Here is a 44,494-nt window from a genome sequence, read left to right as displayed (position 1 = left end):
TGCTTCAGTGGCCTTCTACCTCAATCAACGACTCCTGAGCCTAGCGTGGGCAGAGCCCGCCGGCGAACCTCTTGACTCCATTATATTAGAATACCAATCTAGTTTAATGGAGTCACCCGACATTAACGCCCACCTCGCCGAGCGCCTCCGCTTCCTGCGCGGAGATCGCGGCCTGACCCTCGACGGCTTGGCCGAGCGTACAGGCGTCAGCCGCTCGATGATCTCGCTGATCGAGCGCGGCGAGAGCAGCCCCACGGCCGCCGTTCTCGACAAGCTCGCGGCAGGGCTCGGCGTGACCCTCGCCTCCCTCTTCGCCGAACGGGAGAGCCCCGCCGCCTCGCCCCACGCGCGGCGGGCCGACCAGCGCATCTGGCGCGATCCCGACACCGGCTATCTGCGCCGCAACCTGTCCGCCCCCGGCTTCCCCTCCCCCATTGAGCTGGTCGAGGTGATCCTCCCGGCCGGGGCGCGGGTGGCCTATGACACGGGCCCCCGCCTCCTGGATGTCGGGCAGCAGGTCTGGATGATCGAGGGCGAGATCGAGCTGGGTGTCGGCGACGACATCTATCGCCTGGCGACAGGCGACTGTCTCTCCATGCGGATAGATCTGCCGGTCCTCTTCCACAATCCCGCCGAAAAACCCGCCCGCTACCTGGTGGCGCTCGCCACCTTGAGGAACTCTCCATGACGAACGATGTCATCATTCGCGCCCTCGCCCCGCAGGAGGCTCTGGACCGGGTCCGCGACCTCTCCGCGGTCCTGATCGACTGCGTCGAGGGCGGCGCCTCGGTGAGCTTCATGCTGCCCCTGACCCAGGAGCGGGCGGACGCCTTCTGGCAAGGGGTCGCTGAGGGTGTCATCGCAGGCGACCGCATCCTGCTCGTCGCCGAGGATCCGTCCGACGGGCGGATCGTGGGCACCGTACAGGTCGTGCTCAAGCAGCCGGAGAACCAGCCTCACCGGGCCGATATCTCCAAGATGCTGGTTCATCGCCGGGCGAGGAAGCGCGGCGTCGGAGCGGCCCTGATGTGCGGGGCCGAAGAAGCGGCGCGAACGGCAGGCAAGACCGTGCTCGTCCTCGACACCGTCACAGGGGGTGATGCGGAGCGCCTCTATGAGCGCGTCGGCTGGAGCCGGGTCGGCGTGATCCCGAACTATGCGCTCTGGCCCCAGGGAGGCTTGTGCGACACGACCGTCTTCCACAAGCAGATTGCCCCGGACTGAGCGGGTTTTAGGCCCGCGCCGCCTCGATAGCCTCCGGGATCAGCGCCTCGATGGCTTCGATGCGCTCCTGCGGAGCCGGATGGGTCGACAGAAGCGCCGGGGCGCCCCCTCCCCGCTGTTCCATGCGCCGCCAGAGCTCCGCCGCCTCGCGGGGATCGTAGCCGGCCTTGGCCATTGTGAAGAGGCCGAGCCGGTCGGCCTCGAGTTCCTGGGAGCGGCCGTAGGGACGCACGAGACCGAACTCGACGCCGACCCCGAGCAGGGCCGCGATCTCGCGGGCGAAGGCCACATCGTTGATCTGCAGCAGGAAACCGATGAGGCGCAGGCCCCATTGCCTCAAGGTCTCGGCCGAAACCCGTTCCCGCGAGTGCTCCGCCTGGAGATGCCCGATCTCGTGGCCGATCACGGCGGCAAGTTCTCCCTCGCTCTGGGCGGTTCGGATCATGCCTTCGAGCACGCCGATCTTGCGGCCCGGCAGCACGAAGGCATTGGCCTCGGGCTGAGCGAAGACGACCGTCTCCCAAGCGGCCGGGTTCTCACCTGCCGCAACGAGGAGCCGCTGTGCGATGGCCGCCACTCTCCGCTGCGCCTCGGCGTTGCGGGATATGGGCATCTGCTGCCGCAGCCTGGACCAGGTTTCGAGCCCAAGCTGCTCCACGGTCTCGTCCGAGACGAGGAAAGGCGCGATCCGCTCGCAGCCGGCGAGAGCGGGCGCGACGCCCGCGCAGACCATCAGGCCCAGGGCCCTGCGTCGCGTGAACCCGCCTGACGCGGAGGATGTTCGGTCGGAGAAACAGGAGATGCACATCATTCTGACAACTCGTGAGAACCGGAGCGGTTGCCGGCCGCACCAGGAGAGCACGGCCCAGAGAGCTATCTGGCAAGATTTGGGGAAAGCGCAATTCCCCTCTCCTCCAGCAGGTCGCGGAAGGCATCGGACTTCAGATAGGCCAGTTCCGCCGGACGGCTCTCCACGGCCGGATCGAGCCCGCGCAATTCATCGTCCACGTAGCCGGGATGGCACATGACGACGGGGCTAGGCCCCAACTCGGAGAAGGCCTCCTCGAAGACGCGGGATGCGGGAACGGAGAGATCGAGGGGCGCGAAGCCGGAGAAGCCGTCATTCGTCCTGAACCCGGCGACATGGGCATCCCGGGAGAAGCCCCGAGTCAGGGACATTACGATTACGGCCTTGTTGCGCCCGATGGGGCGGCGCAGGACGGCTCCCACTCTCTCGAAGGGATCGCGCAGCCAGACCCGCCCGGCATAGCCCTTTCCTTTCAGCACCTGGATCAGCGCCCGCCGGATGCCCGGCAGCGCATGCACGTGCTGGTGCCCGTCGATGAAATCGGGAAGATCGCCATGGACATCCAGAAAGGCCTCGACCTGACGGGCGATTTCTTCATGGATCTCATCGACAGGCAAGCGGCCCCTCAGGGCCCTGGCCAGCAACGGCTTGAGAGGTGGAAACACCCCCGATGGGGCCAGATGCGGCATGGCCCTCAGAGGAGCGCCGGTCGTGAGATTGAGGTGCAGCCCGATGCCGATACGTCCCTTCAAAGCCTGGAGCTCGGGAGCCGCCCGCCGCCAGCCGGGCATGTTGGTCATGGCTCCCGTCGCAGAGAGGCGGCCCATTTCGGCCAGTTCCACGATCCCCCGGCTCACGCCGTCGCAGAGGCCGAAATCGTCGGCGCAGAGAACGACGGGTCGGGGCAGGCGCATCGCAATCTCCAAGCTCGGCTTTCCATCGACCATAAGGCCATTCCACGAAGGGGAAAGCCGGTTTCCGGCAGATCACACGGCAATAGAATAGCAACCCATCCGGAGCAATCTGAGATGAAAAAGCAGCAGGGCCCTTGAGCGAAGCGGCAAACTCGGCTCTTGATGCACCCAATCATCGAAGGGTCCGTCCGTGGCGTCTCCGAAACTGAGCGTTATCATCCCCGTGCACAATGAGAGCGCCAACATCGCGCCCTTGTGCGAGCGCCTGCTGCCGGTCCTGAACCGGATCACCTCGAACTGGGAGGTGGTCTTCGTCGATGATGGTAGCCGTGACGACACCCTGGCCCTGATCAAGGAAGTCAGCCAGAAAGAGCCCCGGATCGGGGCGGTCTCGTTCAGCCGCAATTTCGGCAAGGAGATCGCGATTGCGGCAGGCATCGACCATGCCCGGGGCGATGCGGTGGTCATCATGGATGCGGACCTGCAGCATCCGCCCGAGATGATCGAGACCTTCGTGGAGCGCTGGCGGGAAGGCTACATGATGGTCTACGGCCAGCGGACCGACCGCTCGGACGAGACCCGGATCAAGCGCGGCTTCGCCCAGCTCTTCTACCGCCTGTTCTCTCAGTTCGGCGAAATCGAGCTGCCTGCAGGCGCGGGCGATTTCCGGCTCATCGACCGGAAAGGTGTCGAGGCCCTGCGGACGCTGGGTGAGCGGGCCCGTTTCTCGAAAGGCCTCTATGCCTGGATCGGCTTCAAGGGTACCGGCGTGCCTTTCGTGGTGGAGGAGCGCAAGTTCGGGGCCTCCAAATGGAGCTTCCGCAAGCTGTTCCGCTTCGCCTTCGACGGCATCGCCGCCTTCTCGACTGCGCCGCTGCGTATCTGGACCTATCTCGGCTTCATCATCTCGTTCCTGGCGATTGCGACCGCCATATTCTTCATGATCCGAACCCTGCTGTTCGGGACCGACCTGCCGGGCTTCCCGAGCCTCATCGTGTCCGTCATGTTCTTCTCCGGCATCCAGCTCATGTCGCTCGGTATCGTCGGCGAATATGTGGGCCGAATCTTCGCCGAGGTGAAGCGGCGTCCGCTCTACGTGGTGGCCGAGCGGATCGGAGGCGCAGCAGAAGTGAGCAGCAGCCTTGTGCCGGAGACGCCCCAGTTGCGCCGGGCCTGAGCCATGTTCAAAAAGATCCTCTCCGTCGGGGGCTGGACCCTCGTCTCACGGCTGACCGGCTTCATCCGCGACGTGGTGATTGCGGCGGTAATGGGCGTCGGCCCCGTGGCGGACGCCTTCGTCGTCGCCTCCCGCATCCCCAACCATTTCCGCGCCATCTTCAGCGAGGGAGCCTTCAACAGCGCCTTCCTGCCCACCTATGCGGGCGTGCTGGAAAAAGACGGCGCTGCGCCGGCGCGCTCGTTCGCCAGCCGTATCACGACCCTGATGCTGATCGTGCAGGTCGCCCTGCTCGCCATTGCGCTCGTCGCCATGCCGGTCGTGGTGAACCTGCTCGCCCCCGGCTTTTCGGATGATCCCGCCAAGTTCGACCTTGCGGTGACGCTCACGCGCATCACCTTCCCCTATCTCCTCTTCATCACCCTGGTGACGATCCTCTCCGGGATCCTCAACGCCCATGAGCGCTTCGCAGCGGCGGCGGCGGCACCGGTCCTCCTCAACATCTCCATCGTGGCGGCTCTTGGGCTCACCTTCCTCTTCCCCAATGCGGGATACGCCGCTGCCTGGGGCGTGGCGGCAGCGGGCGTCCTCGAACTCCTGCTGGTCTGGATTTCAGCGAAACGGCTCGGCGTCGCGCCGGGGCTCAAAGCACCGCATTTCGACGGAGCGATGAAGCGCTTCTTCAAGGTCCTGGGACCGGCAGTCGTCGGCTCGGCGGGCGTTCAGCTCGCGCTTTTTGCCGACACGATCATCGCCTCACTGCTGCCGACCGGCGCAGTCGCCTCGCTCTACTATGCCGAGCGCATTTACCAGTTGCCCCTCGGCGTCATCGGCATCGCAGCGGGCACGGTGTTGCTGCCCGAGATGAGCCGCCGGATTGCGGCTGGCGACGTCGTTGGCGCGCACGGGGCGCAGAACCGGGCCGTCGGCCTGACGCTCGCGCTCGCTGCACCCTTCGTTGTCGCCTTCCTCACCTTGCCCGACCTCATCATGTCGGCCCTGTTCCAGCGCGGAGCCTTCGATGCCGAAGCCGCCGCGCGTTCGGGCGCGGTTCTGGCAGCCTATGCCATCGGCCTTCCCGCCGCCGTCCTGATCCGCTCGGCGGTCGCGAGCTTCTATGCACGCTCGGATACGGCGACGCCCCTGATAGCCTCCCTGTCGGCGGTTGCGGTCAACGTCGCTCTGAAGATCCTGCTCATGGGGCCCTACGGGGTCGTTGGCCTCGCGCTCGCGACCGCCATCGGCATCTGGGTGAACCTGGGCCTCCTCGTGCTCCTTGCCATGAGGCGGGACTGGATGGCTCCCGGCGGCGCACTCGGTCGCACCGCAACGGCAGTCGCCTGCGCCAGTCTCCTACTTTCGGCCTTCGCCCTTTTCGCGCCCGTGCCGCTGGAGGAATGGACCAATCTCCTCCCCGCCTGGCGCAGCGAAAGCCTCCTTGCGATCCTCGGGGCCACCGGCGCACTGATCTATGGCGGCGCGCTGCTCGCCGGGCTTAAAGCCCTCGGGGTCAGGCTGTCACGGCGCTGATGGGCTCCAGCGTGAACAGGTCCCGTTCGGCGGCGATGCCGCGGAGCCGGTGACGGCCGAGTGGGCGGACCGGGAGCGGGCTCGCGGCCGCAACGTAATCCGACATGACGACCTCGCATTCGAGGTTCCGGCAGAGCGCCTCCATGCGGCTCGCCTCGTTGACCGCCGGGCCGATCACCGTGAAGTCGAGCCGGCCTGCGGCCCCGATATTGCCGTAGAACACGTCGCCGCAATGGAGGGCGATGTCGAGGTTGAGAGGCGGCTCCCCAGCATATTGGCCATTGACCGCTCGATTGCGGATAATGGCATCCTGGGCTGCCAGCACCGCAGCCGCGCAGGCGGCGTCCTGCGGCCGTTCCTCCGTGATCGGAAAGGCGGCGAGAACGCCGTCGCCCATGAATTTCAGCACCTCGCCGCCATGCGCCGCCACAGGCTCCGCCATGGCCTCGAGATGCCGATCGAGGCGGGCGAGGAGCGAAGTGCCGGCAGTGTCCGCCAGTTCCGTGAAGCCGCGAAGGTCGGCGAAGAGCAGGGCTGCGGTGAGCATCGTTCCGGAGCCGCGCCGGATCTCCCCGCTGAGCACCCGGCGTCCCGCCGAGAAGCCGACATAGGTGTCGAGCATGGCGACCGTGAGATCGAAGAGGGTCATCCGATAGGCGGCAAGCCCCAGAAGGGGCAGGAGCGCATCGACCCGGCGGATTTCCTCGGGACTGAATCCTTCAGGGCGGCTGGAGGAGAAGGAGAAGCCAATACCACGCAGGTCCGGGGCGCTCGCATTTTCGAAGCTGAAAAGGCGCGCCAGGTAATCCGTTCCCCCTTCCCGCCTCACGTCCTCGAACACGCTGAACCGGCCCGCATCGGGGCTGTCGACCCGCCAATAGCAGCTGGTCTGCTCGGTGCGCATCATATGGGCGAAGGGGCTCAGCTCGAAGGCGCTTGCATTGCGCTCATGGGAGACGCCCTCGACCGTCAGGCCGGCCGAGCGGGTCCAGACATGGGTATAGACGCGGATCGTCGGGTTGACGGTCGGCAGGGCGATATAGGCCCGTACCAGAGGCACGCCTTCCGCAATGAGCCCCTCGACGAAGCCGGAGAGAAGCGTTCCCATCTCGGACCCGCGCAGGCCCTGTTCGATAATCCACTCTTCGAGGTTTGCCATGGCGATGTCCTGCCGTTCCCACCGGAACGCCTCTACGCCACAAGATTGAACGAATTGTGCTTCAACGGCTTGCGTGACGCGCAGCCCCGCCCGTCCCTGCAATCTCCGTCAGGAGTTTTCGTCGGGCAGCGATCGCGAAGGGCCGGGTCTCGTCGGCGGTCTCAACGAAGGAGCCCGGGCCACCAATGACGCTCTGGCCGTAATAGTCTTCCAGCGGCATACCGCCCGGACCGCCAGGCCGACCGCTCCCGGGGCGGCGGATGGCGAGGGCATTGATGATGAAGCCCTTACCCAACGCATCGGTCCGCGCCTCCTCCAGAGACCTGCCCCCTCTGTTGGGCCCGTCACCCGAGACGTCGATGACCTTGCGCGTACCCTCATAGGCATTGGTTTCGACAAGGCGCACGGAAAAATCGATGGCGTTGGAAATCGAGTTATAGCCGGTAGCCCCGCGCGGCGCGCTCATGAGCTTGTCGGCGAAGTTCCTGGCGCTCGCCTCGTCGCGGATCACATGCCAATCGACCACGAGCACCTGCGAACTCGGCCCGCCCCATTCCATGAAGGCGACCGCGATGGCCCCGACAGGCCCGTTCCGGATACTGGAGAGCACCTCTTCGCTCATCAGGGCGTCGGCCCAGCCCTTACGCTGGAGGCGCAGTTCCTCATTGTCGATGGAGCCCGAGCCGTCGGAGGCGAAGACGAGTTCGAGATCGACGGATTCCGCCTTGGCCGGCACCGCCATGAGGCCGAGGATCAGGAGACTTTTCAGGAAGGATCGCATGAGGTGCTCCAGCGAAGGTCCGGCAATGGACGCATTGCGGAAGCCATCTAGTGCAGGCAAGGACCGGGTCACCCGGCCGGCAATCACACAATCGAGACCTGCAGTCTCTCGAAAAGGAGACCGGCCGCAGCAGGGCGGCGGCCGGTCGGGATTGAGGTTGTTCCGGCTCAGCGGGCCTTCAGAAGCTCCGCGACGTCGAGCAGGATGAACTCGTTGTCGTCAGCCTTGTTGGGCTCGCGGCTGGACGAGAACGGCAGGTTGTTGTCGTTGCCGACGATGATGTGCCGGTCGTCGACCATGTCCACGTTCTCGATGGTGAAGAACGGGAAGGTCAGCACATTGCCGTTGAGGGGCTTTCGCGCCTTCTTGTTCGGGTCGGCGATCTGCATGAGGTCGACATGGCCGATCTTCCGAGCCTGGCCGTTCGCATTGGCGTCCGACAGCTCAACCTTCACGATGCGCTTGAACTTCGCGAGGTCATGGAAGCAGTCGGGCCGCTTCTCACCCTGCGGGCAGGCCTTGTCGGCGGTGCCCTCGCCGTTATCGCGCTCGATGATCAGGCCCGTCGTGCCGTCGATCATGTTGAAGTCGCCGATAGCGAGACCGTTCTGGTCGAGGACGTACTTCCAATGACGGCCAGTCCATTTCTCGTTCGCCACATCGAACTCGAGGATACGGAGATACTCGCGGCCGTCGATATTCTCCCACTGCTTGTTCCCGGCATCCCAGACCGGGCCTTCGAGGAGCGCATAGAGGAACTTGCCGTCCTTAGAGGCCGCCATGCCCTCATAGCCCTTCGACCGGCGCACGGTGAAGTCGACGTTGGCCGTGGGCGTCGCAGGCGTCGTGATTGCGTAGTGGTCGGGCGAGCGCGCCGGCTTGCCGTCGACCATCGTCTCGTAAACGGCCTCGATCCTGCCCGAGCGGTCGGCCTTGATCAGAAAGGGGCCGAACTCGTCAGCGATCCAGATCTTGTCCCCGATGGGCTGGAAGCTTTCGATGTCGAAGTCGGAACCGGTGAGATAGCGCTTCTCGGTGCCCTCATTCGCGATCCGGAACGGGACCTTCTTGTCCGGATCGTGCAGGAAGACGGTCGCGAGGCGCTTGGCCGACCCGTCATTCCAGTCGATCCTGTAGTGGTTGAGATACAGCATCGAGTCGGGCGAGTTCGCCTTGGAGCCGAAGCCGTTATCGGTCAGGACCCAGAATGTCCCGTCGCCGACCGACTTGATGCCCGAATGCCCCTGGAGAGGCTGGCCATTGAACGGAACCTTCACGCCGGTCGGCCGGCCGCCGGACAGGCCTTCGACGGTGCCGAGTGCCTCGACGCGCTTGCCGGTGGTGAACTTGCCCGAAACCTTGAGATCGGCGGGAGCATCCGACGGAGCCTCGACGAAGCTCTGGGCCGGGATAACGACATGGCCGGCGAGCGTCGCCGGGAATTGCTGCTGCGCCAGGGCGCTGGTGCCGAGCAGCAGGGTCAGCGGCAGGGCCGCGAAAGTACGGACAGACATCTTTCACCTCGTTGGCTTTTTCAAGCGAGGTGTCTCTAGAAGAAGCCCGATGTCTGTCCGTTGACGTCTCGACGACAGTCGGATGACGCTGGGGAAATCTCCCCAGCTGTCTCCTTACGCAGCCTGGCTCACGCCCTTGCCGTGGGCGAAGGCCCAGTAGAGCTCACGGGCGCGGCTGTAGAACGGCCCGGGCTGGAGGTCGCGACTGTCGATGCGCAGCACCGGCATGACCTTGGAATAGTTGCCCGAGATGAAGATCTCGTCGGCCGCGGCGAAATCCTCATAGCGTAGGGTGCCCTCGACCACCTGGACGCCGTCATCCCGCAGGAGCTGGATCACGCGCTGGCGGGTGATGCCGTTGAGGAACGTGCCATTGGGGTAGGGCGTATAGACCACCCCATCCTTCGCCATGAACACGTTGGAGGTGCCGGTCTCGGCCACGTTACCCAGCGCGTCGCAGACGAGGGCGTTGTCGAAGCCCTTCTCCTTCGCCTCGCGGATCACGCGGGCGTTGTTGGGATAGAGCGCACCCGCCTTCGAGTCGGTCGGCATGGATTCGAGCGTCGGGCGGCGGAAGCTCGACTTCATAACAGAGAGCCCGCCCGGCACCGGCATCGGCGCTTCGAAGAGCGAAAGGCAGAACTGGGTCGATTCCGGGTCCGGCGCAATAGTGGCGAGGCCCTCGGCCTCGCCCCAGTACATGGGCTTCACGTAGAGCGCCGTGCCTGGCGCAAACTTCTTCACGCCCTCGCGGACGAGCTCATGGATGACCTTCGGGTCCATGGTGGGCTTGAGGCCGATGGTGAGGGCCGAGCGGTTCACACGCTCGCAGTGCCGGTCCATATCGGGCATGACGCCCTCGAAGACCCGCGCCCCGTCGAAGACCGAGGAGCCGAGCCAGGAAACGTGCGACCGGGGCCCGATCAGGGGCGGATTGCCCTCATGCCATGCGCCGTTGAACCAGTTCCAGGTCTGCGAATACCAAGCCACGTTCGTTGTCCTTATCGGTCAGAATGCCTGTCCCATCGAACCGCCTGCGACCGGCCCCGTCAATCGTTCAGCCGCTAGCCGGGACATAAAGTCTTGTGATGGGTCGCATGAGAGGAGCTGATCGGTTGCCTCTGGGGAAGTCCGGTGCGAAGCTTGCCTTCATGTCGTCTTCTGCCGCCCTCCCCGCCCAAGCCAAAGCCGTCGTCTTCGACGCCTATGGAACCCTGTTCGATGTCCATTCGGCCGTCGCCCGCCATATGGGAGCGGTCGGGCCGGAGGCTGCGAGGTTCTCCGAGGTCTGGCGCACGAAGCAACTCGAATATTCCTGGGTCCTGTCGCTCGCAGGGCGCTATGAGCCCTTCTGGTCCTTGACCGAGCAGGCCCTCGACTATGCCTTCGCGCGCTTTCCGGACGTCGACCGCTCCGTCAGGCCGCTTCTTCTGGAGGCCTACCGCACACTAGACGCCTACCCCGAGGTTCTGGGGACCCTGAACGCACTGCGGTCGCGGGGCCTGAAAACCGGCATCCTCTCGAACGGCGATCCCGGCATGCTCACCGCCGCCGTGGAATCGGCAGGCCTTGCAGGCAGCCTCGATGCGGTCCTCTCGGTCGATGCGGCAGGCATCTTCAAGACGAGCCCGCGCACCTACAAGCTTGCCCTGACATCCCTTTCGCTCGAGGCGGACGAGATCGCCTTCGTCTCGTCCAACCGCTGGGACATCGCAGGCGCGACCGCCTTCGGCCTACATACGATCTGGGTGAACAGGCTGGGCCTGCCGGACGAGTATGCGGAGCTTGCGCCTCAAGCCGTGGTCACGTCGCTCGACAGGCTGGTGTGAGGCGTAGCCTCACCTCTCCCTGAGGGAGAGGTGATCCGGCGCTTCGCTGGACTGATCGCTCACAGCAAACCCGTCGTTCCAATTCCGCGAGGATAGTTTCCACTGCGCCATCAAGGTTGTCATAAATCTCCGCATTGACGAAGCGTATGACAAGGTAGCCGCAAGCCTCCAGGACGCGAACTCGCTCGACGTCTTGCCGGATTTCCCGGTCCGTTGAATGGGTTGCGCCATCCACTTCGATGACGAGCTTTGCATCGAGGCACACGAAATCGACGACATAACGGTCAATGGGATGCTGGCGCCGGAACTTCCAACGCGCCAGCTTGCGATTTCTCAGCGCCTGCCACAACAGAGCTTCGGCGCCTGTCTGCCGCTGGCGAAGCTGTTGCGCCCGCTGAATGAAACGCTGCATCCCTGCTTGCTATGTCCACTACTCCGCCAGAGCCGCCAGAATCCGGGCCCAGGAGCGGGTGCCCTTGTGGAAGCTCTGGAGGTCGTACTTCTCGTTCGGCGAGTGGATGCGGTCGTCATCGAGGCCGAAGCCGACAAAGAGGGTGTCGAGGCCGAGCGTGCGCTTGAAATCGCCGCCGACCGGGATCGAGCCGCCCATGCCGATAACGATGGGCTCCTGCTTCCACTCGTCGTGCAGCGCCGCCTTCGCAACCGTGAGGGCCGGAAAATCGTGCGGCAGGGCGAGCGCGCGGGAGCCCTTGTGCCTGATGAACTCCACCGAGCAGTCAGCGGGAATCCGCTCACGCACGAAAGCCTGGAAATTCTCCGAGATCCTGGCCGGGTCCTGATCGCCCACGAGGCGGAAGGAGACCTTGCAGCTCGCCTGTGAGGCGATCACCGTCTTGGTGCCCTCGCCCGTATAGCCGCCGATGATGCCGTTCACGTCGCAGGTCGGGCGGGACTGGATCTGCTCGATGAGCATGCGGCCCTTCTCGCCGGCGGAATGCTTGAGACCAACCTGGCCGAGGAACTCCTCCTCCGTCAGGTTCAGGCCCTTCCACTGATCGAGGACCTGCGTGGGCGTCTCAGGGACACCCTCGTAAAAGCCGGGGATCGTGATCCGGCCATTGTCGTCGTGGATGGCGGCGATGATCTTCGAGAGCACGTGGATCGGGTTGCGCGCCGCGCCGCCGAACGTGCCCGAATGCAGGTCGCGGTCGGCGCAGCGTACGATCACTTCCTCATAGACCATCCCGCGCAGGGACGAGGTGATCGCGGGCGTGTCCCGGTCCCACATGCCGGTGTCGCAGACGAGGGCCACGTCGGTCTTCAGCTCATCCTTGTTGGCCTGGATGAATTCTGGGAGGAACTTGGAGCCGTCCTCCTCCGCGCCCTCGACGAGGAAGGTGATGTCGATGGGAAGCGAGCCTGTCACCGCCTTCCAGGCGCGGCAGGCCTCGACGAAGGTCAGGACCTGACCCTTGTCGTCGGACGCGCCACGGGCGCTGATCGCCTTGCGGCCGTCCGGCAGGGTGACGATGCGCGGCTCGAAGGGCGGTGTCTCCCACAGCTCCAGCGGATCGACCGGCTGCACGTCGTAGTGACCGTAGAAAAGCACATGCGGCTTCGCCCCGCCCTTGGCATGGCCTACCACCGCCGGATGCCCGCCGGTCTCCCGCAGGGACGCCTCGACGCCGATGCCCTTGAGTTCGTCCACCAGCCACTGGCCCGCAATGCGGCAATGGTCCTTAAAGGCGGGATCGGTGGAGATCGAGGGAACCTTCAACCACTGGAACAGCCGCTCCAGGGAGGCGTCGAGGTCGGAATCGATTTTCGCGAGAACTTGGTCGAGCTTGGACATGGTGCGATAGCTGCCTGGTGAGAGAGGTTACTTCAAGAGGTATCCCTTTGAACCCGGCTGTTGCAAGACGGGTTTCAGGTTCCGGGCGAGCCGTCCAGAAGCTTTGTCATGTAGACTCGCTTGAATCCCTTCTCCTCGCCACGGTGGGTCTCGATGAAGCCCAGGCGCTCGTATAAGGCGACATTCTCGGTCATCGCCTCGTTGGTGTAGAGCCGCAGCCTACGCAGGCCACTCTCTCGAGTAACCTTCTCGGCGAAGGCGATCAGCTGGCGACCGTAGCCGCGCCCCTGCGCCTCCGGCCGCACGGCAACATTGTCGAGAAGCATCGTGTGATCCTCCGGCAGCAGGACGAGAACTCCCTGAACTTGGCCATTGTCGCAAAGGACATGGACCTGCCGCCGTGCGATCAGGGCGGCGTAATCATCGAGCATCGGCCCCGGTTCGCGCCCGATCAGCGGAACGTAGCGAACATAAGCGGCGTGAACGACCGCCTCGATCTGTGCAAGGTCCTCTAGATCTGCGAGGCGGATCTCCATAACGCCCCTCCCGGAACCTACCGCCTCAACAGCCCGCCCAAGGTCCCCCGCACGATGGCGCGGCCGAGGGAGCTGCCGCGACGGCCGCCGATGGACTTGCCGATTTCGGCGGCGAGGGTGCCCACCGTCTGGTTGACGACGGTGCGGGTAACCTCCCGGGTGACCCGCTGGCCGACCGTGAGGTTCCCCTTCCGCTGACCGCTCGTGCCGAAGATGTTGTTTAGTATGTCGAGAATGCCGCCTCCGCCCTCTGCCGCCTTGGCATCCGCCGTCGCCTGCTCGGCGCGCTTGGCGAGCATTTCGTAGGCCGATTCCACATCGACGGACTGGTCGTATTTCCCTCTCATGGGGCTCGAGACCACGATCTGCTGGCGCTCGGCCTGGTCGATGGGCCCGACCTGCGCCATGGGCGGCGCGACGAGGGTGCGCTCCACCATGGAAGGCGCGCCCTTGCCCTCCAGCATCGAGACCAGGGCCTCGCCGACGCCGAGTTCGGTGATCGCCTTCTCGGCGTCGAAGGCCGGGTTCTGGCGGAAGGTCTGCGCCGCCACACGCACCGCCTTCTGCTCGCGCGGGGTATAGGCCCGAAGGGCGTGCTGGACCCGGTTGCCGAGCTGCGCCAGCACGGTCTCCGGCACGTCGACCGGGTTCTGCGTGACGAAATAGACGCCGACTCCCTTGGAGCGGATGAGGCGTACCACCCGCTCCACGGTTTCGATCAGGGGCTTGGGCGCATCATTGAAGAGAAGGTGCGCCTCGTCGAAGAAGAAGATGAGCTTGGGCTGGTCCAGGTCGCCCACCTCCGGCAACTCCTCGAACAGCTCCGACATCATCCAGAGCAGGAAGGTGGCGTAGAGGCGCGGATTGTTCATCAGCTTGTCCGCCGCCAGGATGTTGACGATGCCGCGCCCGTCCCGGTCCGTGCGCATCAGGTCCTTGATGTCGAGCGCAGGCTCGCCGAGGAACTCCTCGCCCTTCTGGTTCTCCAGCACGAGAAGTTGGCGCTGGATCGTGCCGATCGAGGCCTTCGACACGTTCCCGTAGGCGGTCGTGAGTTCCGAGGCGTTGTCGGCGACGAGCTGGAGCAGCGCGCGAAGATCCTTGAGATCGAGAAGCAGGAGCCCCTGCTCGTCCGCGATGCGGAAGGCGATGTTGAGCACGCCCTCCTGCGTGTCGTTGAGGTCGAGCAGGCACGAGAGCAGCAGCGGCCCCATCTCGGAGATCGTGGTGCGAACCCGATGCCCCTGCTCGCCGAAAAGGTCCCAGAACACGACGGGAAAGCGGTCAGGCACATACTCGATGCCGATCTCCTGCGCACGGCGGACGAAAGGCTCCTTGGCTTGGCCGGGAGCGCCGATGCCCGAGAGGTCCCCTTTGATATCGGTGGCGAAGACGGGAATCCCCGCATTGGAAAAGCCTTCCGCGAGCACCTGCAGCGAGACGGTCTTGCCCGTGCCGGTGGCGCCGGTGATGAGCCCGTGCCGGTTGGCGAGCCTCAGATCGAGGTATTCCGGCTTGGTGCTTTTGCCGATGAAGATCTTGCCGTCCTCGAGCATTGTCTATCTCTCCAGAATCTGTCCTGGGATCCTAGACGCCTTGTGGCGAGTTTTCACGCTCAGGTTCCTTGATTTAATAGTTCATATGTGAACCATCTGGCCCACCGCAGTTTCAGGAGAATCACATGGAAGAGCTTATCGCGCGCGTCACGCAGAAGACCGGCCTCGACGCAGCCACCGCCCGCAAGGCCATCGGCATCATCCTGGCCTATCTCCAGAAGGAAGGACCCCAGGCCGAGGTCAACCAGCTCATCGCGGCCATGCCGGGCGCCGAGGACGCCATCGAGCAGTCGAAGACCGGCGCTGGCGGCGGCCTCATGGGCATGATGGGCTCCATGGGCGGCGGCGTGATGGCGCTGGGCGGCCAGCTCATGGGCACAGGCGTGTCCATGGGCCAGATGCAGCCCCTGGGCAAGGAACTCTTCGCCTATGGCCGCGAGAAGGCCGGCGAGGACGTCATGGGCCCCATCGTCGGCTCGATCCCGGGGCTGTCGCAGTTCGTCTAACGCTGCACATTCTCATCCCCGCGAAGGCGGGGATCCATAAGCACGACAGCTAGAGGCGAGGCGCTAAAGTACCGACAGCGCATTTTCCGGCCAGCATGGCATTTATGGATTCCGGGCTCGGCTCTTGCGAGCCGCCCCGGAATGACAAAGCGCTGTTGGAAATTAGAGGCATTCCCACCGCACCCTCGTCCCGGTATTGTCCCGCGCCAATGACGCTGCCCTCCTTCGGACGGGGATACCCATGGACGATCTTTCTCTCGCCGCAGATTTTCCTCAGGCCTCCCGCGAGCAATGGCTCAAGCTGGTCGAGGGCGTTCTGAAGGGGGCGGACTTCAATAAGAAGCTCGTCGGGCGCAGCCATGACGGCATCGCCATCCAGCCGCTCTATCCGAAGGCGGATGAAGCCGTGCAGGTGGCGCGTGCGGAGGCAGGCCGCTGGCGGGTGTCGCAGCGCGTTGACCATCCCGATCCGGCCAAGGCCAACGAGCTCGCCCTTCTCGATCTCGAGGGTGGCGCGGACGCGCTCACGCTCGTCACCCGTAAAGCTCCCGCCTCGCGCGGCTTTGGCGTCAGGATCGATTCCGTCGACGATCTCGACCGGACGCTCTCCGGCGTGATGCTCGACCTCATCCACCTGCGCCTCGACGCGGGCGGCCATGGACGGCAGATGGCGGCGCTGATGCTGGCGCTTGCCGAGCGGCGCGGCCACCAGTTCTCCGATCTCTCGCTCGATCTCGGGCTCGACCCCGTGGGCGCCATGGCGGCGATGGGCAAGATGTCCGCATCCTGGGGTGCTGTCGGCCAGCGCATGGGTGATACGCTGGCGGATCTCGCCCGGCGCGGTTTCACGGGCCGCGCTTTTCTTGCGGATGGGCGGGTGTACCACGAGGCGGGAGCAAGCGAGGCGCAGGAACTGGCGGCCGTTCTGGCGACGGGCCTTGCCTATCTTCGCGCCCTGGAAGCGCACGGCCATTCCCTCGATGCCGCCCGCAATGCTCTCTCTTTCCTGCTGGTGGCCGATGCGGACGAGTTCTTCACCGTGGCCAAATTCCGGGCGCTGCGCCGCCTCTGGGCCCGTGTGGAGCAGGCCTGCGGATTGGAGCCGAAGCCGATCCGCCTTCACGCGGAGACCGCGTGGCGGATGACAACCCGCCGCGATCCATGGGTGAACATGCTGCGCGCCACAATCGCCGCCTTCTCCGCCGGCATCGGCGGAGCGGATGCGACCACGGTGCTGCCCTTCACGGCGGCGCTCGGCCTGCCGGATGCCTTCGCGCGACGGGTGGCGCGCAACACACAACTGATTCTGCTCGACGAATCCAACCTCGCCCGCGTAGCGGACCCGGCCGCAGGCGCGGGCGGCTTCGAGGCGCTGACGGACTCGCTGTGCGACAAGGCCTGGGCCCTGTTCCAGGAGATCGAGCGCGAGGGCGGCATTCTGCAAAGCCTGACCGGCGACAAGCTCCAGGATCGCATCGCCGCCGTGCGAGCCCAACGGGAGAAGGCCGTCGCCACGCGCAAGGAGCCGATCACCGGCACGAGCGAGTTCCCGAATATCAAAGAGGCCGAGGTGTCAGTTTTGTCCCCCTCCCCCTTGTGGGGTGGGGCCAAGGCTTCAGACCATGACGCCGACACCCCCACCTCCAACTCCTCCCCGCAAGAGGGAGGAGAGCCCGTCGGCGCGGCGGCAAAGGTGGAAACCCCATTCTCCGCCCTCGTCCGCATGGCGGCGGAGGGTGCAGGCCTGCCGCAGCTGGCAGGCACCGCTTCCGGCCCGTCTCCCGTGGCGGTGGCTCCCCTGCCCTCCATCCGTACGGCCGAGCCTTTCGAGCGCCTGCGCGATATTGCGGATGCCTACCGCGCCCGGACGGGATCGCGCCCGAAGGTCTTCCTGGCCAATCTCGGAACGGCGGCAGATTTCACCGCCCGCGCCACCTTCGCCAAGAACTTCTTCGAGGCAGGAGGAATAGAAACCATCATGAACGATGGATTAACAGATCAGGACAACATTAAGTCTACCTATGGTGCGAGCAACGCCAAGCTTTCCTGCATCTGCTCGACAGATGAAATTTACAAACTTCATGCCCCTGCGACCGCAAGGACCTTGAATGACGCTGGGTCAAAACTTATCTTCCTGGCTGGCCGCCCCGGAGAAGACGAAAAAGAGCTGATCGAGGCGGGGGTCACCACTTTCATTTTTGCTGGGTGCGATGCCCTCAAGGTTCTGAGCGAGGCTCTCGAAGAGGCCTGCGCCTGACCATTGAGACTTCCTCCCGGCCTCAGGACCGGGAGGAGCACGGTTAATGAAGTTTGCAAAACAGTCAGCTATGGCCCTGGGCTTCGGCCTGATGATCGTCGGCAGCGCCGTCGCAGCCCCGAAGAATAAGCATGACGGCACCTGGAAGGTGCAGATGGTCACGGATGCCGGTATCTGCGGCAGCAGCTACAGCTATGACATCGTCGTCGAGAAGGGCAATGTCCGCTATATCCCCAACGCGGGCGAAGCTTCGGCAGATGTTTACGGGCGGATCGCCCCGAGCGGCGCCGTCAATCTCGACATCCGCCGCAGCTCCGCCAAGGTGGACGCCCTCGGCAGCCTGAAGGGTCGGACCGGCTCGGGCACCTGGAAGGTCGACCAGTATGGCTGCACGGGCCGGTGGACCGCGCAGAAGAGCGCCAACACGGTCGAGGCCAAGCTCTAATCGGCGTCAGGCGCATGGCATCGGGCCGCCTCATCTTCGGATGGGGCGGCTTTTTCATGCTCTCGAAAAGCTGAACAATTCCGCAGGAACTGCCCGAAAGACCTCACGTTGTCTCCGACACTTTCAGCAAAGGTTTATTGGAGTTGTTTATGCAATTGGCGTCCTGGCCCTGTGCCGTCCTTGCCGCAGCATTCATTGCCGCTCCCATCGCCTCGCCGGCCCAAGGCCAGACGGCTCGGTTCGACGGCTCCTGGAGCGTCGAGGTCGTCACCGAGCAGGGCGCCTGCGACCGGGCCTACCGCTACAACGTCGTCGTCCAGAACGGTCGTCTGCGTTATGGCGGGGCCGAGAGCTTCAATGTCAGCGGCCAGGTCAGGCCCAACGGCGCCGTCGCCGCCACGATCTCGCGCGGACAGGACCGGGCGGTGGTACGGGGCAACCTCTCGGGCAATTTCGGCCGCGGCACCTGGGCCACTTCGGGAGGGCGCACCTGCTCGGGCTACTGGGATGCGGAACGGCGGAGCCGCTAGCCCCTACGATGCTCCGGTAGCATCGCGTGGAGGGATGCCCTAGAATGGGTCGAACCGTTTCACCGGCAGGGCATCCATTTCAAGGCCATGACCAGCATTCCGGACTTCACGAGCATCCCCTTCGCCGACGCGCCCCTGGCGCCCTCCTCCGCTAGCGCCGCGGAGCCCTGGCTGACGCCGGAAGGGATTTCGGTAAAGGGAGCCTACGGCCCCGGGGATCGGAAGGGCCTCGACTTTCTCGACACCTATCCCGGGATCGCGCCTTATCTCCGCGGTCCCTACTCCACCATGTACGTGAACCAGCCCTGGACCGTGCGCCAGTATGCCGGGTTCTCCACGGCCGAGGATTCCAACGCCTTCTACCGGCGAAACCTCGCAGCCGGGCAGAAGGGGCTCTCCGTCGCCTTCGATCTCGCGACGCACAGGGGCTATGATTCCGATCATCCGCGCGTGGCGGGCGATGTGGGCATGGCGGGGGTCGCCATCGACTCCATCTACGACATGCGCACGCTGTTCGCCGGCATTCCGCTCGATCAGATGAGCGTGTCGATGACCATGAACGGCGCGGTGCTCCCCATCCTCGCCCTCTACATCGTGGCGGCGGAAGAACAGGGCGTGCCGGCGAGCAAGCTCGCGGGCACGATCCAGAACGACATTCTCAAAGAGTTCATGGTGCGCAACACCTACATCTACCCGCCCAAGGGGTCGATGCGCATCATCTCCGACATCTTCGCCTACACCTCGGCGAACATGCCGAAATTCAACTCGATCTCGATCTCCGGCTACCACATGCAGGAGGCCGGAGCGACGCAGGATCTGGAGCTGGCCTATACCCTCGCCGACGGGGTGGAATACATCCGCGCCGGCATCGCAGCCGGGCTCACCATCGACCAGTTCGCGCCGCGCCTGTCCTTCTTCTGGGCGGTGGGCATGAACTTCTTCATGGAAGTGGCCAAGATGCGCGCCGCGCGCCTCATCTGGGCCAAGCTCGTGAAGGGCTTCGATCCGAAAAGCGAGAAGTCGCTGCCCCTGCGCACTCACTCCCAGACCTCCGGCTGGTCGCTCACCGCGCAGGACGTGTTCAACAACGTGGTGCGCACCTGCGTGGAGGCCATGGCGGCGACGCAGGGCCATACGCAGTCGCTTCACACCAACGCCCTCGACGAGGCGCTGGCGCTGCCGACCGACTTCTCCGCCCGCATCGCTCGCAACACGCAGCTCTTCCTGCAGCAGGAAAGCGGCACGACCCGCATCATCGATCCCTGGGGCGGCTCTTATTACGTGGAGCGTCTCACCTATGAACTCGCCCACAAGGCCTGGAGCCATATCCAGGAGGTGGAGGCGCTCGGCGGCATGGCGAAGGCCATCGAGGCGGGCATCCCGAAGCTGAAGATCGAGGAGGCCGCCGCCCGTACCCAGGCGCGCATCGATTTAGGCCACCAGAAAATCATCGGCGTGAACGCCTTCCGCGCCAGCGAGGAGGCCGCCATCGACATCCTCAAGGTGGACAATGCAGCGGTGCGCGCGAGCCAGATCGAGAAGCTCAAGCGCCTGAAAGCCGAACGCAGCCAGGCCGATGTGGATGCGGCGCTCGCGGCTCTCTCGAAGGGCGCTGCGGGCAATGACAATCTGCTGGACCTTGCGGTGAAGGCCGCCCGCGCCAAGGCGACGGTGGGTGAGATTTCGGATGCGCTCGAAAAGGTCTGGGGCCGTCATCGCGCGGAGATCAGGGCGATCTCGGGCGTCTACAAGCGGGAGGTCGGCATGGGATCGCCAGCCGTTGAGCGGGTCCGCCGTCTGGTGGAGGAGTTCGAGCACGACGACGGCCGCCGCCCGCGCATTCTCGTCGCCAAGATGGGACAGGACGGGCACGACCGCGGCCAGAAGGTGATCGCCTCGGCCTTCGCCGATCTCGGCTTCGACGTGGATATCGGCCCCCTCTTCGCCACCCCGGCGGAGGCTGCGCGGCAGGCCATCGAGAACGACGTGCATATCATCGGCGTCTCGTCGCTCGCCGCCGGCCACCTGACCCTGGTGCCGGAATTGAAGGCGGAGCTCGCCAAGTATGGCCGCGACGACATCATGATCGTGGTCGGCGGCGTGATTCCGCCGCAGGATTTCGACGCGCTCACCAAGGCTGGCGCATCCGCCATCTTCCCGCCAGGCACCGTGATCGCGGATGCAGCCGTGAACCTGATCGAGGAATTGAACCGCCGTCTCGGCTACGGTCCGAAGCAGGCCGCGGAGTAACGCCGCCTGCCGCGCATTGGCCCGTCGATAAGGCCTTAGAACCCGGCCTTCAATCCGAAGGTCAGGGCCAGCGTGGTGAGGTCGGCGCCGGCGGAGGGCTTTGGCAGGTGGGCTGCGAGCCCATCGACGGTCTTTATCCGCGTGCTGCCTCTCGCCTCGAGGAACTTCTGGTACTCGACCCGGCCCGTCAGGGCGATGCTGTCGGTCAGGGCGTATTCCACGCCGAGCGCTGCGCCGAGCATCCGGTCCGGGGCAAAGGCCTCCTCGAAAACCAGCCCTCGCAAGTTGTGGTGGTCCTTGTCATGCGCCATAACGAAGGGGCTGCCGATGACCTCTGCGTTGACCGTCAGATTGTCCCCGGTGTAGCGCACCCCCAGGCCGAGATAGGGCGTGTGCCACCATTGCTGGTAGGCTATGCCGAGCAGGCCCGGCGGAAAGCTTCCCTCAACGTCGCGAAAGCCCATCTCGCTCGAGTAGATGTATGAACCGCCATAGGCGTTCATCTTGAAGGTCTGGAAGCGGTAGCCCGCAATCCCGCTGACCCTGATGCGCCCGGCATCGAAGAGTTGCGCCGCAGCGGAAGCATCGACCTGGTAGAATTTGGCGAGTTGGGTATCCTTGCTGTGCGACCAATGAGTCCAACTGTCGAAGCCGTCATAGCCGGCCAGCCAGTCGAAATCGTCCATGGCGTTGTCTGAGTCGAGGACGGTGAAGCCGGCCCCTTTCACTTCGAGCCAGTCGAGGGGCTTGAAGATCACCCGCACACCGATGATCGCCGCCCCGTCAATCTGCCAGTCGAGCTGGCTGACCTTCGATCGGTCGCCAGGCACGTTGTAGACATACTCTCCGGCAGTGCCCGTGAAGTAGCCGCCAAAAACTTCGGCCGAGAAGATGCCTCCCGGCTTTGCTGTCGAGGCAGCCGCCGGCGCGGTGCTGACGGTGTCCGCGGCTCGCGCCTCGATACCTCCCATGAGGATCAGGCATGCAGTGGCGCCTCCGCAGCACAGGGCAGCTTGTCTTCTCGCAAAAGGCACAGGCGAACTCCAGGGACAGCCGATAGGACGAATAACATCCAGAATGTCTCCTGCGGTAAAGCCAAGCTAAGGCAGCGTCTGTAGTGCCGAAACCACAGCCTGCCGCAAAGGAAGCGATTGAAACGCTACACCTTCTCCCGCTCGATTGCCCGCTTCACCACCTGCTGCACTTCCTTGTTCGAGAGGAACAGGTCGTGGTTGATGGTCATGAGGCCGCCGCCGAATTCGGAAGCGTCGGCAACGCGAACTCCCAGAGCTTCCAGCCTGGCGCGGTCGGCGGCGCCGGCGCGGATGATGCCGCCGGCAAGGCGGCTCGACACGGCAAGCGCCCGGTCGTTGGTGGAGCTGATGACCGTAATCTTCTTCGCATCGGGCCCCAGCCGCTCCAAGCCGCGGGCGAAAAGATCGATGTCGATGTCGGGGGCCGCCAGCACCACCGCGCCGATGCGCTCCATGGCGCTGTCGCCGCCGGTGGCGCGCAGCATCCTCAAGGTCTCGAGGGTCAGCAGAGTGCCCATGCTGTGCGCCACGATGTGAGTGCGCCCGCCGCTCGGCGTCTTGGAAATGGCGGCCAGGAGATCCTCGAGCGCATCGCGCGACCACATGGCGCTCTCGCGGTCGGCCACGTAGCTCAGGGTCGAGGCGGCGGAAGGCCAGGTGAAGAGGCCGGTCGCTCCCCGGAATCCGATCCCCTGAGACAGCTCGATGGTCGAGGTCGCAGCGGTCTCGAAGCTCTCGCGATAGCCGTGGATGTACAGCAGCAGGTCACGCCCGAGCGCAGCCTGCGCGAAAGCCTGCGCGCCATTGCTCGTCGTCAGCGAATCCACACCTGCGATGCTCCAGCCGCCGGACGTCACGCGCCCGATCAGCGAGTCTGAGGGCGGTCGCAGCTTGGCCTCGGCAAACACGAGGTCCGGCGAACGCTCGCTGCCGAACCAGGGCTCCTCCCGCGCCTCGGCAACCGGCAGGCGCGTCGTCGCGACGAGGAGCGTTGGGTCCTTGGACAGGCCAGCGCCGGGCGAGGCCACCGCGCTGGTCAAAGCGGAATCGTCCCCGAGGCAACCGGAGAGGGCAAGGCTTGCAAGGCCGGCGAGAGCGAGGCGTCGGGTGATCGGGAGCATGAAGCCTTCAGGAGAAGATGCAGGAGGAAAGAAAGGGAGGTGCTGTTTTGCGTCCGATCATGGCGGGCGCAAGGCAGGCTTCCACGGGTTGTCCGAGTCTTTGCGCCTATGGGTAAACGAATAGTGTCCGCGTCACCTGCAGCAGCGCCTTGATGGCCCGGATCGAGAGACATACCTTGCCGCCATGCTTGCCGTCCTCGCCCGCCTCCTCCTCGTCATCATCGGTCTCTTCGTCCTTCCCCTGGGGGCTCACGCCCTCTGGTGGAGCCTGCGCGACGATATCGCCACCAATCGGCATGCCGCCGACTGGTCGAGTGCGAGGCTGCTGCCGGATCCGACGGAAGCGCCCCAGGCCATCGTCGCGATCTATGCAGCCCGCGTCGGCCGCTGGCGCGGCATCTTCGCTCATCACACCTGGGTGGTGGTGAAGGAGGCGGGAGCCTCCCAGTACACCCGCTATGACAAGGTCGGCTGGGGCAGCCCCGTGCGCACCAACGGCTGGGCGCCGGACGGGCGCTGGTTCGGCAATGCGCCCAACCCGGTCATCGTGCTCCAGGGAGAGGCGGCGGAACGGGTGATCCCGCAGATCCGGCAGGCAGTGGCGAGCTATCCCTACCGGAGCTATGGCGCCTACAACGCGTGGCCGGGACCGAACTCCAATACCTTCGTGGCGCATATCATGCGCTCGGTCCCGGAACTCGATGCGGCCCTGCCGCCGACTGCGCTCGGCAAGGACTGGCAGCCCTGGCGGGACCTCGTAAGCCTGACGCCGAGCCAAACCGGCATCCAGATCTCCCTCGGTGGCTATGCGGGTTTCGCCCTCGGCTGGGTCGAGGGGCTGGAGATCGACTTCATGGGTCTCGTCGCCGGCGTCGACTTCCGCCGCCCTGCCCTGAAAATCCCCGCCTGGGGACGAATCGGCGTGGACCCGATCATCTGGTGAAAAGCGCATCCAAACGCGCTACACCTTCCCCATGACCGGGGGCTCCCAAACCAGATCCGTCACGGCAGAAGACGTCGCGCGCGGCGATCGCGCGGCGCTGGCGCGCGCCATTACGCTCATGGAATCCCGCCGCCCTGATCACCGGGAAGCCGCCCGCGCGCTCCTGCAGGAGCTGATGCCCCGCACCGGGAAAGCCGTGCGCGTCGGCATCACCGGGGTGCCCGGGGTGGGCAAGTCCACCACCATCGACACCTTGGGCAGCCTGCTGACAGAGAATGGCCACAAGGTCGCCGTGCTTGCCGTCGATCCCTCCTCCACCCGCACCGGCGGGGCGATCCTGGGCGACAAGACGCGCATGGCGAAACTTTCTGCGGATCCGAACGCCTTCATCCGCCCCTCTCCCTCCTCCGGGACGCTCGGCGGCGTCGCGGCCAAGACGCGGGAGACCATGCTGCTCTGCGAAGCGGCGGGATTCGACGTGATCCTCGTGGAGACGGTAGGCGTGGGCCAATCCGAGACCGCGGTGGCGGACCTGACCGACTTCTTCCTCGTCCTCATGCTGCCGGGCGCAGGCGACGAGCTTCAGGGCATCAAGAAGGGTATTCTGGAGCTGGCGGACCTCATCGCGGTCAACAAGGCGGATGATGCGAGCGCGAAAGCGAAAGCCGCTGCCGCCGAGTACAAGGCAGCCCTGCACATCCTCACCCCCGCCTCCGCCGCATGGACGCCACCCGTACTGACGATCTCCGGATTGACCGGCCAAGGTCTCGACGAACTCTGGGCCAAGGTGTTGGACCACCGCCAGCGCCTCGAGGCGACAGGGGAGCTTGCCGCCAAGCGCCGGACGCAGGACACGAAATGGATGTGGGCCATGGTCCACGAGCGCCTGCATGAGCGCCTCACCCACGACCCCGCCTTGCGTCGCCGGGTGCCGGAAATCGAGCGCGCCATTGCGGAGGGCGGGTTGTCGCCCACCGCCGCCGCAAGCGAAATCGTGACGCTGCTGGGACTTTGAGTTTCAGGCGCTCTGCCCGAGAAGCAGCGGATCGAGCTGAACTCGCCCGACCTCGATGCCATTCCAGTTCTTGAGCACCGGCTGGGCCAGCGCCTCGACAGTCGACCGCTCCTCGTCGCTCAGGGGCAGGAAGCGCAGGATCAGACCCGCCATCATGGCTTCCGCGGCGCGGGAATTCCCGTCCTCCGCCTTGAGGGCGATGCCGTAGCCGAGTTCCGGCAGGCTGGCGCAATAGACGCCCTCCGCCCCCACCTTCACGAAGGCGCGCTCGCCGAGGCGCTCCATCAGCTTCGTGTCGAAGCGGCCTGTTCCGGCGACCATGAAGGGATGCTTGGCGACGGCCTTGCGGATCCGCTCGGCGGCCGCCCTGCCCTCTCCCGAAAGACCGGCACCGGTGCCGAACCGGGCGAAGCCGAAGGCGAGCGAGGGCAGACGGACGGCATAGGTGGGGATCGAGCAACCGTCGATGCCGCTCTTGTCCAGCGTATGGCAGGCGCCGGTCAGTTCCTCCAGGGATTCGCGGACGGCCTGCTGGACCGGGTGGTCGGCCCTCACGTAGCCCTTCGGGTCATTACCCTGGCCGCAGGCGAGGCAGACGAAGCCCGCGTGCTTGCCCGAGCAGTTATTGTGGAGGGCGCTGGGTCCCTGTCCCTTCGCGGCGAGAGCCCGGTTCGCAGCCTCTCCCATGGGCCAGTGCACGCCGCATTCGAGGCAGCCTGCGTCCTGCCCTGCCTTCTTCAGCATGGATTTCGCGGCCGCCACGTGTTCCGGCTCGCCCGAATGGGAGGCGCAGGCGAGCGCGATCTCCTCATCGGTCAGGCCATACTTGTCGGCGATGCCGCTTTCGACCAGGGGCATGGCCTGGAGCGCCTTGACCGCCGAACGGGGGAAGACCCGCCGCTCCACGTCGCCCAAGGACAGCACCGTCGCCCCCTCGGAATCGACGACCGCAACGCTGCCCCGATGGCGCGATTCGATCAGCGTCCCGCGAGCGACGTCGACAAGAAAAGGGTTTTCCATGAATGGCCCCGTCATCAAAACGGCGCTCTTTTGGTCGCGGATGGGCACAATGTCAAAGGGGGTATTGTTGCAAAGGGCCGCAAAACGATCTTGCGCTCCCCGCTTGCAGCCAAGCCTTCCCCACCCTAAACCCAGATTCCAGCGATTTTGGGAGTTCGCGATGCGTATAGCGATGATCGGTTCGGGCTATGTTGGGCTTGTGTCCGGGGCCTGCTTTGCCGATTTCGGGCACGAGATCTGCTGCGTCGACAAGGACCCGGCCAAGATCGAGGCGCTCAACCGGGGCGAGATCCCGATCTTCGAGCCGGGGCTTTCCGAACTCGTCGCCAAGAACGTGCGCGAGGGACGGCTGACCTTCACCACCGACCTGGCCACGGCGGTCAAGGGCGCGGAGGCCGTGTTCATTGCGGTCGGCACCCCCTCGCGGCGCGGGGACGGCCATGCCGACCTCTCCTACGTCTACCAGGCCGCCCGCGAGATCGCCGCCGCCATCGACGGCTATACGGTCATCGTCACCAAGTCGACCGTTCCGGTCGGCACCGGCGACGAGGTCGAGCGCATTATCCACGAGACCCGGCCCGACGCCGATTTCGCCGTGGTCTCCAATCCCGAATTCCTGCGCGAGGGCGCGGCCATCACCGACTTCAAGCGCCCGGACCGCATCGTCATCGGCACCGAGGACGCCCGCGCCCTCGGCGTCATGAACGAGATCTACCGGCCGCTCTACCTCAACCAGTCGCCCCTGCTCGCCATGTCCCGGCGCACGGCGGAGCTGACGAAATATGCGGCCAACGCCTTCCTCGCCACCAAGATCACCTTCATCAACGAGATCGCGGACCTGTGCGAGCATGTGGGCGCGAACGTGCAGGATGTCGCTCGCGGCATCGGGCTCGACAACCGCATCGGCTCCAAGTTCCTGCATGCGGGGCCAGGCTATGGCGGCTCCTGCTTCCCGAAGGATACTCTGGCGCTGATCAAGACGGCGCAGGATTACGAGGCGCCGATGCGGCTCGTCGAGACGGTGGCTGCGGTCAACAGCCAGCGCAAGCGCGCCATGGGGCGCAAGGTGATCGCCGCCTGCGGCGGATCGGTGCGGGGCAAGACGATCGCGGTGCTGGGGCTCACCTTCAAGCCCAACACGGACGACATGCGTGAGGCCCCCTCCATCGACGTGATCACGGCGCTGCAGGACGCAGGCGCGAAGGTGCGGGCCTACGATCCGGAGGGGATGGGGGCGGCCGCCTCCATGCTGACGGATGTGGATTACGCCAAGGACGCCTATGACTGCGCGCGGGGCGCGGACGCTCTGGTGATCGTCACCGAGTGGGACATCTTCCGGGCGCTGGATCTGGGCCGTCTGAAGGCGACGCTGGCCGCACCGGTGGTGGTGGACCTGCGCAACATCTACCGTCCCGAGGAAATGCGCCGCCGCGGCTTCACATACGTCAGCGTCGGGCGATCCTAAGCTCTTGGAGGCGGCAGTTCACGCGGGCGTCGTCCCGTGCCATACCTGCGCATCGTTCAGCAAAGCCGAATCCTCCTGGAGCCCCCCATGCAGACCTTCTTCGTCGAGATCAAATGCAAGCTCGGCAAGACCTATGCGGTCGCGAACGCCCTCGCCGACCGGGAGATTGCGTCCGAGATCTACTCCACGGCCGGCAACTACGACATCCTGGCCAAGTTCCACGTGGATGACGGGGTCGATATCGGCCATTTCATCGCCGAGAACGTCCAATCCATCCCAGAAATCGCCGACACCCACACGATCATCACCTTTAAGGCATTCTGATCACTCCACCGAGGCCGTGGTCTCCACGGTCGGCTCGCGCGTGACCTCGGCGAGGAAGGGGCCGATGTCGTCGTAGCGGTCCAGGCGGCGGACGATCTTCGTGTCGATCTTGTTGTAGAGTTCCGCAACGCTGACGGCCCGGCGGCGGCGGCCCTTGCCGTCCATGAACAGCCCCGCATTGGCCCTCGCCGCCTTCGGGAAGAGCTTGGAGGCCCGCATGTTGGGATCCTGGTCCAGCACTTCGAGGAAGCGGACTGCGCTGGACGCGCCGAGGAAATGGGCGAGGTAGAGTTCGGCCTCGGCCAGTTCGCGCTCCCCTTGCGCCTGGAGGGCCCGCTCCACGTCCTTGATCAGCTCGCCTGCCATGAGCGCCGAGAAGTAGGGATCGGTGCGCAGGTTCATGACCCATTCCCGGTGCTTGGGATCGACCGCCAGCTCTCCATTGACATAGCGGATCGCCTCCGCAGCGCCCTGAAAGCCGTAATCGGCCGCATGGGCGTAGACGGTCTCGATCCAGGTGCTGTCGATGAACTGGAAGAGGCCTTCGGCGGAAGAGGTCCGGGCCTTCGCCTCGGGCGACAGGCTCGATTCCACATCGGCCAGGGTCATCATGTAGACCGGATCGACGCCCGTCACATGAGCCGCCTTGAGTATGGAATGGACCAGCCAGCGCGGCACGTTGCGCCCGCCGAACGCGATGAGCTCGTCCGGATCACCCGCCAGCTCCTCAGGTGTCGGCTGCTGCACGGGCTTGGCCGAACGGCGCTTCACGAACGGAAAGGCCTCTTCGATGATCGCCCGGAACAGGGCCGGATCACTGGCGAGCCGGGGCGTGAACTGGAGCGAGGCGGTCTGAAGCTTCGGCTCGATGACCGGCTTCGGGGCGACCGCATAGGGGCGCGCCGTCAGGGCGCTGGGCAGAGTCGCCACGGCGGCGGGACCCGCCACCATGCCTTGAAATCCCATCAGGAGGCCAAGGCCGAGGATAAAACGAAGTGAACGGCTGTTGCGTCGTCCACCACTCTTGCGCCCGTCCGCAACAGGTTGCGGCACTGCGCACAGCAGCGATCTCGCAGGTACTGGCATCACTTGTTTCCCGCACAATCCGGCCGGGCGGCCGGATCTTCCCTTGCTTGGTTCTGAGCACAAGGGTTGCCGGGTAGATGTGACGAGAATCGGTCAGCTTGACGGTAAATGAAGGGTTAATTCGACTCTTTGGGGCAGTTTTCCCCAAAGAGAGCCCCCCTTTTTAACTCCTCAGGAGGAGGATTGGGCCACCAGCTGGGCGTTCGTGCGCTCCAGACGCTGCGCCAGCTCGCGCATGACGGCGAGCGACATCTGAGGGAACTGGGCCAGCAATTCGAGGAAGACCCGCTTGTCGATCCGTAGCGCCGTGGTCGGTTCGGTCGCCATGATCGTGGCCGAACGGGGCGTGTCGGAGAGGATGCCCATTTCGCCGACCAAAGCATTGCCGCCGAGTTCGGCCACCTGGATCTCTCCTCCCGGCGTGTTGAGGAGCACGTGCGCCCGCCCCTCGAGGATCACATAGGCTGCATCGGAATGGTCGCCCTGCGAGAAGAAGCGCTGTCCGCCCGCGAACTGAACCCGCTCGCTCGTGAAGGCGAGAAGCTTCAGGCGGGCGGGGTCGATTTCCTTGAACATCGGCACCTGACGCAAGGATTGAACCTCGGCCTCAAGGGTCATGCCACCTCTCCTGCTATCGGTCGGGCGGCTTGCGTATCGGGCCTGTTGGCCTGCGACGCCGGCTTTGCCGCCTTGTCTGTGATTATTTGTCCATCGCGGAAGCGCATCTGAACATCGAAAGGTCCTGCCTGTCGATCATTCGGCAGTACCATGAACAGGCTTTGTTGCCTGAAAAGCTCGAGCAACAGCTCGGTCATCTGCTGACTGCGCGCCTCGTCGAAGGGCGCGAGCGCCCCGTCGATGACGAGAAAATCCGGCTTCTTCACCAGGCAGCGGACGAGGTTGACGCTCGCCCGCTCCCGGGCCGACAGGAGCCGACCCGCCGTCCCAACCTGGTGGTCGAGGCCGAGGCGCTTGACGTCCTCCAAGAGGCCGAGGTCGTGGATCACCGCCGCCATGGCTTCGGCGACCCTGGCCCTGGCATTGGCGACCCGGTAGCTCACCCGCCCGAACAGGAGGTTGTCCCGCAGCGGGGCCGCCGCGCAGATCCTGTCCGGGTCGTAGAACTCCACCCCTGCGGTCCCGGTCTTGTCGAGAGTCGCGCGCACGATACGGCGCGCCTCCACGAGGCGGCTCTTTAGTTCGTCGTCGAGCAGGGCGAGACGGTGGCGGGCCTCGATATAGGCGAGCGGAAGGGACAGGAGCCTGATCCGGTCCTCGCGCCGGAGGTCTCCGTTCTCCTTGGCGTGGCGGCGCAGAATGACCTGGAAATCCGTCAATTCGTCCGCCCCGATGAAGGAGAACTGTTCGAAGAGCGAGTGGCCGGGGGGCAGCCCCTCGAAGATTTCCGTCATGGTCTCGGCGATCTGCAGGCCCATGCGGACCAGATCGTCAGTCAGCTTGGCGCGGTCGATGGCGCTGCGGAACTGGGTGTTCTGCGCCAGATTCCGGCCCATGAACTCCTCGGCGACGGGGACGCCGAACAGGAGATTCTCGGCGATGGTGGCCTGATCGTTGTAGCGCTCCGCGTCGAAGGGCTCGACGAGATCCGCCATATCGTTCGATTGGAAGGTCTCGTGCAGCCGCTGGCGCGCTTCGACCAGCCGCTCGGCCAGGGCCGGGTAGCGATCCGGATCGATCCGGGCAGCGAGGCCGAAGAGATAGATCTCCTCGCTCATGCCGATCCGGTTGAGGAGATCGACCAGGATTCGGTCGAGGTCCTGCTCGTCCCTTGCACCGACGCGCTCGTAATCGATCCACTGGTCGGCGATGTTCTCGATGGGATTTCCGGTCCTGAGAGCCTCCCGGATGCGGCGCTCGGCCTCCCGCTGGTCTTCCTCGGTTCTGCCGAGGGGTTTGGAGCGCAGGCCGTAGATCAGGTTGTCGCGGATGCTGCCCGGAAAAAGGATCGGGTCGATGCCCGCATAGGCGATCCGGCGACCCACTACCGACGCCGGCAGCCTCATCAGGTCCCTGTCGCCGATGCGGACCTGCCCCCCGAAGCCCTGCTGTCGCCGGGCGACGATCCGGGCCAGGGTGCTGGCTGCCGCGCCCCCGTTGGAGATCACGGCGACCCGGGCCGGCAGGTCGATGGAGAAAGAGGCTCCTTCGAGAATCATGCCGCCATGGGAGTCGCTGACGCGGATGTCGTCGCCGACAAGGGGGCCGGTTAAGGGCCGGTCCTTGTCTTCCGCCGCCTCGCGGGCTGCCGCCAGGGGCGCGAGCCGCTCTTCTGCGAAGTGCTGCGTGACCTGATCGTATTTCACCTGCACGTCGAGGCGCTGCTGGTCCCAGTCGATCAGCTCCTTCAGGGGCGGCGGCAGCTCCCGGTAGGCGTTGATGACGGCCACCAGTTGGCCGATGTTGAGGGTGCCCCGCAAGGCGAAGTAGCCGCCGATGGCGTAGAAGAAGAAGGGGGTGAGCTGCGCCAGGAAGTTGTTGATGAATTTGACGATGAATTTCCGGTTGTAGATCCGCAGCCGGATATCGAAAAGCTTGTAGAGCCGATGGCCGATCTCGGCCTTCTCCCAATCAGCAGCGTTGTGCACATGCACGACCTCGACCCCGTCGAGGACCTCGGCGATGCGGCCCGCGAATTGGCGCGAGGCGAGCTGACGCTGCTTGCCGAGGCGCAGCAATTCGCGCCGCAGGCGGGGAATGATCGTGAACTGGACCGCGATCACGGCAAGCGCCATGAGGCCTAGCCAGATGTTCTGCACCATGATGAAGAAAAGGGCCGTGGTCGCCTGCATTCCGAGAAAAATCGGCGTGATGAAGGCGTCCCCGATGAAGCCCCCGATGGGCTCGACCTCGTCCTTGATGATCGTTGCCGTTTCCGAAGATTTGACGTTACGTAACGCATCCGGCGTGAAGCGCAGCACCATCGCGAAGAGGTCGAAGCGCATGCGCCTCAGCATCCGTTCGCCAAGCACGCCCTTCGAGACGTTGATCCAGTATTTGAAAAGGCCGTTGATAACCACGAAGGCGAGAAAAAGGCAGGACAATCCCAGGAGCAGGCCGACGCGTCCGAGCTCAAATCCCTCGAAGATCCGCACGGAGCCGCCACCCAGCCATTCCGGCAGATCGAAGCCGATCCGCAGGAAAGGGGCCGTCAGGTTGCCCTGCATGAACGCCTCGCCCTGGATCGCCTGGTTCACGATCTGGCGAGGCAAATCTAGAGACATGAAATAAAACGGCTGAGAAATCAGCACGATAGCGCAGACGAACAGCTGGTCGCGCCTGGAATGCTTCCAGATATATCGGAAGAGGCTCTTATCCATCACTCACCGATACCACACCCCAACTTGCCGGAGCGACGCCTCTTTCCGAACCCGATCGCCACCAAAATTTGAGGAGCGAAGACTATTGCAAGGTTAGAGGCGGGCGTCATAACGTCAACTGCCGCTGAGTAAGGCGGAACCCCGTTCTCACCAAGGGCCGCCATATGGCAAAGCCGGTCAAGGACTCCTCACAGGACACGAGCCCCCCACCGGCTCCGGTCCTTCGTCGTTCGCGCGACGCGAGGGTCCTCATCTACAGTCATGACACATTCGGGCTCGGGCATCTGCGGCGCTCCCGGGCCATTGCCAATGCGATCGTGACGGAGCGCCCCGGCACCTCGGTCGTCATCATCTCCGGCTCGCCCGTGATCGGCAATTTCGAGTTCGGCAGCGGCGTGGACTACATTCGCATTCCAGGCGTCACCAAGTTGCCCGACGGCGACTACCGTTCGCTCAATCTCAATGTCGGCCTGGACGAGGCGGTTGGCCTGCGTCAGACCCTGATCCTCCAGACCGCGAGGGCTTTCCAGCCCGACATCTTTATTGTGGACAAGGAGCCGACGGGCTTTCGCGGCGAGATCCTGCCTGCCCTCGACTACCTGCAGGGGACAGGCTGCCGCCTCGTGCTCGGCATCCGCGACGTCATGGACGAGCCCGCCCTCCTCGTTCCCGAATGGGAGCGCAAAGGTGCGAAGGCCGCACTCGCCCGCTACTACGACGAGATCTGGGTCTATGGCCTGAAGGACGTCTACCAGCCGCTCCAAGCTCTGGACATTCCCCCCGAGGTGGAGCGCCGGATCACCTATACGGGATACTTGCGCCGGGACGTGCCGCCGACGCCCTCCCTCAACAAGTACCCCAAGATCACGAAGCAGCCCTTCATCCTCGTGACCACGGGCGGAGGCGGAGACGGCGACGACCTGATCGACTGGGTGATCTCAGCCTACGAGGCCGATGGCAGGCTGGAAATACCGGCGCTGATCGTCTTCGGTCCCTTCATCGACCGGGATATGCGCCGCTCCTTCGTGGAGCGCATCGCGCGGCAGCCGAAGCTCGACGTGCTCTCCTTCGACAACAAGATCGAGTGGCTGATGAAGAAGGCCGAGGCGGTTGTGGCGATGGGCGGCTACAACACCTTCTGCGAGATCCTGTCCTTCGACAAGCGCTCACTCATCGTCCCGCGCACCAGGCCGCGGCTGGAGCAGTATATCCGCGCCGTCGAGGCCGAGCGGCTGGGCCTCGCCAGCATGTTGAGCGACTACAAGGAGCCGCGGACGCCTGAGCGCATGGCGGAGGCCCTGCGCCGGCTCTCTTCGCAGCCGCGCCCGTCCGAGGTGGTCATTCCCGGCCTGCTCGATGGACTTGACCGGGTGCAGGAGCGGCTTAAGGCTCTCCTGGAATCTGCCCCGTTCAAGCCCGCCTATCATCAGGCCGCCGAGTAACCTCACGGATGCTTCCTTCCCCATCAGCCCGGCGGATCGCCATCACCGTGAAAGGCTATCCGCGCCTGTCCGAGACCTTCATCGCGCAGGAGATCCTTGCCCTCGAACAGCGCGGCCTCGATCTCGAGATCTGGTCCCTGCGGCACCCGACCGAGAAGGCGGTGCATCCCATGAACAAGGCCATCAGGGCGCGCGTGACCTATCTGCCGGAGTATCTCTACGAGGAGCCCCTGCGCGTGCTGCGCGGCGCAGCCTGGTGTCTTGGACGGAAGGGGTTCTGGCCCACGCTCAAAGCCTTCGGCCGGGACCTCAAACGGGATTTCACGGCCAACCGCGTCCGCCGACTGGGCCAGGCCTTCGTCATGGCCCGCGAGTTGCCCGCCGAGGTGCGGCACCTGCATGTGCATTATCTCCATACGCCTGCGTCGGTCGTCCGCTATGCCGCCCTCATCACCGGCCGCAGCTGGACCTTCTCGGCCCATGCCAAGGACATCTGGACCACGCCCGATTGGGAGAAGCGAGAGAAGATGAAGGAGGCCCGCTGGGGCGTGACCTGCACCGCGCAAGGCGCACGGCACCTGCAGTCCCTCTCCTCGCCCGAGCGCGTGTCGCTCGTCTATCACGGCCTCGATCTATCCCGCTTCCCCGCCCCGCCGGACAGCCGTCCCGTGCGGGACGGCACCGACCCCATGGACCCGGTGCGCATCGTCTCCATCGGGCGGGCGGTGGCGAAAAAGGGATTCGGCGATCTCATCAGAGCGCTTGCCGCCCTGCCTGCCGGTCTGCACTGGCGCCTCGCCCATGTGGGCGGCGGGGATCTCCTGAACAGTCTCAAGAAGCAGGCGGAGGCGGCCGGCATCGCGGACAAGGTCGCCTTCCTCGGCCCAAAGGCCCAACCCGACATCATCGCATTGCTGCGCGAGGCCGATCTCTTCGTGCTGCCGTCCAAGGAGGCCAAGTCCGGCGACCGGGACGGGCTGCCGAACGTGCTCATGGAGGCGGCGAGCCAGAAGCTCGCCATCGTCGCAACCGACTTCGCCGGCATTCCCGAGTTCATCCGCAACGGGGCCGAGGGCCAGCTCGTGCCGCCGGGCGACTGGGAGGCGCTGTCCAATGCGCTGAACCTGCTCGCCCGAGATCCCGAGCAGCGGCGATCCTTCGGCGATGCCGCCTTCGAGCGCCTGCGGCGGGACTTCTCCATGGAGGGCGGCATCGACGTTCTGGAGAGCTGCCTGCTGGCGACGGCCAATATCAGCCAGAAAGAGCCGGAGCCGGTGTGAGCGTCGTCAGGCCCGTTGCGTTCTATGCCCCGCTGAAGAGCCCGGACCACCCCTCCCCTTCGGGTGATCGCACCATGGCGCGCCTGCTCCTGACAGCGCTCGAACGGGCAGGCTTTGATCCGCATCTCGCAAGCGACCTGCGCAGTCTCGACAAGGTCGGGGATCGCGGTATCCAGGAGGCGATCCGGGATCGAGCTCTCGACGAGGCTGCCCGCCTCGTCGCCCGTTACCGCACCTTGCCCGAGGAGCAGCGGCCGCGGCTTTGGTTCACCTATCACGTCTATTACAAGGCGCCGGACTGGATCGGCCCGCTCGTCGCGGACGCCCTGCACATCCCCTATGCAATCGCGGAAGGCTCGCGGGCCTCGAAGCGCGCCGAGGGTCCCTGGGCCCTCGGCCATCAAGGTGCGGAAGAAGCGCTCGATCGGGCGGATGCGATCTTCGTCATGACCGCCAAGGACCGCACGGCCCTCGAAGCGGCGAAGCCTTCCCGTCAGGTGCTTGTCGACCTGCCGCCCTTCCTCGATGAGAGGGAGTGGCCCGAGCCTGCAATGCGCCCGCCGGAGCAGGCCGAACCCCGTCTTCTCACGGTGGCCATGATGCGGGAGGGCGACAAGCTTGCTTCCTACCGCATTCTCGCCGCCGCGCTCGAACGCATCGCCCGGCATCCCTGGTCTCTCGATATCGTGGGCGATGGCGAGGCGCAGGACGAGATCGCGCATCTTTTCGCACCGTTCGGCTCGCGCATCCGCTTTCATGGCCGGATCGAGAGCAAGGCTGCCCTCAAGGCGCTCTATGAGCAGGCCGACCTCCTCGTCTGGCCCGCCGTCAACGAGGCCTATGGCATGGTGCTGCTGGAAGCCCAGATCAACGGCTGCCCGGTGGTCGCCGGAGCCTACGGCGGCGTCGCCAGCGTGGTGATGGACGGCCGGACCGGATTGCTGACGCGGCCCGGCGATGCCGGAGCTTTCGCGGATGCCGTCGAGGAGCTTCTGTCGGATCGCGGCAGACTGCGCCTCCTCGGCTCCGCTGCGGCCCGTTTTGTGCGCGAGGAGCGCCACCTCGACGCCGCCGCTTTGCGATTACGCAATGCGCTCACCCCGCTCATGCTCGATCAGGGAGCATGAGCTTGCGCGTTCTCATCGTCGTCACGCATCTTCTCGGAGCGGGCCACCTCACCCGGGCCGCGGCGCTCGCACGCGCCTTCGCAGAGAAGGGCCATGCGACGACGCTGGCATCGGGAGGAAGCCCCGGCCGGATCGCGGAGCCGGAAGGCGTCGCCTTCGTCCAGTTGCCGCCGGTGAGGACCGTCGGCACCGACTTCAGGACGCTGCTGGATCAAGCGGGCGCACCCGTCGATCCAGCCTATCTCGAGGAGCGCCGCGATTTGCTGCTGCGCACTTTGAGCTCCGTCGAACCCGACATCCTCATCACCGAACTCTTTCCCTTCGGACGCCGTGTTCTCGCGCAGGAATTCACGTCCCTGCTCCATGCGGCCCGTGCGCGGCGCCCACGACCGCTGATTCTCTGTTCGATCCGCGATATCCTGGCCTCTCCCTCGAAGCCGGAGCGCATTGCGGAAGCGCACGTGCGCATCCTCCGCGACTACGATGCGGTCCTTGTCCATGGCGACCCGGATCTGATCCCACTCGATGCCTCCTGGCCCGTTGACGAGCAGCTTCGTCCCTTCCTTCGCTATACCGGCTATGTGGACGAGCATCCGGGCCCCGTCCCCGACGGAGCGCGGCAGGGCATCGTGGTTTCGGGCGGATCAAGCGCAGCGAGCCTGCCGCTCTACCGCGCCGCCATCGCGGCGGCGCTGGAGATCGGGGACAGGCCGTGGCGCATCCTCGTCGGGCGGGGCGTCAACGAACAGGACTTCCAGACGCTGCGGGACCGCGCTCCGGCCCATGCCTCCATCGAGCGGGCAAGGTCCGATTTCCGCACCCTCCTCGCCCAGGCGGACGCGTCGGTGAGCCAAGCCGGCTACAATACGGTGGTGGACCTTTTGCGATCACACGTGAAGCCGGTGCTCGTTCCCTTCGAGGCAGGCCACGAGACCGAACAGCGCCTGCGCGCCGAACGCTTGAAGGGGCTGGGCCTCGCCGGGGTCGTGCCCGAGAGCGAGCTGTCCCCGCAGCGCCTTGCCGACGCCATCCGCCAGTCCCTGTCGCAGCCGCCCTGCCCGCCCGTGAGGGTCGCTCTCGACGGCGCCCGGCAAAGTGTTGCCACTGCGGAAGGCCTTGCCCTTGCCCGCCCCGCGCTCCACCCATCCATCGACTGGTCGCCCCTGGACCGGGCGCTGGAGCACGCCAATGGCCGGTCTATCGACCTCTGGTGGCGGGACGACGATGCGGTAGCCGATACGCCCCAGCTCGACCGGCTTCTCGGACTTGCACGCCGCTACGAGGCCGGAATTGCTCTCGCCGTCATTCCGCACCGGATCGAAGCATCCCTTCTGGCGCGTCTTGCGGAAGAGCCCCGGGCCGTCGCCCTCGTTCATGGCGCGCGCCACGTCAATCACGCCCCCGCGGGCGAAAAGAAGGCCGAGTTCGGCGCTCACCGCCCTGTCGACGCCATGGCAGCGGAAGCGGAACAGGCGCTGCGGATCGCGCAGGAGCATCTCGGCCCACGGCTCCTGCCGGTCTTCGTGCCGCCCTGGAACCGGATCGCCCCGGGCCTTGTCTCTCGCCTGCCGCAGGCCGGCTTCACAGGCCTCTCGACCTTCAATGATCGCAAGGATCCTTTTCCTGCCGAGGGACTGTCCCAGATCAACACCCATATCGACCCGATCGACTGGCGCGGGACCCGAAGCGTAGTCGAACCCGACCTCATCGTCGCCAAGCTCGCGGAGGCCGTGGAGAATCGCCTTGAGGATGGCAGGGACCATGAGCCGATCGGTCTGCTGACGCACCATCTCGTGCACGACGAAGTCATATGGGCGTTATGTGAAAGGCTGATGGAGCATCTTGCGACAAGAAACATCCGTATCCTGTCCATTGAAGGGTTGTTTCATAACGGAAACCGGATCACCGTTGCGCCATGATGCGTTATGATCGAAGCCACTGGAGGAGCTTATGGAAGCGCCGCTCCTGTCGATCCGTCAGCTGACGGTCGACTTCAATACCGACACCGGAGATTTCCGGGCGGTGGACGGGCTGACCTTCGAGATCCCGAAGGGCAAGACGGTGGCGCTCGTCGGCGAATCCGGCTCGGGCAAGTCCGTGACCGCGCAGGCCATCCTCCAGATTCTGCCGAAGAAAGCTCACATCGCCGGCGGCTCGATCCACTTCAACGACCCTGCGCAGAATCCTGCGGTCGATATCGCCGGCCTCGGTGCTGAGAGCAGCGCGATGCACGCCCTGCGCGGCGGGCGCATCGCCATGATCTTCCAGGAGCCGATGACCTCCCTCTCGCCGCTCCACACCATCGGCGACCAGATCTCGGAGGCGCTCCTGATCCACGCCGACGTCAGCCCCGCCGAGGCGCGGGCCCGGACGGTCGAGGTGCTGGCGCGGGTCGGCTTTCCCGATCCGAAGCGCGCCTTGACGACCTATCCCTTCGAGCTCTCCGGCGGCCTGCGCCAGCGCGCGATGATCGCCATGGCGCTCATCACGCGCCCGGCCCTCCTCATTGCGGACGAGCCGACGACCGCCCTCGACGTCACGACGCAGGCCCAGATCCTCGACCTCATCAGGGAACTGCAGGCCGAAACCGGAATGTCGGTGCTCCTCATCACGCACGATCTCGGCGTGGTTGCGAATGTGGCCGACGAGGTCATCGTCATGTATCGCGGCAGGGTCATGGAGGCGGGCTCCCGGGAGGAGATCTTCCGCAAGGCGGAGCATCCCTATCTCAAGGCGCTCATGCGCGCCGTGCCGCGCTTCGCGATGGAGGAAGACGAGCGCCTGACGCCAATCCGCGAAGTCAAGAGCGCCACTCTCGCCCGCGCCCACTCCCCCGAGCGAGTCCAGCCCGCGGGCCCGATCCTCAAGGCGGAGAACCTGACGAAATGCTTCACGCTCCGCTCCGGCTGGTTCTCGGGCAAGACACGCACGATCCATGCCGTGAACGGGGTCAGCCTTGCCCTGCCCACCGGCAAGACCCTGGGGCTCGTCGGCGAATCCGGCTGCGGCAAAACCACCGTGTCCAAGATCATCATGCGGGCGACACGGCCCGACACCGGCCGCGTCCTCTTCGACGACGGTACCGGGCCGAAAGATGTTCATGATCTGCAGGGCAACGCGCTGACGGCCTATCGCCACTCAGTGCAGTTCATCTTTCAGGATCCGTTCTCGTCTCTCAACCCGCGTATGACCGTCTATGAGATCCTGACCGAGCCCCTGCGCATCCACAACATCGGCTCCTCGGACGAGCGTTATCACCGGGCCAAGCAGCTCCTCGACATGGTGGGTCTCGATCAGCGCTCCATGCGGCGCTACCCGCATTCCTTCTCCGGCGGCCAGCGGCAGCGCCTCGGGATCGCCCGTGCCCTCGCGCTCGAACCGCGCGTCCTGCTGTGCGACGAGCCTGTCTCCGCCCTCGACGTTTCCGTCCAGGCGCAGGTACTCAACCTGCTCAAGGACCTGCAATCGGCGCTCGGCCTGTCCTACCTGTTCGTGTCGCACAACCTCGCAGTCGTGGACTACATCGCCGACACGATCGCGGTGATGTGCCGGGGCTATATCGTCGAGGAAGCTCCGAAATCGTCCCTTTTCCGCAATCCGGTTCACCCCTACACCCAGGCGCTGCTCGCCGCCGTGCCGGACCCGGATATCGACCGGCCGCTCGACTTCGCGAAGTTGCGGACCGGCCGTTTCTCCGACCCGGCCGCATGGCCCGAGCCCTTCCGTCTCCGGCACGGAGAGGCCGGAATCATGAAGGAGATCGAACCCGGCCACAGGGTTCGTCTTGGGGGACAGCAAGCCCGGGAGGCTGCGTGATGGCCATGCTGAAACACTCACCCATGAAAGCCGGGCTGCTCGCCCTTGCCTTTGGCCTTCTCACCCTGCCCGCCTTCGCTGCGGATTATGTTGAGCAGCCGTTCTTCAGGGATGCGGTGGCCCGCAACGAGCTGCCTCCCATCGAACAGCGCGTGCCCGAAACGCCTCTCGTCGCGGAGAAGGCACAGGGGCAGTATGGCGGGGACATCGTGACGCTCGTCCCGAAGGCCCGCGATATTCGCTATCTCTCGACCTATGCCTATACCCGGCTCGTCGGCTACGACCGGAACCTCGTTCTCCAGCCCGACCTGCTGGAAAGCGTGGAGAACATCGACGACCGGGTCTTCACCTTCACCCTGCGCAAAGGCCATCGCTGGTCGGACGGGCATCCGTTCACGGCGGAGGATTTCCGCTACTACTGGGAAGACGTGGCTCTGAACAAGAACCTGTCCCCGGCGGGCGCACCCGAGTACATGCTGGTCGACGGCCAGTTGCCGCGCTTCGAGGTTCTCGACGAGCGGACGGTCCGCTATAGCTGGGACAAGCCGAACCCGCGCTTCCTGCCACGTCTTGCCGGCGCGGTCGATCCCGGCATCTTCCGCCCCGCACACTACCTCAAGCAGTTCCATGCCAAATATGCGGACCAGGCGGCGCTCGAGGAGCAGGCGAAGAAACAGAAGCTGAAATCCTGGGCTGCGCTCCACAACCGCATGGACGATCCGAAGGAGCTGACCAATCCGAACCTGCCGACGCTTCTGCCCTGGCGGGTGACCAACGCGGCTCCTGCGACCCGTTTCGTGTTCGATCGCAATCCCTACTATCACCGCGTCGACGGCGAGGGCCACCAGCTTCCCTATGTCGACCGCATCTTCATGGATGTTTCCGCCCCCGGCCTCTTTGCCGCGAAAGCCAATGCGGGCGAGGTGGATCTCCTCTTCCGCGGCCTCTCCATGGGCGACATTCCGGTCCTGAAGCAGGGCGAAAAGGCGCACGGCTACACCACCCTTCTCTGGCCCTATGCCCGCGGCTCGGAACTGGCGCTCTATCCCAACCTCAATGTCAACAACCCCGTCTGGCGCAAGCTGAACCGGGATCCCCGCTTCCGGCGCGCCCTCTCGCTCGGCATCGACCGCAAGACCCTGGACAACGTGCTGCTGTTCGGGCTCGGCGTCGAAGGCAACAACACGGTGATCGAAGAGAGCCCGCTCTCCTTCCCGGGCCTGCGGACCATGAATGCCACCTATGATCCGGCAGAAGCATCGCGGCTCCTGGACGAGATCGGCCTGACCGAGCGCAACGCGGCCGGCATCCGCCTGCTGCCTGACGGGCGCGAACTGGAGATCATCGTCGAGACCGACGGCGAGAGTTCCCTGGTGGTCGACGGACTTACCCTGATCGGCGAGTTCTGGCGCGAGATCGGCGTCAGGCCCTTCATCAAGCCGCAGGATCGCACCGTGCTGCGCAATCGGGTTTTCGCCGGTAACACGGTCATGGTGGCGGCGCCCGGTTTCGACAACGCGATCCCCACCGCCATCATGCCTCCGACCGAGTACGCTCCCATGCGCCAGGACAACTACGCCTGGCCCAAATGGGGACAGTACATCGAGACGAAGGGGCAGAACGGCGAGCCCGTGGACATCCCGGAAGCGCAACGCCTTCTCAATCTCTACAAGACCTGGATGAACACCGGCAACAGAGACGTCCAGAGGGATGTCTGGACCGAGATGCTCCGCAACCATGCCGAGAACCAGTGGACCATCGGCACGGTGGCGGGCGCCCTGCAGCCCATCGTGGTTCGGAACGGATTGAAGGGTCTGCCCGCCAAAGCCCTCTACAGCTGGGAGCCCACGGCGCTCATCGGCATCTACCGGATCGACGAGCTTCATTGGGACGAGGCCACCGTGAAAGAGGCCCGCCGATGATCCGCTTCCTGTTGCGTCGCCTCCTCACCATGGCCGTGACCCTTCTGATCATCTCGGCCCTGGTCTTCTTCATCATTAAGCTGCCGCCCGGCGACTTCCTCAGCAACCAGATCGCGCTTCTGCGCGAACAGGGCGACGCGGACGCAGCCGCGAAGGCGGAATTCCTCATCCGGCAATACGGCCTCGACAAGCCGGCTTGGCAGCAATACCTGGTCTGGCTCGGCGTGATGCCGGGACCCAACGGCTTCTCCGGGCTGCTTCAGGGAGACTGGGGCTGGTCCTTCGAGTTCGACAGGCCCGTCTTCGAGGTGGTCGGCGACGCCCTGTGGCTCACCATTCTCGTCAACCTCGGCGCGGTGGTCTTCATCCACGTGGTCGCCATCCCCATCGCCATCTATTCCGCCACGCGTCAGTATTCGGTGGGAGACTACATCGCCACCTTCTTCGGCTATATCGGCCTCGCGACCCCGAGCTTCCTGCTGGCCTTGATCTTGCTCTACTACCTGAACCGCTGGTTCGGCGTTTCCATCGGCGGCCTCTACGATGCGCAGTATGCGGGCGAGCCCTGGACCTGGCCCAAGATTCGGTCCCTGCTCTCGCACCTGATCGTCCCGACCGTTGTGATCGGGCTTGCGGGCACGGCAGCCATGATCCGGCGCATGCGCGCGAACCTCCTCGACGAGCTCGGCAAGCAGTATTACGTGACCGCGAAAGCGAAGGGCTTAAATCCCAGGAAGGCGCTGCTGAAATATCCCTTCCGCATGTCGCTGAATCCCTTCATCGCCGACATCGGGAACCTCCTGCCGCACCTCATCTCGGGCTCGGTTCTGGTGTCGCTGGTGCTGAGCCTTCCTACTGTGGGCCCCATACTGCTCAGCGCGCTGAAAAGCCAGGACCAGTTCCTGGCCGGCTTCATCCTCATGTTCGTCGCCGTGCTGACCGTCGTCGGAATGCTCGTTTCAGACCTCCTGCTGGCCTGGCTCGATCCGCGCATCCGGATGGGAGGCGCAGGATGAATACGGCCCTGCCTTCCAAGCGCCACTATGTCGACCCCGCGCCCTTCGATCCCGGCGCGATGGAGCCGATCGGCACGGAAAACGAGAGCTTCTACCGCGCCTCGTCGTGGCAGCTCATGTGGTGGAAGTTCCGCCGCCACAAGGTGGCGCTCGCCGCCGCCTATATCCTGCTCGCATTCTATCTCCTCGTTCCCCTGGTCGAGGTGATCGCGCCCTATAACCAGACCACCCGCCACAGCGACTACATCTATGCGCCGCCTCAATCGGTGCATCTGATGCACGAGGGGCGCTTCATCGGCCCCTTCGTCTATCCTTACGCCTACACCTTCGACATCGAGACGTTCCAGCGGCTCTACACGGTCGATACATCGAACCCGCAGCCGATCCGATTTTTCTGCCGGGGGGATGCTTACGAGTTCTGGGGCGTCCTTCCCACGAACGTGCACCTGTTCTGCCCCCCTGAGAACGGCACCATGTACCTTCTCGGTACCGACAGGCTGGGTCGCGACCTGCTCTCGCGCATCATCTACGGAGCTCGCATCTCACTCACCATCGGCATCGTCGGCATTGCGGTCTCGTTCACTCTCGGGCTCTTCTTCGGCGGACTTGCCGGCTATCTCGGCGGCTGGGTCGATCACGTGATCCAGCGCATGATCGAAATCCTGCGCTCGCTGCCGGAGCTGCCCCTTTGGCTTGCCCTCTCGGCGGCGCTGCCGGCCAACTGGAGCCCGATCCTCATCTTCTTCGGCATCACGATCATCCTAGGGCTGCTCGACTGGCCGGGCCTCGCCCGCGCGGTGCGCTCGAAGCTGCTCTCCCTGCGCGAGGAGGACTTCGTGAAGGCGGCGGAACTGATGGGGGCTTCCAAGTCGCGCATCATCGGACGCCACCTCATTCCCAACTTCATGAGCCACCTGATCGCCTCTGCGACCCTGTCGATCCCCTCCATGATCCTGGGCGAAACCGCCCTCTCCTTCCTGGGGCTTGGCCTGCGGCCGCCGGTGACGAGCTGGGGCGTGCTGTTGAACGAGGCGCAGAACCTTGCCGCCGTGCAGCTTTATCCGTGGCTCCTCTTCCCCATCATCCCGGTCATCCTCGTGGTGCTCGCCTTCAACTTCATGGGCGACGGGCTGCGCGACGCAGCAGACCCGTATCATTGATCGGGATGCGTGTGCGGGAACGCCTGAAACTGTGGCTGGCCGGTTGGCTCGGTATTTCGCGCCTGAACCATGCCGTGTCCTACATGCTCATGCGGGACATGAACGTGCTTTCCTCGGCCCTAAAAGGCGCGGAGGGACATGTCGCCCTGCGGGAGGCTTTCCTGCATCTGATCGAAGTTCTCCAGCCGCAGATCGTCCGCGATGTTGGCGCGCTGGACGGAGCCTTGTCGTTTGCGGTCCGCGACAGGTTTCCGAACTGCGAGGTCCATGCCTTCGAGGCCAATCCGAAGACCCATGCAAGCCATGCCGAGGCGCTGGCGTCGCGTGGAATCGCCTATCACCAGCTTGCCATCTCGGACCGTGACGGGCGCATTGCGGTCCACGCACCGCGCGACCAGCATGAAGGCAAGACATCCCTTCTCCTGCGCAGCGAGGACATCGCTTACGACGACTACGAGGTTGAAACGCGCACGCTCGACAGCCTCTTTCAGAAGCGCCTCGGATCCGGTGGGCTAGGCTCAGGACTCGTTAATTGAGGTAGAAGGCCACTGAAGCA

General features: G+C 65.0%; 39 protein-coding genes. 23 read left to right on the top strand and 16 right to left on the bottom strand.

All coding sequences use genetic code 11. The features are described 5' to 3' along the window. The first annotated feature begins 106 nt into the window (after positions 1–106). On the top strand, positions 107–688 hold the full coding sequence (locus tag LG661_RS16685; RefSeq protein WP_230533012.1) for a helix-turn-helix domain-containing protein: 582 nt from the start codon (positions 107–109) through the stop codon (positions 686–688). After that, positions 685–1,224: a GNAT family N-acetyltransferase gene (locus LG661_RS16680; RefSeq protein WP_230533011.1), complete on the top strand. Its 540-nt coding sequence runs from the start codon at positions 685–687 to the stop codon at positions 1,222–1,224. The genes LG661_RS16685 and LG661_RS16680 overlap by 4 nt, the downstream gene beginning before the upstream one ends. 7 nt (positions 1,225–1,231) lie before the next feature. Here LG661_RS16680 and LG661_RS16675 read toward each other — a convergent pair whose 3' ends face one another. Both LG661_RS16675 and LG661_RS16670 read right to left on the bottom strand, forming a co-directional pair. Continuing rightward, the gene (locus tag LG661_RS16675) at positions 1,232–2,035 is read right to left on the bottom strand and encodes a M48 family metallopeptidase (RefSeq protein ID WP_230533010.1); all 804 of its coding nucleotides are present in this window, start codon (positions 2,033–2,035) and stop codon (positions 1,232–1,234) included. Positions 2,036–2,097: 62 nt separating this feature from the next. After that, positions 2,098–2,946, bottom strand: coding sequence for a ChbG/HpnK family deacetylase (locus tag LG661_RS16670; protein ID WP_230533009.1), 849 nt, complete (start codon positions 2,944–2,946; stop codon positions 2,098–2,100). A 190-nt stretch (positions 2,947–3,136) separates the two neighbouring features. Here LG661_RS16670 and LG661_RS16665 point away from each other — a divergent pair, with 190 nt between their 5' ends. After that, complete coding sequence (locus tag LG661_RS16665) at positions 3,137–4,123, top strand: glycosyltransferase family 2 protein (protein ID WP_230533008.1); 987 nt, start codon at positions 3,137–3,139, stop codon at positions 4,121–4,123. A gap of 3 nt (positions 4,124–4,126) precedes the next feature. After that, positions 4,127–5,653: a murein biosynthesis integral membrane protein MurJ gene (murJ, locus tag LG661_RS16660; protein WP_230533007.1), complete on the top strand. Its 1,527-nt coding sequence runs from the start codon at positions 4,127–4,129 to the stop codon at positions 5,651–5,653. On the opposite strand, the gene LG661_RS16655 is transcribed toward murJ, so the two are convergent. From LG661_RS16655 to LG661_RS16640, 4 genes are all read right to left on the bottom strand, one after another. After that, positions 5,634–6,812: an adenylate/guanylate cyclase domain-containing protein gene (locus LG661_RS16655; RefSeq protein ID WP_230533006.1), complete on the bottom strand. Its 1,179-nt coding sequence runs from the start codon at positions 6,810–6,812 to the stop codon at positions 5,634–5,636. The genes murJ and LG661_RS16655 overlap by 20 nt on opposite strands. 61 nt (positions 6,813–6,873) lie before the next feature. Then, on the bottom strand, positions 6,874–7,593 hold the full coding sequence (locus tag LG661_RS16650) for a DUF1194 domain-containing protein (protein WP_230533005.1): 720 nt from the start codon (positions 7,591–7,593) through the stop codon (positions 6,874–6,876). Between the two features lie 167 nt (positions 7,594–7,760). Then, positions 7,761–9,107: an esterase-like activity of phytase family protein gene (locus LG661_RS16645; RefSeq protein WP_230533004.1), complete on the bottom strand. Its 1,347-nt coding sequence runs from the start codon at positions 9,105–9,107 to the stop codon at positions 7,761–7,763. Positions 9,108–9,221: 114 nt separating this feature from the next. Further along, on the bottom strand, positions 9,222–10,097 hold the full coding sequence (locus tag LG661_RS16640) for a branched-chain amino acid aminotransferase (protein WP_230533003.1): 876 nt from the start codon (positions 10,095–10,097) through the stop codon (positions 9,222–9,224). 161 nt (positions 10,098–10,258) lie between these two features. On the opposite strand from LG661_RS16640, the gene LG661_RS16635 reads away from it, so the two are divergent. Beyond that, positions 10,259–10,936, top strand: coding sequence for a haloacid dehalogenase type II (locus tag LG661_RS16635; protein ID WP_230533002.1), 678 nt, complete (start codon positions 10,259–10,261; stop codon positions 10,934–10,936). On the opposite strand, the gene LG661_RS16630 is transcribed toward LG661_RS16635, so the two are convergent. From LG661_RS16630 to LG661_RS16615, 4 genes are all read right to left on the bottom strand, one after another. Then, positions 10,911–11,348 (bottom strand): endonuclease domain-containing protein, encoded by a 438-nt coding sequence (locus tag LG661_RS16630; RefSeq protein WP_230533001.1) that lies wholly within the window; start codon positions 11,346–11,348, stop codon positions 10,911–10,913. The two genes, LG661_RS16635 and LG661_RS16630, sit on opposite strands and share 26 nt — an antisense overlap. A gap of 18 nt (positions 11,349–11,366) precedes the next feature. After that, positions 11,367–12,749, bottom strand: a complete 1,383-nt coding sequence (locus tag LG661_RS16625) for a M20/M25/M40 family metallo-hydrolase (RefSeq protein WP_230533000.1) — start codon at positions 12,747–12,749, stop codon at positions 11,367–11,369. A gap of 74 nt (positions 12,750–12,823) precedes the next feature. Continuing rightward, complete coding sequence (locus LG661_RS16620) at positions 12,824–13,285, bottom strand: GNAT family N-acetyltransferase (protein ID WP_230532999.1); 462 nt, start codon at positions 13,283–13,285, stop codon at positions 12,824–12,826. Between the two features lie 17 nt (positions 13,286–13,302). Then, complete coding sequence (locus LG661_RS16615) at positions 13,303–14,841, bottom strand: helicase HerA-like domain-containing protein (protein ID WP_230532998.1); 1,539 nt, start codon at positions 14,839–14,841, stop codon at positions 13,303–13,305. A gap of 125 nt (positions 14,842–14,966) precedes the next feature. Between LG661_RS16615 and LG661_RS16610 the strand changes: the two genes are divergently transcribed. The 5 genes from LG661_RS16610 to scpA all read left to right on the top strand — a co-directional run bounded on the left by LG661_RS16610 (position 14,967) and on the right by scpA (position 20,829). Further along, entirely contained in the window at positions 14,967–15,347 is a 381-nt protein-coding gene (locus tag LG661_RS16610; protein ID WP_230532997.1) for a DUF2267 domain-containing protein, read from the top strand. A 241-nt stretch (positions 15,348–15,588) separates the two neighbouring features. Further along, positions 15,589–17,604 carry a methylmalonyl-CoA mutase subunit beta gene (locus LG661_RS16605; RefSeq protein ID WP_230532996.1) on the top strand — a complete coding sequence of 672 codons (2,016 nt, stop codon included), beginning with the start codon at positions 15,589–15,591 and terminating at the stop codon, positions 17,602–17,604. A 46-nt stretch (positions 17,605–17,650) separates the two neighbouring features. Then, entirely contained in the window at positions 17,651–18,049 is a 399-nt protein-coding gene (locus LG661_RS16600; RefSeq protein ID WP_230532995.1) for a hypothetical protein, read from the top strand. A 149-nt stretch (positions 18,050–18,198) separates the two neighbouring features. Further along, positions 18,199–18,579 (top strand): hypothetical protein, encoded by a 381-nt coding sequence (locus tag LG661_RS16595; protein WP_230532994.1) that lies wholly within the window; start codon positions 18,199–18,201, stop codon positions 18,577–18,579. An 87-nt stretch (positions 18,580–18,666) separates the two neighbouring features. Continuing rightward, positions 18,667–20,829, top strand: a complete 2,163-nt coding sequence (gene scpA / locus LG661_RS16590) for a methylmalonyl-CoA mutase (RefSeq protein WP_230532993.1) — start codon at positions 18,667–18,669, stop codon at positions 20,827–20,829. Positions 20,830–20,864: 35 nt separating this feature from the next. Here the strand turns inward: scpA and LG661_RS16585 are convergent, their stop codons facing one another. Both LG661_RS16585 and LG661_RS16580 read right to left on the bottom strand, forming a co-directional pair. Continuing rightward, entirely contained in the window at positions 20,865–21,800 is a 936-nt protein-coding gene (locus LG661_RS16585; protein WP_230532992.1) for an omptin family outer membrane protease, read from the bottom strand. A gap of 188 nt (positions 21,801–21,988) precedes the next feature. Continuing rightward, on the bottom strand, positions 21,989–22,984 hold the full coding sequence (locus LG661_RS16580) for an alpha/beta hydrolase (RefSeq protein WP_230532991.1): 996 nt from the start codon (positions 22,982–22,984) through the stop codon (positions 21,989–21,991). 184 nt (positions 22,985–23,168) lie between these two features. Here LG661_RS16580 and LG661_RS16575 point away from each other — a divergent pair, with 184 nt between their 5' ends. After that, the gene (locus tag LG661_RS16575; RefSeq protein ID WP_230532990.1) at positions 23,169–23,927 is read left to right on the top strand and encodes a DUF3750 domain-containing protein; all 759 of its coding nucleotides are present in this window, start codon (positions 23,169–23,171) and stop codon (positions 23,925–23,927) included. A gap of 31 nt (positions 23,928–23,958) precedes the next feature. Further along, positions 23,959–24,942 (top strand): methylmalonyl Co-A mutase-associated GTPase MeaB, encoded by a 984-nt coding sequence (gene meaB / locus LG661_RS16570; protein ID WP_230532989.1) that lies wholly within the window; start codon positions 23,959–23,961, stop codon positions 24,940–24,942. Positions 24,943–24,945: 3 nt separating this feature from the next. Here the strand turns inward: meaB and LG661_RS16565 are convergent, their stop codons facing one another. Next, a complete protein-coding gene (locus tag LG661_RS16565) occupies positions 24,946–25,962 on the bottom strand; it encodes an asparaginase (protein WP_230532988.1) in 1,017 nt (338 codons plus the stop codon). Positions 25,963–26,122: 160 nt separating this feature from the next. Here LG661_RS16565 and LG661_RS16560 point away from each other — a divergent pair, with 160 nt between their 5' ends. Both LG661_RS16560 and LG661_RS16555 read left to right on the top strand, forming a co-directional pair. Continuing rightward, positions 26,123–27,427 (top strand): UDP-glucose dehydrogenase family protein, encoded by a 1,305-nt coding sequence (locus tag LG661_RS16560; RefSeq protein ID WP_230532987.1) that lies wholly within the window; start codon positions 26,123–26,125, stop codon positions 27,425–27,427. A gap of 87 nt (positions 27,428–27,514) precedes the next feature. Further along, positions 27,515–27,751: an Lrp/AsnC ligand binding domain-containing protein gene (locus LG661_RS16555; RefSeq protein ID WP_047189580.1), complete on the top strand. Its 237-nt coding sequence runs from the start codon at positions 27,515–27,517 to the stop codon at positions 27,749–27,751. Here the strand turns inward: LG661_RS16555 and LG661_RS16550 are convergent, their stop codons facing one another. The 3 genes from LG661_RS16550 to LG661_RS16540 form a co-directional block, all read right to left on the bottom strand. After that, complete coding sequence (locus tag LG661_RS16550) at positions 27,752–28,702, bottom strand: transglycosylase SLT domain-containing protein (RefSeq protein WP_230532986.1); 951 nt, start codon at positions 28,700–28,702, stop codon at positions 27,752–27,754. 306 nt (positions 28,703–29,008) lie between these two features. Next, positions 29,009–29,455 carry a Crp/Fnr family transcriptional regulator gene (locus tag LG661_RS16545; RefSeq protein ID WP_230532985.1) on the bottom strand — a complete coding sequence of 149 codons (447 nt, stop codon included), beginning with the start codon at positions 29,453–29,455 and terminating at the stop codon, positions 29,009–29,011. Next, a complete protein-coding gene (locus LG661_RS16540; RefSeq protein ID WP_230532984.1) occupies positions 29,452–32,079 on the bottom strand; it encodes an ABC transporter transmembrane domain-containing protein in 2,628 nt (875 codons plus the stop codon). The genes LG661_RS16545 and LG661_RS16540 overlap by 4 nt, the downstream gene beginning before the upstream one ends. A 260-nt stretch (positions 32,080–32,339) precedes the next feature. Between LG661_RS16540 and LG661_RS16535 the strand changes: the two genes are divergently transcribed. The 9 genes from LG661_RS16535 to LG661_RS16495 are packed head-to-tail and all read left to right on the top strand — an operon-like array spanning position 32,340 to position 44,474. Beyond that, a complete protein-coding gene (locus LG661_RS16535; RefSeq protein ID WP_230532983.1) occupies positions 32,340–33,617 on the top strand; it encodes a glycosyltransferase family protein in 1,278 nt (425 codons plus the stop codon). Between the two features lie 8 nt (positions 33,618–33,625). Beyond that, positions 33,626–34,897: a glycosyltransferase family 4 protein gene (locus tag LG661_RS16530; protein ID WP_230532982.1), complete on the top strand. Its 1,272-nt coding sequence runs from the start codon at positions 33,626–33,628 to the stop codon at positions 34,895–34,897. Beyond that, complete coding sequence (locus LG661_RS16525) at positions 34,894–36,024, top strand: glycosyltransferase family 4 protein (RefSeq protein ID WP_230532981.1); 1,131 nt, start codon at positions 34,894–34,896, stop codon at positions 36,022–36,024. The genes LG661_RS16530 and LG661_RS16525 overlap by 4 nt, the downstream gene beginning before the upstream one ends. Continuing rightward, positions 36,021–37,943 carry a glycosyltransferase gene (locus tag LG661_RS16520; protein WP_230532980.1) on the top strand — a complete coding sequence of 641 codons (1,923 nt, stop codon included), beginning with the start codon at positions 36,021–36,023 and terminating at the stop codon, positions 37,941–37,943. The genes LG661_RS16525 and LG661_RS16520 overlap by 4 nt, the downstream gene beginning before the upstream one ends. A 31-nt stretch (positions 37,944–37,974) precedes the next feature. Next, positions 37,975–39,840, top strand: coding sequence for an ABC transporter ATP-binding protein (locus LG661_RS16515; RefSeq protein WP_230532979.1), 1,866 nt, complete (start codon positions 37,975–37,977; stop codon positions 39,838–39,840). Continuing rightward, positions 39,840–41,762: an ABC transporter substrate-binding protein gene (locus tag LG661_RS16510; protein ID WP_230532978.1), complete on the top strand. Its 1,923-nt coding sequence runs from the start codon at positions 39,840–39,842 to the stop codon at positions 41,760–41,762. Before LG661_RS16515 ends, LG661_RS16510 begins: the two co-directional genes overlap by 1 nt. Further along, the gene (locus LG661_RS16505) at positions 41,759–42,778 is read left to right on the top strand and encodes an ABC transporter permease (protein WP_230532977.1); all 1,020 of its coding nucleotides are present in this window, start codon (positions 41,759–41,761) and stop codon (positions 42,776–42,778) included. The genes LG661_RS16510 and LG661_RS16505 overlap by 4 nt, the downstream gene beginning before the upstream one ends. Next, positions 42,775–43,938: an ABC transporter permease gene (locus tag LG661_RS16500; RefSeq protein ID WP_230532976.1), complete on the top strand. Its 1,164-nt coding sequence runs from the start codon at positions 42,775–42,777 to the stop codon at positions 43,936–43,938. Before LG661_RS16505 ends, LG661_RS16500 begins: the two co-directional genes overlap by 4 nt. A 5-nt stretch (positions 43,939–43,943) precedes the next feature. Beyond that, on the top strand, positions 43,944–44,474 hold the full coding sequence (locus LG661_RS16495; protein WP_230532975.1) for an FkbM family methyltransferase: 531 nt from the start codon (positions 43,944–43,946) through the stop codon (positions 44,472–44,474). Positions 44,475–44,494 lie beyond the last annotated feature (20 nt).

This window comes from Microvirga roseola (genome assembly GCF_020866965.1).
Taxonomy (GTDB): domain Bacteria; phylum Pseudomonadota; class Alphaproteobacteria; order Rhizobiales; family Beijerinckiaceae; genus Microvirga; species Microvirga roseola.
Note: the sequence above shows the minus strand (reverse complement) of the source record. Positions and strands in the feature narration are given on the sequence as shown.

What these genes read in the sequence shown, in the direction of transcription:
- LG661_RS16685 (WP_230533012.1), top strand. Translation starts at nt 107, where the DNA reads ATGGAGTCACCCGACATTAACGCCCACCTCGCCGAGCGCCTCCGCTTC.
- LG661_RS16680 (WP_230533011.1), top strand. Translation starts at nt 685, where the DNA reads ATGACGAACGATGTCATCATTCGCGCCCTCGCCCCGCAGGAGGCTCTG.
- LG661_RS16675 (WP_230533010.1), bottom strand. Translation starts at nt 2,035, where the DNA reads ATGATGTGCATCTCCTGTTTCTCCGACCGAACATCCTCCGCGTCAGGC.
- LG661_RS16670 (WP_230533009.1), bottom strand. Translation starts at nt 2,946, where the DNA reads ATGCGCCTGCCCCGACCCGTCGTTCTCTGCGCCGACGATTTCGGCCTC.
- murJ (WP_230533007.1), top strand. Translation starts at nt 4,127, where the DNA reads ATGTTCAAAAAGATCCTCTCCGTCGGGGGCTGGACCCTCGTCTCACGG.
- LG661_RS16655 (WP_230533006.1), bottom strand. Translation starts at nt 6,812, where the DNA reads ATGGCAAACCTCGAAGAGTGGATTATCGAACAGGGCCTGCGCGGGTCC.
- LG661_RS16650 (WP_230533005.1), bottom strand. Translation starts at nt 7,593, where the DNA reads ATGCGATCCTTCCTGAAAAGTCTCCTGATCCTCGGCCTCATGGCGGTG.
- LG661_RS16645 (WP_230533004.1), bottom strand. Translation starts at nt 9,107, where the DNA reads ATGTCTGTCCGTACTTTCGCGGCCCTGCCGCTGACCCTGCTGCTCGGC.
- LG661_RS16635 (WP_230533002.1), top strand. Translation starts at nt 10,259, where the DNA reads ATGTCGTCTTCTGCCGCCCTCCCCGCCCAAGCCAAAGCCGTCGTCTTC.
- LG661_RS16630 (WP_230533001.1), bottom strand. Translation starts at nt 11,348, where the DNA reads ATGCAGCGTTTCATTCAGCGGGCGCAACAGCTTCGCCAGCGGCAGACA.
- LG661_RS16625 (WP_230533000.1), bottom strand. Translation starts at nt 12,749, where the DNA reads ATGTCCAAGCTCGACCAAGTTCTCGCGAAAATCGATTCCGACCTCGAC.
- LG661_RS16620 (WP_230532999.1), bottom strand. Translation starts at nt 13,285, where the DNA reads ATGGAGATCCGCCTCGCAGATCTAGAGGACCTTGCACAGATCGAGGCG.
- LG661_RS16615 (WP_230532998.1), bottom strand. Translation starts at nt 14,841, where the DNA reads ATGCTCGAGGACGGCAAGATCTTCATCGGCAAAAGCACCAAGCCGGAA.
- LG661_RS16610 (WP_230532997.1), top strand. Translation starts at nt 14,967, where the DNA reads ATGGAAGAGCTTATCGCGCGCGTCACGCAGAAGACCGGCCTCGACGCA.
- LG661_RS16605 (WP_230532996.1), top strand. Translation starts at nt 15,589, where the DNA reads ATGGACGATCTTTCTCTCGCCGCAGATTTTCCTCAGGCCTCCCGCGAG.
- LG661_RS16600 (WP_230532995.1), top strand. Translation starts at nt 17,651, where the DNA reads ATGAAGTTTGCAAAACAGTCAGCTATGGCCCTGGGCTTCGGCCTGATG.
- LG661_RS16595 (WP_230532994.1), top strand. Translation starts at nt 18,199, where the DNA reads ATGCAATTGGCGTCCTGGCCCTGTGCCGTCCTTGCCGCAGCATTCATT.
- scpA (WP_230532993.1), top strand. Translation starts at nt 18,667, where the DNA reads ATGACCAGCATTCCGGACTTCACGAGCATCCCCTTCGCCGACGCGCCC.
- LG661_RS16585 (WP_230532992.1), bottom strand. Translation starts at nt 21,800, where the DNA reads ATGGGAGGTATCGAGGCGCGAGCCGCGGACACCGTCAGCACCGCGCCG.
- LG661_RS16580 (WP_230532991.1), bottom strand. Translation starts at nt 22,984, where the DNA reads ATGCTCCCGATCACCCGACGCCTCGCTCTCGCCGGCCTTGCAAGCCTT.
- LG661_RS16575 (WP_230532990.1), top strand. Translation starts at nt 23,169, where the DNA reads ATGCTTGCCGTCCTCGCCCGCCTCCTCCTCGTCATCATCGGTCTCTTC.
- meaB (WP_230532989.1), top strand. Translation starts at nt 23,959, where the DNA reads ATGACCGGGGGCTCCCAAACCAGATCCGTCACGGCAGAAGACGTCGCG.
- LG661_RS16565 (WP_230532988.1), bottom strand. Translation starts at nt 25,962, where the DNA reads ATGGAAAACCCTTTTCTTGTCGACGTCGCTCGCGGGACGCTGATCGAA.
- LG661_RS16560 (WP_230532987.1), top strand. Translation starts at nt 26,123, where the DNA reads ATGCGTATAGCGATGATCGGTTCGGGCTATGTTGGGCTTGTGTCCGGG.
- LG661_RS16555 (WP_047189580.1), top strand. Translation starts at nt 27,515, where the DNA reads ATGCAGACCTTCTTCGTCGAGATCAAATGCAAGCTCGGCAAGACCTAT.
- LG661_RS16550 (WP_230532986.1), bottom strand. Translation starts at nt 28,702, where the DNA reads ATGGTGGCGGGTCCCGCCGCCGTGGCGACTCTGCCCAGCGCCCTGACG.
- LG661_RS16545 (WP_230532985.1), bottom strand. Translation starts at nt 29,455, where the DNA reads ATGACCCTTGAGGCCGAGGTTCAATCCTTGCGTCAGGTGCCGATGTTC.
- LG661_RS16540 (WP_230532984.1), bottom strand. Translation starts at nt 32,079, where the DNA reads ATGTCTCTAGATTTGCCTCGCCAGATCGTGAACCAGGCGATCCAGGGC.
- LG661_RS16535 (WP_230532983.1), top strand. Translation starts at nt 32,340, where the DNA reads ATGGCAAAGCCGGTCAAGGACTCCTCACAGGACACGAGCCCCCCACCG.
- LG661_RS16530 (WP_230532982.1), top strand. Translation starts at nt 33,626, where the DNA reads ATGCTTCCTTCCCCATCAGCCCGGCGGATCGCCATCACCGTGAAAGGC.
- LG661_RS16520 (WP_230532980.1), top strand. Translation starts at nt 36,021, where the DNA reads ATGAGCTTGCGCGTTCTCATCGTCGTCACGCATCTTCTCGGAGCGGGC.
- LG661_RS16515 (WP_230532979.1), top strand. Translation starts at nt 37,975, where the DNA reads ATGGAAGCGCCGCTCCTGTCGATCCGTCAGCTGACGGTCGACTTCAAT.
- LG661_RS16510 (WP_230532978.1), top strand. Translation starts at nt 39,840, where the DNA reads ATGGCCATGCTGAAACACTCACCCATGAAAGCCGGGCTGCTCGCCCTT.
- LG661_RS16505 (WP_230532977.1), top strand. Translation starts at nt 41,759, where the DNA reads ATGATCCGCTTCCTGTTGCGTCGCCTCCTCACCATGGCCGTGACCCTT.
- LG661_RS16500 (WP_230532976.1), top strand. Translation starts at nt 42,775, where the DNA reads ATGAATACGGCCCTGCCTTCCAAGCGCCACTATGTCGACCCCGCGCCC.
- LG661_RS16495 (WP_230532975.1), top strand. Translation starts at nt 43,944, where the DNA reads ATGCGTGTGCGGGAACGCCTGAAACTGTGGCTGGCCGGTTGGCTCGGT.